Below are 57,671 nucleotides of genomic sequence, written 5' to 3' on the forward strand. Positions count from 1 at the left end.
AAAAGCAGATCAAGATCAAGAGCGGCTCGCTTCGCATCGTGGTTACGGTTGGCTGCGGCTACACAAGCTGTGTCCATACCCATGCTTATCGGGGGCAAGCCCCCCTCCCACATTTTGACCGAGGTGTATTAGTTCAATACCTGTCAGTTGTCAGGCAGCACTCGCATTTGATCCATCGATCAATGAGGCTTCGAGGGGGGAAACAAGTTATCCAGCGTATCAATCAACCGCACCAGATAGATCGGCTTGCGAAATAGATCCAGCACCTGCAAGCGCAGCATATCGCTGACATCATCCATCTCGGCATGACCGGACATCACGATCACAGGCAAATGCGAGCGAGAGGTATGTTCGCGCAGGCGCTTGATCAAGGAGATACCACTTTCCTCGGGCATACGCAGGTCGGTGATAACCAGGGCGATATCGGGATTAAGTGTCAGTTCTTGCAGGGCAAAAGTAACGGACGTGGCGGTAAAGCAGACGAATCCCTCGTTTTCGAGGGATTCGGCCAACTCGATCAGCGCATCCTCCTCGTCGTCCACCAATAGGATTTTTTGGCGGGATGACGAGGGGTTGCTCATGGGCAGTACCTGATAAAAAGAATCACCGGAACGAAAACGTACAGCAGTTACGGTTAAGGCGCAGCTGGCAGCGCATCAGACACTTGCTTAAAGATGCCTTTTATCTTATCGCCAAGCCCAGTACCAATGCCGACGATAACCAACGCCACTATCGCCACAATAATCACATATTCAATAGCCGACGCCCCCTCTCTGCGACGCAGAAATAACTGGGCATGAATGTACAACTTCAAGAACAGGTCAAGGATCATAGGAAGATCTCCTTCATGCGCCACAAAGCGCCGTTACAGCTGGCCCGCACAATGATTGCCGTGTGCCACTAGAGCATTGTCAAGAAATTTAACACTCACAACTGTAAGAACGCATTAATCACAAAGTATTAGTCGCCGCAAACACGCCGCACATCCTGCATTTACAGGACCACCCTTGAACCTCAGATAATTTTTTCATTCGGTAATGGCATTTTGTCCTAGCTGAGCTACCTTCAAATAGCCAAATCGTTAGTTGTTCATCACAGCCAAGTTGCGAATTTAACTCGTTTGAAGTAACGGGAAAAAAGCCGTGCAACAGGATAGGGAGAGCCGTCATGAACAGTCGCATCAGCATGGTCCTGGCTGGCTTGCTGCTTGTTGGGGCTTTGATTGCAGGGTATTGGGGCCTGGTGCTTAGCCGTTCTCCAGTGCCAGTGGCGGCCCCATCACCAGAACCTGTCATTTCCGTTGAAAAAACCGTCGCCGTCGTCGAGGACCAGACCCGCCAGCCGGTGGTGGTGCTGGTACACGCGGTGCCGCCTTTCGTCGCTCTCACTGCCGCCGATGTGGCGGTGGAAAAACTGCGCACCGTCCCGGCCGGGAGCCTCACTAGTCTCGACCAGGCCATCGGCCGCGCGCCTTTGCGTGCCCTGGGTGCCGGCACCTGGCTGAACGAAGAAAGCTTCACCGCCGGCGGCCCCCTGGCCCGCATGATCCGGGCGAATGAACGCGCCCTGGCCGTGGCTGTCGATGAAGTCATCGGGGCCGGTGGCCAGTTGAGCCCCGGCGATTACGTCGATGTGTTGCTGTTCCTGCGCCAGGACAATGCCAATGCCGAGCAGTCGGCACAGGTGGTTATTCCGGCGATTCGCTTGCTCAGCGTCGGCGATCAACTGGGCCTGGCCAACGACGGCCAACCCGCAGTGCCGCCACCGGCCACCGCCGAAGAACGCGCCCAGGCGGCCCAACGCCGTACCTCCGCGCGTAGCGTCGTGCTGGCAGTGCCAGAACCGCTGCTGAGCCGGCTGATGCTCGCCTCCCAGGCCGGCACGTTGCGCCTGGCCGTGCGCAGTGCCGATGAGCAACTGCTCAGCCGCTACTGGGCTGGCGAAAGCGATACCCCGGACAAAGTGCAAAGCGCCAACCGCGACCTCTACCAATTCACTCAATTGGCCCTCAGCGGACCGCCGAAGAAAATCGCCCCCACGGTTGCCGACACCGGCCAGCGTCGCGGCGTCGAAGTGATTCGCGGCGCAGCGTCAGCACCCCAAACCCCCTGATTGAACAAGGATGCCTTGAATGAGCCAACGCTACGCTCAATTGGCCTTGGCCTTGATGCTGCCGTGCTTGCCCGTGGGCGTGGCGATGGCAGCACCGGGTAACTGCAACACCCTGGGCCAACTGCCCGCTGTGGTCGAGGTGGGCGAAGGATTGCAAACCGAACTGCACTCGCCGGTGGCGATCACGCGCCTGGCCATTGGCGACCCGAAAATCGCCGACGTGCGGGTCAATGGCGACCGCAATTTCCTGCTGACCGGCGTCGGCACCGGCGCCACCAGCCTGATGGTGTGGACGAGCTGCTCGACCGGCCCGCGCCAGAGCATGGTGTTCGTCAAGGGCAAGGCCACTTCGGCGCTGACCAGCCAATCGCTGTCGCCCTCCGAAGACCCGACACTGCCCAGCCAAGTGCAGACCGACATCCGCTTCGTCGAAGTCAGCCGTACCAAGCTCAAGGAAGCCAGCACCAAGATCCTCGGCATGGGCAAGAACTTCTTCCTCGGCAGCCCCGACCTGCTGTCTCCAGCCGAAAGCGTGTTCAAATTGCCGGTGAGCGCTGACAGCTTCAACATCGGTTTCGGTGGTGGGCGGGTCAAGGCATTGATCAACGCGCTGGAGAGCAGCGGCTTTGCCTACACCCTGGCGCGCCCGAGCCTGGTGGCCATGAGCGGCCAGAGCGCGACCTTCCTGGCCGGTGGTGAAGTGCCGATCCCGGTGCCCAGTGCCGGCAGCGATACCATCACCATCGAATACAAGGAGTTCGGCATTCGCCTGACCCTCACGCCCACGGTTATCGACCACAACCGCATCGCCCTGAAAGTCGCCCCGGAAGTCAGCGAACTGGATTACAACAATGCGATCCGCATCGAGGGCATTCAGGTGCCGGCCCTGACCGTGCGACGTACCGACACCAGCGTGTCGTTGGCCGACGGCGAAAGCTTCGTGATCAGCGGCCTGATCAGCAGCACCAACCGCTCCACCATCGCCAAGCTTCCGGGCCTGGGCGATATCCCGATCCTTGGCGCGTTTTTCCGTGACTCCAATATCCAGAGCGAAGAGAAAGAGCTGCTGATGATTGTCACCCCGCACCTGGTTCGACCCTTGGCGGCCAATGCGCAATTGCCGTCCTTGCCCGGCGAAAAACTGCGCAACTATGACCCGAACTGGTTCCGCCTGTTCTTCCTGGAAAACGGCAACTTCGACCGTCGCAGTGGACTTTCCCAATGAGCGATAGCCTGAGCCAGACCTTCCTGGCAATCACCCGCAACAGCACCGACCTGGAATGGCTCCAGGGTGCGCTGGCACCGCTGGGTCAAGTGATCAGCGTGGGCGGCGGCAGCCTCGACGAACTGCTGGCGCTGGTGGACGTGACCTTCGCCAACCTGGTGTTCGTGGGCCTGGACCGCGAGCACCTGGTGGCCCAAAGCGCCTTGATCGAAGGCGCACTGGAAGCCAAACCGATGCTGGCGGTGGTCGCGCTCGGCGATGGCATGGATAACCAATTGGTACTCAACGCCATGCGCGCCGGCGCCAGAGACTTTGTCGCCTATGGCTCGCGCTCCAGTGAAGTCGCCGGGCTGGTGCGGCGCCTGAGCAAACGCCTGCCGCCCACCGCGCCCAATGCCCACCTTGGCGGCCTGACCGTGCTCTACGGCGCCCAGGGCAATACCGATGGCGCCCTGCTCGCCAGCCACCTGGCGATGGTGGTGCAAAAGAGCGGCCAACAAACCCTGCTGCTCGACCTCGGCCTGCCCAAGGGCGACAGCCTCGCGCTGCTGGGCCTGGAGAGTACCTTCAATTTCGGCGACGCCTTGCGCCACCTGCGCCGCCTCGACACCACACTGATCAACAGCGCGTTCACCAGCACCGACACGGGCTTGCGCATCCTCGCCTACGCCGGCAACGAAGAGCCCCTGGAAGTGACCAGCGCCGCCGAGCTGTACATGCTGCTCAGCGCCCTGCGCCAGCACTTCCAGCACATCGTGGTGAACCTCACCGGCCAGGCTGACAGCGAAGCGTTGCGCACCTTTGTCAGCCACTGCGACAAGCTGCTGTGGTGCACCGACCAGGGCGTACTCGACTGTCGCCGCAACCTCGCGGTGCTGAACCTGTGGCGCGAAAAAGGCATGAAGCTCGACCATGCCAAGCTGCTTGTCGACCGCTATATCAAAGGCTGCGCCCCCGACACCGAAGCGCTGGAGAAAAGCTTCGGCCTTGAGTGCATCGCCGTATTGCCGCTGAGCCCCGAAGTGCGCCTGAACGCCAAGAACCAGGGGCAAAGCCTGTTCACTTTGGCACCACGCGAAGCCTTGACCCAAGCCCTGCGTCAGCTGGGTGAGCGCCTGGCGAAACGCTCCGAGGGCATTGCAAAACCCTCGACGCGCTGGTTCGAGCGCCTGTTGGGGCCAGGTCGATGAACGGCGAAAAACTCTTCGGCGCCCCAACTCGCGGCGCCGCCGCGCACAACGATCACGACGGCCTGAAACTGGTGCTGCATCGCTACATCATCGACGCCATCGAGGAGTCCGGACAGAATTTGCTGGAAGGCTCGCGCCAATCCCTGGCGCAATTTGTCATCGACAAAGTCGCCGAATACATCACGCGCATGCACCTGGCGATCTCGCGCTATGAGATGGAGCGCCTGGCCGAAGAAATCGTCGATGAGCTGACCGGCTTCGGCCCACTGGAAGTGCTGCTGCGCGATGTGTCGGTGACCGAGATCCTGGTCAACGGCCCGCACCGGGTGTTTATCGAGCGCGACGGTGTGCTGTACCAGAGCGACCTGCGCTTTATCGATGCGCACCATGTGGAGCGCGTCATGCAGCGCATCCTCGCGCCACTGGGGCGGCGCCTGGATGAATCCTCGCCAATGGTCGATGCGCGCCTGCCTGACGGTAGCCGGGTCAACGCGATCATCCCGCCGATTGCCCTGGATGGGCCCTGCCTGTCGATCCGAAAGTTTCGCAAGGACATGCTCAAGAGCAGCGACCTGGTGGCGATGCAAACCATAGACCACAGCATCTTCGAGTTCTTCCAGGAGGCGGTGGGCAAGCGCTGCAATATCCTTATCAGTGGCGGCACCGGTACCGGCAAGACCACGCTGCTCAATATCCTCAGCCAATTGATCAACCCCCATGAGCGCCTGGTCACCATTGAAGATGTGGCCGAACTGCAACTGGGCCACCCCCATGTGGTGCGCCTGGAAACCCGCCCGCCCAATGCCGAAGGGCATGGCGAGGTCAAAGCCAGCGACCTGATCCGCAACGCCCTGCGGATGCGCCCCGACCGCATCATTCTTGGCGAAATTCGCGGCGTGGAAGTACTCGACGTGATGACTGCCATGAACACCGGCCACGATGGTTCCATGAGCACCGTGCACGCCAACAATGCCCAGGACGCGCTGCTGCGCCTGGAAACCCTGGTGGGTCTGACCGGTCGCGTGGTGGCGGAAAAAACCCTGCGGCAAATGATCTGTGCGGCACTCGATGTGGTGATCCAGCTGACACGCCTGCCCGATGGGCGCCGGTGCGTCAGCGAGGTGGTGGAAGTGGTGGGCGTGCGCGATGACGTGTATGTCACCAATACTCTGTTTCGCCTGGACCGCCGTACCGGTTTTGGCTTCCTGCGCGAGGCGCTCAACCCGGCCGGTGACAAGCTGCGGCGTGAATCGGCATTGCCGTTGTAGAGGGCACCATGACCGGACTTATCTTGCTGCTCATCTGCATCCTGCTGATCAGCCTGTCGGTGTGGCTGTTCCAGCGCGGGCTGCGCCAGGCCGGCACCGACCGCGTGCTGGAGCGTCTCGCCGACGGCCAGCCGTTGCCCCAGGAACCGAACGGCAGCTGGATTGCGCTGGAGCGCATGTTCCAGCGTGCCGGCCTGGGCAAACCCACCGATCGCCTCGGGTTGTGGCTCAGTTGCTGGGCCGTGGGCATGTTGCTGGGCTACCTGCTGGCCGACTGGCTGGGTTTGCTCACCCTGTTGATAGCGCCGCCGCTGCTGCTGCGCTTGTACATTGCCTGGCGCTACCAGCGACGCGTGCAGCGCATGATCGAACAATTGCCGCAACTGCTGGACCACAGCGTGCGCAGCCTCAAGTCGGGCCGTACCCTCGCCGATGCCGTACTGGGTGCTATCGACAGCACCGAGGCGCCACTCAAGCAGGCCATGAGCCGCATCCAGCGCAACGTGCAGATGGGCGTAAGCCTGCCGGAATCTGTCAGCGACTTTGCCGAGTTCTATGAACGCGATGAGTTTCGCCTGTTTGCCCTGGGCTTGAAGGTCAACCACCGCTACGGCGGCAACGCCAGTGAATTGCTGGAGAACCTGATCAAGATGATTCGCGAGCGTGAGCAGGGCGCCCGCCAACTCAAGGCCATGACCGGTGAAACACGCATGACCGCTTATGTGTTGGCGGGCTTGCCCATCGTCATGGTGGGCTACTTCCTGATGGTCAACCCGGGTTATCTGATGAGCATGTGGAATGACGGTACCGGGCGCTATTTGTTGCTGGCCGCGGTGGCGCTCGACATCACGGGCACCTTCGTCATGTGGCGCATGTTGCGGAGTATCTGAAATGGCGATTCTGATCAGCATCCTGCTGTTGCTCGCCGCCGTCGCCTTGATAGCCGGCAACCTGCTGGAGCAACGGCGGCGCCAGCGCATGGTCAGCCAGCGCCTGCAAGGCCACCTGACCCGCGAAGACAAACTCGGCAGCCTGATGCGCCAACTGGGCGCCAGCCAGGTGGCCCAGCGCTCGGTCAGCCTGGACAACGAAACACAGACCCTGCTCAACCGTGTGGGCTGGCGCAAGGCCAACCAACGCTCGATGTTTGCCGCCTGCCAGGTCGGCGTACCGATCGTGCTGCTGGGCCTGACCCTACTGGGCCAGCAACTGCTGTTCCCCCATGCCGGCTCGCCGTGGATCGCGCCGGCGGTGGCCCTGGGGATTGGTTACCTGCTGCCCAAGCGCGTCCTGGCCCTCAGCGCCAAATATCGCCAGGAACGCATTGCTCGGGAAATCTCCACGTTCATTCCGCTGCTGCGCATCCTGTTCGAATCCGGCATGGCGGTTGAGCAATCACTGCGAGTGTTGAGCACCGAAGCCCAGCGCCTGCTCCCTGACTTGACCCATGAACTGCGCCTGATCCTGGCGCGAGTCGACTCGGGCCTGGAGCTGTCCGAGGAGCTGGGCAAGACCGCGCGCCTGCTGGCGGTGGACGAGTTCACCGACACCTGCATCATTCTTCAGCAACTGATTCAGCAGGGCGGCGGCGCGATGAAGTCGCTGCTGGCGCTCAAGCAATTGCTCGATGACCGCCGCCTGACCCGCCTGCAGGAATACATCTCGAAAATGTCGGCGAAGATGTCGGTGGTGATGATGGTGTTCCTGTTTCCAGCCTTGCTGATTGTGCTCGGGGGCCCGGCCATGATCGCCATCTCCCGCGCCCTGAATAACTTCTGAGGAGTCTGTTATGAAGCCACTGATTGTCGCCATAAGCGTGCTGATGCTGGGTGGCTGCGCCAGTAATGCCCAGGCTCCGTGGGCCGGCTTGCTGGCGCCCGGCAGTTGCCCCAAACCCAGCTCGGACCAGGAGCTGTCCTTGAACCTGGCCGACGACATGGCCAACGAAGGCAAGCTGCACGCCAGCCTGGCCAACCTGCAAAACCTGCCCGCTACCTTGCCTCAGGTGCGCCAGCGCCAGGCCCGCGCCTATCGCCTGCTGGGCCGCACCGAGGCCGAGCCGTTGTACCGCAGTTTGCTCGGCACCTGCCTGGCCGCCGATGGCGAGCACGGCCTGGGGCAACTGGCATCGGCCAAGGGCGACAATGGCCAGGCCATGGCCCATCTGCAACGTGCGGCACGCCTGGCGCCCACCGACGAAAAAATCCGCAATGACTTGGGCGTGGTGTACCTCGATCAACTGCGCCTTGAAGACGCACGCTTTGAATTCATGACCGCCATCGAACTCAAGCAGAGCGATCAATTGGCGGCGGTGAACCTGGTGACCTTGCTGATTTACCAGGACAACTGGGAGCAGGCCGCAAAAGTGGTCGGCCAACTCGGGCTGAGCCCCGAGCAAGTGACGCAGGCCCAGGCACGCGCGCAACGCATCAAGGGTGCGGCTGCGGCAACGGTCCGTCCATCCAAAGACCAGGTAGCGGCCGTCAGCGACACGCTGCCGGCGTCTGTGAAATAGGGAGCCGATGATGAAACTCCATTACCTCGCCAGCCTCGCATTGCTGGCCCTGCCCTACGCAGCATCGGCCATCGAGGCTGGACCGTCTTCGCCGCAGCAGGCGGAAACAGAAAACTGGATGGCCCTGCAACTCAGCGGGCGCGCAGCCTCGGCCAACCCGCAAAAGACCACGCCGGCGGAACGCGAGCAGGCGCTGAAGCGCTGGCTGGACAGCAACAAGCATCCGATCCCGGAGTTCTTTGATCAGAAGGTGGGCGGGTCTGCGCAGAGCGGGAATAAATAGGGTGACTGTGGGAGGGGGCAAGCCCCCTCCCACATTGAATCTCTACCTGCTTTTGCTCTGCCGTTGACTGGGCTTTCAGTGCGCCGTCACCCGCTGGCCCATCGCCGAGTTGCTCGGTGACAACGCCAGCGCCAACTGTGTGCGATTGTGCATATGGGTCAGGCGCAGCACCTGGGACACATACAGCTTGACCGTGTTCTCGGTGATCCCCAGTTCACAGGCAATCTGGTAGTTGGTCTGCCCCTTGCCGACCAGGCGCGCCACGTCCAACTGGCGCGGAGACAACTGATTGAAGATCGCCGGGATTTCCACTGGCCCGGCTTCGTCAGCCATCGCCTCGCCGTCGCTGGCCTTGGGCGCCGGGTTGCGCCGCACCTTGTCCAGGTCCATATACAAGTCATTGATGGATTCGGACAGGTACTGCAACTTCTGGTTAAGCGTACCCAGTTGCAGGTCCTTTTGCCGCTCCTCCAATGCCGCTTCCTGGCGCTTGAGGCCTTCGAGCAGTTCATCCAGATTGATCGGTTTCTGGTAGTAATCGGCGATCCCTGCACGCAGGGCCTTGATCACATCCTGCTTGTCGGCGCGCCCGGTGAGCATGATCGCTTCAAATGCACGATGCTTGCCGGCGACGCGTTGCAACGCCTGAACCAGTTCGATGCCATCCATGTCCGGCATATGCAGATCGCACAGCACCAGGCCGATCAGAGGGTCTTCGCTGAAACGCTCTATAGCTTGTTTGCTGGACTCGCACGGGACACAACGGTACCCGCTGCTTTCAAGAAATTCACAGAGCTCCTCTACGATTAACGGTTGGTCGTCGACTACGAGCACTTTTACTGCTGATGTAAGCTTGTTCACGCGCTACTCCATGCCTGGCAAGCCAAAAGATGACCTATCCTTTCTGACGAAAAATCCCACAACCACTCATTAAACGTAGACGTACTTTCTGACTATGTACATAGCATTAATCCACCTGAATGACTAATGGATCCAAAGCCAGCAGCCCACGTAACCTGTCAAAACAAAGGGTGCAAAAGGCTGTTTTGTTGACACTTGCGCCTCTCCCTCGACCTGGCTTGAGCTAAGCCCTTGATGCATAAGTGCCCAAGCCACCATGGCGATGCCCGCGCCAATCAGAGACCCCAGCAGATACTCGGTATTGGAGGCCAGGCCCAGGGCTGCCAACAACTTCACATCCCCGGCGCCGAAGCGGCCCAACGCATAACCCGGCAGGGTCAGGGCGAGCGCCAGCACCAGGGCCAGGCCGCCATCGCTGCGTGGAGCACCGAGCCACGTCGAGCCGGTCCACAGCAGGTAGATCAACGCCAGTAATCCGACGCCCAGGGTCAGCGTATTAGCAATTTGCCGCTCACGCATATCCTGTAAAGCGCACAGCCCCAACCACAGCAATATCACTACATTCTGGATCACGTAAAAAACATCCCTTTTTGCCGAATGATTCTATGCTGATATCAGGTACTCGCCTCAGGGTAGACGCAGTCATGAAATCAGGCCTCCCGAGAAAGCAAAAAGGTGCGGCGGCGATCGAGTTTGCCTTGGTCTTCGTAATCTTCTTTGCGGTGTTCTACGGCCTCCTCAGCTACAGCTTGCCGCTGCTGCTGATGCAGTCGTTCCACCAGGCGGCGGCAGAAGGCGTGCGCCGCAGTGTGTCACTGGACCCAGGCACCGCAGGCTATTCGGCTTTGGTTGTGCAGCGCGCCAAAGATGCAGCCCAGGCGCAGTTGAACTGGATCCCCGGCTCCTTGAATTTTTTGCCCGGCTACATCACCGCCACTTACACCAATAACTTGCTGACGGTGAAAATCACTTATCCATCAGCCAACATCAAAGCGGTATTGCCGGCCCTGGTATTGCCTGGCGTTGGCACCGTTCCGAACCTGCCCACCAACCTGACCGCTACCTCGAGCCTTCAGTTTTGACGACGGGGGATAAATTGTTCGCACGCCTGCGCGGGCGCAGCAGCGCCTTGGCCCTGGATGCCCCGGCAACGCCTGCGCCGGGCCTGCAGTTGCAACTGGACAACCTGGGCCAAGTGCTAAGCATTGCCGGTAGCCTGCGGCCTCTGCTCGACCAACACCTGGTCAACACGCCCAACCCGCCGTTGCGCACATTGCTGTGCCCAAGCAGCGCGCTGAGTGTCGAAGGTGCACCGCCGCAATGGCAACGACAGGGTCTGGACCTGGACTTTCAGGGTGCCGCCGGCCTGGTTCTGCACACCCGCGGCTGGCTTGAGCCAGAGGGCGACGGCTGGGCCCTGCATCTGCTGGATGTCACCGACCTGCTGGCCGACCGGGCACGGATGCAACAGCGCGAACAGAACCATCAACTCGCTGGCCTGATGAGCGAACAACTGCGCGTGTGCAGCTTCAACCGCCTGCCACAGGTGTTCAACGAGCACCTGCGTAGCGTGGCCCAGCGCTGGCGCATACCTTGCGTAGCGATGGCGCTGCTCGACGAAGACGATCAGGGTTGGCGCATCTACAGCCAATACGCCGCCCATGATGCCCCGGCCCTGTGGCAAACCGGGCAACATCTTGGCACCAGCCTCGACAGCCTGAACGGCAACATGCCTCTGAACCTGGACATTGCTCTGGGCCGCAGCGAAAACCCGCGCCTGCACAGCATCTTCGGCAACGTCGGCGGTTTGCTGGTGCCCTACCGCGACAGCCACGGCGTGGCGGCCTGGTTGTTGTGTGGCTGCTACGACGGCCAGGTGGATCACACCCGCGAACGTGACTGGCTCACCCTGTGCGCCGCCCTCGCCGCGCCACTGTTGAGCCGCCTGCGTGAACAGCGCCACCACCAACAACTGGAACGGGTGGAAGCCTTGCAAGGCCTGCTCGGCACCGGCTGGTGGGAACTGTTGCCCGCCACCCAAGAGATCCAGCTTGCGCCACAATTGCTGCGCAACCTGAGCCAAGAGGACGGCCCCACCCGCCAGGCCCTCGACACCTGGCTCGGATTGATCCACCCCGCCGACCGCCAAGCCCTCAATAGCCGTCTGCAAGATCTGCAAGCCCTGGGCAAGCCGTTGCTGACCAGCGTACGCCTGCAACGCACACAGGCCGAGCAGGCGCCGCTCTGGTATCGCATACAGGGGCAAGTGCTGGGCGTGGGCAGTGAGCGGCGCTGGATCGGCTTCATGCTCGACATCAGCGACATCAAGAACCAGCAACTGCAAGCCGCCTCCGCCCATGCGCGCCTGGACAACCTGATTGCCAGCTCACCGGCGGTGATCTATGTACAGCGCTACGTCAACGGCGCGCTGCACCCGGCGTTTTTCAGCGCCAGCCTGTTACCGCTGCTGGGCTGGACCTTGGCCGAGTGCAACCACGACACCCTGGCAACGCTGATCCACCCCGACGACCGCGAACTCTACTTTGAACGCACCCGCCAACTGCTGCGCGAAGGCACCGTGCGCAGCCGCTACCGGTTGCGCGATAAACAAGGCCATTACCACTGGCTGCTCGACGAAGCCAAGCTGTTGCGCGATGACCTCGGCCTGCCGGTGGAAGCCGTGGGCCTGTGGCTGGACGTGACCGAAGCGACCCTGGCGGCTGAGCAAGTGCGCCAAAGTGAGGAGCGCTACCGCATCCTGGTGGAAGACTCACCGGCAATGATCTGCCGCTACCGGCCCGACCTGATCCTGACCTTCGGCAACACGCCGCTGGCCAACTACCTGGAATGCCAGCCCGCCCAATTGCCGGGCATTGACCTAGGCCAATGGCTGTCGGATGAACAGCGCGCGTCCTTTGTGCAACGCATCGCGCGATTGACCCCCGAATTCCCGGTCAGCACCGCCGAGATCAGCCTGCAACTGCCCGGACGCGAACATGCCTGGTGGGTGTGGTCCGACCGTGGCGTGTTTGATCAGCAAGGCACCCTGGTGGAAGTGCAAGCCGTGGGCCGCGACAACACTGAAGTGCGCCGCTCACAACAACAACTGACCCAAAGCGCCAAAATGGCCACCCTCGGCGAAATGGCTACCGGCCTGGCCCATGAGATCAACCAGCCGCTGAACGTAATGCATATGGCCGTCGTCAACGTGCTCAAGCGCCTGGGCAATGGCGATGTGCAAATCGACTATCTCACCGAAAAACTCCAGCGCATCGACGCCCAGGTGCAACGCGCAGCCCGGGTGGTCGACCACATGCGCGTGTTCGGCCGTCGCTCGGAAATCGAGCAGCAACCGTTCGACCCGGCGCAAGCGCTGGAAGGCACCCTGGCGTTGCTCAGCGAAGGCTTGCGTGGCAAAGGTGTGGAAGTGCGCATCACACCTGCGGACTTTGCGGTGCAGGTCAAAGGCTACGTCGATCAGTTGGAACAGGTGCTGATCAACCTGATGGTCAACGCCCGCGACGCGCTGCTCAGCCAGCGCGAAAAGAATCCCGCACTGCGCCCCTGGATTGCCCTGTACAGCGAGCATGACCGCCACCATGTACGCATCTGGGTCGAAGACAACGCAGGCGGCATTGACCCGCGCTTGCTGGAACGGATTTTCGAGCCGTTCTTTACCACCAAGCCGATTGGCGTAGGCACCGGGCTGGGGCTCTCGGTGAGCTATGGGATTGTAGAAAACATGGGCGGGCGCCTGAGCGTCAGCAATGGCGAGGCGGGAGCGAAATTCTGCGTAGAACTGCCCATCGTCCAGGATCAGATCACCAGGTAAGCCCGGCCCATATGGCAGGTGAGGTTGGCGCCAACTTCGGCGTTGCCCAAGTTGATGCCCAAGGCACTGAGCAACGTGTTGACGATGGGATCAAGGATCGGCGACAGCACGTTCTGGATCAGCCCCACCACCGCCGTGGTGATTGTCGCCAGCAGCCCGGCGACGCCAGCCAGCGCACCGTTGGATACGCTGCCGCTGGGCGGTGCGTAAGTCACCTGCAAGCCATTTAAAGTCGCCGCCAGGCTACCGACGATATCGGCTGTGCCCGGCGCGAACTTATAGGTCGGCGGCGCATTCATCTCGGCAACCGGCGAAAACACCATCGTGCTGGTTTGCGCGGCAATGGTGGAGTTGGCCTTCAACAGCAAACCGCCCCCCACATTGGGTGTACGGGTGGGGCTGCACAACAGCGTCAGGACAACACAGTAGCGCTCGCCAAAATCGATCAGCCTGACAGGCTGCACATTGACAGGTGCGGATGAAGAAAAAGCCGCTACCGGATCCACCGTACCAACCGCCAGGGTAGCCAGGGACGTAGTGGTTTTCACCGTCAAGGATTTGGAGGCCGGCGAGTCGCAATTGAAGTCCGTGACATGGGTTTGCGCGCTGCCGGCTTCAATGTAAATGGCCAGCGACGTCGTAACATCAACATCAGCCACATTGCAGGCCACCAGGCATAGCACCCCTCCCACCACTGCCGGCAGGTTGAGGTTCAACAAGCCCTTGACCACTTGAGACACCGGCGTACCCAGCCCCGTCAATATGGAAGCCACGCCGGACACGGCCTTGATAATCGGCGCCTGTACGGTCACCAATGTGCGCACTTGCGCAGTACGCACAAAAATCTGATCGGTCGGAGGGACATTCAATAAGCCCTTCTTCGCCAATGCCGGATTGCCAATGGCCGACAACTGCGGCGGCTCAATGACTTTGGTCTGGATCGAAACGTTGCCCACCAGCGGAATAGCGATTTGCGCCGCCGCACTCACGGCATTCTTGCTGCTGGACAACTGCGCCACCGCTTCGAGCAACTGAAACAGTTGCACATTGGTATTGAGCGCCGCCGTCGGCGTGCCAGTGGCGATGTCGATCAGGTCCCCCACCGTCAACAGCTTGGAATTAGGCGCAATCGCTTCAATAGAAATCACGTCATTGATCACCGACGTGACCGCCGCGCCGTTTTTCTGCAAGACCTTGACGGCGGCATCGATCAACTGGGTAGCGGAGACGGCGGTGTTAAGTAATGCATCGTAGTCTCCAGCCTTTACCTGCAAGTCGATCGCTAACTGGTCCAGATAACTGAGCAGGTTGACGTTGGTCTGCAACAAGCCGTTCCAACCGGCTGCCGTGAGCGACAGGTTGCCCCCCAGCAGGTTGCCGATGACCAGGTTCAGTATTGGCGACTTGCTCGAATCGACACTGGCCAGGCTGCTGCGGATCGACAACTGCGCTACCGGAGGAGGCGTCGCCGCGACAGCGGTGGCGCTCAGGTTGATTTGCGCGGTGATCGGCGCGCCACTAAAGAGGTTCCACAGACCGTTGGCGATGCTGCTCATCACCGTGCGCGAAGCCACCACGCGGATCGCGTCGCTCTTGGTGGCATCGGCGGTAAACACCCGAGTGTTCAGGGCGTTGGTGGCCAGGGTCCCGCACGTTACGGCCAAGGTGCGGCCATTGCCGACCACAAAACCATTGCGCGCAGCGTTTTGCGTGGCGTAGGCGTTGGCCGTGGTGTTGGCGCCGCACTGACCACCGAGGCCGGCCGCTTCCAGCGCCGAAGTATCGGCGACGGACTGCAGCTTGCGCTTTTCCAGATACAGACGCCCGCTGTCGACCGCCAGCAACGTAAACACCAGGGCCAAGGCCAAGGTGCCTGCCGCCATCAAGCCTATTGCCCCACGCTGCCTGGAACCGAATCGGGGAGACATCGAAGCACTCCTGCGCTAACTCACCGGGGTTGCACTGGAGTGTAGACAAGGGACAGGCAGGTTGCTGGCAACTCGCCATATTGGCGACTGGCGGAGATGTTCTTGCCATTGGAAAATTTGTGGGAGGGGCGGTGTTGATTAGTGCGGTGGGTAGTTGGAAAGGATTTTGGTCACCGTACTGCGGATGGCCTTGCTGCGATCTTCCGGATTAGGCGTGCTGGCCATCATTTGCTCGTCGCTGCCGCGCCACACCAGTTTGCCGTCCTTGCCGTCGAGCAGGTCGATCTGGATGGTCGCCACTTTATAGGTGATGTTGCGCGTTTCGTTGTACATCGGCGCGCCCCAGTAGCCATTCCATGGGCCGCCCCAGGCGCCGCCGTAGTTGGTGGTGACTTGTTGCTGGCGGTCTTCGACGATCAGGTACGCCTGTACATTCAGGTCGGCCTTGGTACCTGCCGCTGCCGGGCGCAGGCCGCGTTGGTCGAGTTGCTCGCCCACGGCCTGGCGGATGCGCTGCTCGGTAAGGTCGCTCTTGATCCGCGGGTCATCGGGGCGGTACTGCAACGCCGGGTCTTTCCAGGCCCAATTGCGGTAGGCGCCAAAGTCGCGGCTGGCGTCGAAATCGTGGTTGACCTGGTTGCTCTGGCAACCGCCCAGCAACACAACAACAGCAAGTGCAGCGATGCGACCCAACATGATGTTCTCCAGAAAACGACATGAACCTGAAATGAGAATAGCTGCTAACTGGGCGGATAGGCAGCCATTGCCTTCTGCATCGCCTTGCGCAAGCTATCGGCGCGCTCACTCAGGCTGCCCTGGCTGGTGGTTTCTGCGCTGGTGCTCCACACCGGCTGGCGGGTGCGGGCGTCGAACAGGCTGATGCGCGCCACCGCCACCGTCACTTCATAGGTGCGTACCACAGGCACTGTGTTGTACATGCCATAACCGTTGCCATAGCGGTTGTAGCCACTGTAGCCATACCCGTAATCGTCCTGGACCTGGCGCAGGCGCTTCTCCAGGCGCACATCGGCACTCACCAGCAGGTCGGGCACACGGTTGTCATGCAAGGGGCGCAGGCCGCGCTGGTCGAGGGCGCCGCTGACCGCCTCGGCAATCTGCGCCGAATCGGCCCAGGCCGTACCCGCCGGCAGTTGGCCGTTGAGCCAGCCCCAACTGCGATAGGCGCCATAGTCGCGTACTGGTGCCGGATAGGCGCTGGCATCAAAGGTCGTGGCCGCCTGCGCCGGAGCCGGCGGCATCGGCGCTGAAGCGGCGACGTAAGGGTTGGGGCTGGAGCACGCCCCCAGCCCCAGGGATAACAGGATTAAACCGAGACGACGCATTTCGACCTCCGCAGACTGGGCCGCTTAAACCGGACGGCAGATCCAGTGCAAATAACGCCCAAGCCCGGCAAAGCTTGGGTGACGACGATGAGCGAGCTCCATCTCCAACAAGTCCTGCAAATCGGCGCGGGCCTGGAATTCCATCGGCATGTAGTCGTGAAACACCCGCACCCCACTCTGGCTTTCGACCTGCCACAACCCTTCGAGTTGCGCCGCCAATTCCCGAGGGTCGAGCGGTTGCTGCGGCGTGAGGCTCTGCTTTTCACCGGCCATGTCGTTCTTGCGCATTTTGCGAAAGTGGCCTTTGAGCAGGTTGCGGTAAATCAACGCATCGCGGTTGTAGAAAGCCAGGGACAACCAGCCGCCGGGCAGCGTCAACCGATGCAGCACCGGCAGGATGGCATGGGGTTCGGCCAACCATTCCAACACCGCGTGGCACAGCACCAGATCGTAAGGCTCGGTGAGTTGGCCGAGCAAGTCTTGCCATGGCGCATGAATAAACGTCGCACTTTGGCCGGCGTCGGCAAAACGTTGGCGCGCACCGTCGAGCATCGGCTCAGCGGGTTCAGCCAAGGTCACCTGGTGGCCGCGCTCGGCCAGCCACAGCGACATATGCCCCAGGCCCGCGCCGATATCCAGCACGCGCAACGGACGATCAGGCAACGCTTCAAGCAAGTCAGCCTGAAGCACCGCCAGGCGAATCGCGCCCTTGGCGCCGCCATAGATTTTCTCGGCAAAACGCGTGGCCAACTGGTCGAAATGACGATCACTCATGGGCAAACCGCCGCTCGCTGTCGGCCAACTTGGCACGCACCACTTCATTCATGTCCAGGCCCAGCTCACTGCACAGCAACAGCAAGTACAGCACGATATCACCGACTTCCTGGCCCGCATGGGCGAGTTTATCGGCGGGAAGCTGGCGGGATTGGTCTTCAGTAAGCCATTGGAAGATTTCCACCAGTTCGGCCATTTCCACACTGGCGGCCATGGCCAGGTTTTTCGGGCTGTGGAACTGCTTCCAGTCGTTGGCATCGCGGATGCGGTGCAGGCGTTCGGTGAGGTGTTCGAGGTTCATTGGGGGGCTCCTGAATGGGTATAGCTTCAGGGGGATGGGGATTGAAGGCAAGTGAATAGCGGTGGTGTTCTCAAGGGCGCTATCGGGAGCAAGCCCCCTCCCACACTCTGATTTGTGAACACATTTCAAAATGTGGGAGGGGGCTTGCCCCCGATGAGGCCCTAATCAACCACGCTAAACTCAAGCCTCGCAGTTTGCCCGGCCTCATCCAACACGCTGAGCTGATAGCGCCCCAGCCGCTCAAAACTGGCATTGATACTGTCCTGATTGGCGCTATCACCCAACGGCGCGCCATTAAGGAACCACCAGCGCCGACCGCTGCCGCCCAACGCGGAGATTTTCAGGCGCAAGGCTTGTTGGCTGGCCGCGGGCAGGCGCAACTGGTCGCCCTCGCGCACGCCCACAATGGACAATGGCGAAGCCGCAGCCAGCGCCGGTGGCGGGCAATCCGGGTCAGGCGCAGGAATGCGCGCTTCACGGCGCTCAACCCTTGGCAACCAGGGCTCCAGCGGCGCGGGCCACAGGGCAATATGCCTCGGCACCGCGCCAGGGCAATGGGCATCAACCCGCAAGCCCTTGGCATTGACCCAGATGCTCTCCATCAGCCCCACGCTCAAGGGTTGATCCAATGCCTGCAAGGTAGGCGGCGTAGTGTTGTCCAGGGTCCAGGCAAACCGCTGGCGCCGGCAATTGGGGTCACTGCGGGCCATGGGCTGGCCCAGCGGCCAACAGATTGCCGCCACGCCGATATTCGCCGGCACCGGTTTGACCGGGGCACTGATGCCGCGTTGGCTGTCGCGGTTAGTCAGCACGTCATGCACCTGCAGCATCAACGGCGCCGCCGACGCCAGGCCGAACTGGCCCGGCACGGGTGTGCCATCGGGCCTGCCAATCCAGACGCCGATCAAATAACGCGGGCCCACGCCAATCGCCCAGGCATCGCGAAAGCCATAGCTGGTGCCGGTTTTCCACGCCAGCACCGGGCGTTGCACCAGCTCGGCACGCGGGTCGCGGTCGGGCCGTGCCTGGCCGCTGAGGATGCGCCGCACAATCCACGCAGCCCCCGGCGACAGCAAAGGCCGCTCCCTGAGCGCGTCCTCCGGCTGTAGTCGCAACGTCGCGCTTTTGCCATCACGGGCCAAGGCGCTGTAGCCGCTCACCAGGTCCTCCAGGCGACTGCCCGCGCCCCCGAGGATCAGCGCCAGGTTCGGCTCGGCCAGCGCCGGCAGCGCCAACGGCATGCCGCCGATGCGCATCTGTGCGGCAAAGCGCTTGGGCCCGTAGGCTTCCAACAGTTGCACCGCCGGCAGGTTCAACGAGCTGGACAGCGCCGTGCTCGCCGGCACCGCCCCGGTAAAGCCCATGGAAAAGTTGCCCGGCCGATAATCGCCGTAACGCCGGGGCACGTCCTGCAACAGGGACTCGGAGTGAATCAGGCCGTCGTCCAACGCCATGCCATACAGGAAAGGCTTCAGGGTCGAACCGGGCGAGCGCAGCGCACTGATCATGTCCACGTGGCCAAAACGCTTGGTGTCGTTGATATCCACCGAGCCCAGATAGGCGCGCACTGCCATGCTTTCCTCTTCCACCACCAGAATCGCTGCCGAGGTGTGTTCCGGCAGGCGTGCACGCCAACCCAACAGGAGGTCTTCGAGGCGGCGTTGCAGGGTGGCGTCCAGGGTGGTGCGAATCAGCGGCGGGCTGTCGGGGCGGTTCAGACGCCGCGCCAGCAACGGCGCCAGGCTCGGTTCCAGGCGCGGGGCGAGCAGCAGCGGTTCTTCCAGGGCTTCATCAACCGCAGGCTGCGGCCACACCTGGAATTCAGCGAGGCGGCGCAGCACTTTGTCGCGGGCCTCCTGGGCACGTTGCGGATGACGGTCCGGACGCAAGCGACTGGGCGCCTGGGGCAATACCGCGAGCAAGGCGGCTTCGGCGTGGGTCAGTTGTGAGGGCGACTTGCCCAGATACGCCCAACTCGCCGCTGCCACGCCCTGCAGCGTGCCGCCGAAGGGCGCACGATTGAGGTAAAGGTTGAGGATTTCGTCCTTGGACAGGTGCCACTCCAACTGCGCGGTACGCCACAGTTGACGCAACTTGCCATGCAGGGTGCGTGAATGCGGGTCGAGCAAACGCGCCACCTGCATCGACAAGGTACTGCCGCCGGACACCACCCGTGCACCGGTCAGGTTTTGCCAGGTCGCGCGTACCAGCGCTAGCGGGTTTACCCCGGGGTGTTGGTAAAACCAGCGGTCTTCGTAAGTGAGCAGCGCGTCGAGATAATACGGCGACACCTCGCGCGTCTGCACCGGGTAGCGCCATACGCCGTTGGCATCGGCAAATCGCCACAGCGGCGTGCCATCTTCGGCCAGCACCACACGGGCCAGGTCGTCCTGGGGCAGGGGCAATGGCCAGATACGATCGGCCAGCCATAGCACGGCGATTACCAACAGCAGGCTCGCCAGGGTCCAGCGGGCAACAAAACGCAAATTCAAGCGGCTAAACCTCTATGCTTGTAGGGAACTAGCCTGTCGCAATAACGACCAAAGGCTCAGTTACGCCCACCTTCTTATCAGGACACGCACATGCAGGTAGAAAGCTTTTTCGAATGGTTGGGCCAGGCGCTCGGCTCCGTCATCCGCTTTATCGTCGATGGCCTGAGCGGGTTGTTCGGGGCCTTGACCCACGCTGGCGGCAACTTTATCGATGGCTTGTCGCGCACCTTGGGCATGGACACCTCGATCATCAGCATCATCACCCTGATCGTCGGGTTGCTCTTCTTGTACTCGGCGGTACGCGCCTTTATGCGGGCCTCGATCATCGTGGGCATCATCTGGCTGCTGCTGGGCCTGTGGTTGCTGAGCTGGGTTGTGCACTGATTTATCTGACAGCCCCAATCCCTTGTGGGAGGGAGCAAGCCCCCTCCCACAAGAGCCACCACTTCAACTTCAGCGATCAGCGGCCCTTGATCACCATATCCCCCGGTGTCTCGCCCACCGCCTGCCAGTTCGGCCGATACATCGACTCCACTTGCGGCGGCGGCACGCGATAGGTGCCAGGCGTCACCGCACGTGCCAGGTACAGCAAGTGCGTGGTGCCGTAGCCGTCCAGGTTCATCGCCGCCACATAGCGATCATCCCTGAACTCCTGATGCTTGAGCGATGCATTCTGCATCGACTCGCGCCACTCCTTCACCTGGCTGCTGGCGTTCTCCAGGCTCGCCGCGCTTTGTGCCAGGTTTTGGTTTTCCAGTTCCAGGCCGGCGGGCAGCAGGTCTACCACCAGGGCATCCGGCACGCGCTGCTTGGCACTGACGGCCAGGTGCACCAGCACCAGGTCGCCGCTGTCGAGGCTGCGCAGGTTCAACGGCTGGCCGTTCATGCCCAGGTATTCGCGGCGAATGCTCAGGTTCTCGCCGCCCGCTGCCGGTGGCAGTTGTGGGTAACCTGAAATAGTCAGCTGCTGGTAAACGGGGGTCTGGCCCTGATTGCTCAGGCTCAGGTCGCTGGATAGCAGCTTTTCATCCAGTTGCAGCGTGGACTGCTGGTTGTTCAGCTCCCGCGCCCCGCCACTGCCGGTCAGCGACACCTGCCAGTCAGCCTCGGGCTTGGCGAAGCCGAGCCGCCCGGCCAGGAACAGCGAGTTGCGCTCCTGAGTCGACAGATACGGGCTGGCCGCCAACTGGTCCGACAAGGTAAACAGGCGCTCTTCACGTTTGCCCTTGGCCAAGTCGTTTTCCTCCAGCAGCGCCAGGATCATCGCCTGATCGCGCAATGGGCTGCCGTAGTCGGCCAGCCATTCCTTGGCACTGCGCTGCGCCGCCAAACCGGCGAGCAAGGCTTGATCGGCACGCGGCTGGTCGCCCATTTTTTGCAAGGCGATGGCCAACTGCACCAATGGCAAGCCGGAGCGCGCATCACTGCGGCGTTCGAACAGGCTGCGCAAGGCACCCAACGGCGCCTGCTGACTGCGCGCCAGCACTATGCCGGCGTAGGCCTGTACGGCAAAACGCGTGTGCTCGGCGTTGTCGCTGTAGTCGACTTCAATCAGGTTGCGTTCCTGCACATACCGCAGCAGCCGCTCGCTGGCCTTCTTCAAGGCTTCAGGCGGTACGGCAAACCCCTGGTCGCGGGCGCGCAGCAGGAAGTCGGTGACATAGGCGGTCAGCCAATACTCTTCCTCGCCGTCAGCGCCCCACAAGCCAAAGCTGCCGTTGTAGCGCTGCATCCCCAGCAGGCGTTCGATGCCCAACTCGATCTTGCGCTTGCGCTCGGCATCCGGTTCGCCCTTGATGCTCAGGCGCTTGAGCAGCGCATCGTCGGCATACAGCGACGGGTACAAGCCACTGGCGGTTTGTTCCAGGCAGCCATAGGGGTAGGCCTTGAGCGCACTGATCTGTGCACCAAGGTTCAACGGCGGCCGGCTCGACAGGCTCAACAGCGCCTCACGCCCCGAGGCATCGAACTGATCGAGCGTGCCCGCCGGCAGGCTCCACGGCTGATCCTTGAGCACAGCCCGGTAATGCTTGAGCAAGGCCGGGTACGCCGGGCGCACGCCCAGGGTCCATTCGCGGCTGAACGGCGGCAGGTTTTCCCCCGGCAGGTCCAGGCCATTGACGGTGACCTTGACCTTGCCCTGGCCGAGACCGCCCCAGGCTTTTACCGGAATACGCAGGGTGGTGCGCTGGCCTTGCTTGAGCTCAACCGATTGCGCGCCGCCGTTGACCAGTTCCAACTGCCCTTGCGCGGTCAATTGCACATCGAGTTTCTGCGCCTTGCCCGACAGGTTGGAGAGGTCCAGGGCCAAGGTGGTCTGGTCGCCTCCGGCCAGGAAGCGCGGCGCCGAGAGTTCGGCAATCAGCGGTGCGGCGATGACCGTCTTGCCCTCGGCCATGCCATAGCGATCATCGCTCCAGGCCTGGGCCATCAGGCGCAGTTCGCCGTTGAAGTCGGGGATATTGACGCTGACTTCGCCCTCGCCTTTGTCGTTCAGGGTCACCGGCGCGCTTTGCAGGGCAACGATGGTCACGCTGGTGTCCGGGCGCTTGCCGCCTTTGGCCAACGCCGCGTCACCGCCAAATGCCAGGCTGGCGAGGCGCCCCTGGCCGGCTTCGATCAACTGGCCGTAGATGTCGAACTGGTCGACGCCATAGGCTTTGCGGCCGAACAGGCTGGAATACGGATCAGGCGTGGGGTATTCGGTGATATTGAGGATGCCCACATCCACCGCCGCCAGCAGCACATGCACCTGTTGGGGCACGCTGCCATCGGCGTTTTTGGCGGCGATCTTCACCGTCAGAGGTTGTTTGGGGCGCATTTTTTCCGGTGCAGTGAGGGTCAGGCCGAGTTTGCGCTGGGTACGATCCAGCGGCAGGTGCAACAGGCCCACGGCACGTTTGGGGGTGATATTGGCTTTGCGCTCGCCGGGGCGAATCACCAGGGCGCTCACATACAGATCATGGCGCGACCATTTCGGGTCGAGCTTCACCGCAAAGCTTTTGCCTTCGGCCGGTACGTCGATCTCCTGCCACCACAGCGGGCCTTCGGCGGATTCCACCAAGAGGTAGCCTTTACCGGCAGCCGGTGGCGTGACGGTGACATTGGCGGTGTCGCCATCGCCATAGGCCGGTTTATCCAACGCCAGCTTGACCTGGTCGGGGCGCACGGCGCCGCCTTCGGTGTTGTCCTGGGCCTGGTAGCCGGCCCAGAAGCGCACGCTGCTGACCAGTCCGGTCTGCGGGTCTTCCACCTCGACACGGTACGGGCCCCACTCCACCTGGAAGCTGACCTTGGCGGTGTCGCCGGCCTTGATGTTCAGGCTCTGCTCATCGAGGTTGAGGAATTTCTCGTTGAAGTGATAGCTCCAGCCATCGTTCTCCGAGTAGTTCCAGTAGTAGTCACGGCGCTCACGCACCAGGCGCACCTTGAGGTTTTGCGCAGCTAGTTTCTGACCGTCCTGGTTGGCCACCAGCACTTCGAATTCCACCGGGCCATCGCCATTGGTTTCCTTGCCGTCAAACAACCCGCGCAGGCCCGGCAATTGCTCGGCCGGCCAGATCGGCTGCACCAGGCGTCGGGTGATGGGCCGCCCGCCGGACTCTTGCAGGCTGGCTTGCACAATCAGTTGCAACGGGGATTTGGCCTCGGCCCATTTGCTTTCCAGGGTCAGCGCTTGCTCGCCGTTGGCGTCGAGTACGCTTTCGTCCAGTTCGAAATCCTGGCTCAGCTCTTCTTCAGTGACGGAACCGAACTGGTACCCCGGCAAGGATTTGACCGCCTCACGCAGCGGGCGCACATAGACCTGGCCGCTGACCCGATTGCCGGATGCCGGTGCGCCGTACAGATAGCGCCCATTGACCTGAATGACCGGGTTCTCCGCCGGGCTCAGTGCGGTTTCACTGCCCTTGAGTTCCAGTGCCAGGCGTTCGGGCAGGAAGTCTTCGACGAGGAATTCATACAGTTGCGGCTTGCCGTCACCCAGGTCAAATACCAACTGCCAGCGCCCGGTCGGTGCTTCGCCGGCCAGTTGCAGCGCGTATTGATACAGGCCGGAGGCATCAGCATCCCACACAAACTTGCGGCTCACCTGTTCATCCGGACGACGCACCTCGACGCTCACCGGCTGCGGTTTGACCGCGTTGCCATCCTTGTCGCGCAACAGCGCATTGAGCAGCACGGTTTCGCCAGGGCGATACAGGTCACGCGGGCCGAACACAAAGAACTGCAGCGGGTGGGACGGCTGCCCGCCGATATCGAACTCGGCCAAATCCAGCGCGGCGCTGTCCAGGCGCAACAGGCTGGTCTGCTCGCCTTGTTTGGCCAGCAACACCTGGGCTTTTTTCGGCAGCGGCAGCTCGGCGTGACCACCGTCTTCAGTCTTGCCCTGGCCGAGTACGCGGCCTTCGGCATCGAGGATTTCCAGTTCGACGCCGTTCAGTGCCTTGCCGCCTTCCAACGCTTGGGTAAACACATCCAGGCGATTGGCATAACGGTGCACCGACAGGCCGATGTCACTCAAGGTAAACAGCGTGGCCGGTTGCGAATAGTTGTAGGTGCCCGAGGCACGCATCACCGCCAGGTACACGCCCGGCTGCTGCAATTGCTTGAGGCCGGCAATCGGCAGCAGCAGGGTTTCGCGAGTGTTGCGTGCCGGGTTCAGGTCGAAACGCCCACCGTAGATCAGCTCGGCCATTGGCAGCAGTTCACGGGACTCATAGCTTTGCAGACTGGTATTGCGCCCCCACTGCGCCAGGAACGACGGCAGGGATTCGGGCTTGATGCGGAAGAACTCAACATCGATCTTGTCGACGTTCAGCGCGATCACCGGCAAGCCCTCGGCCAGGCGCGTCGGCAGCAACGTGCCACGGCTGGCAAAGCCCACGGTGGCTTGCAGGTCACGGGTTTCCAGGCGGGCGCTGTATTCGGCGGCGAGTGTGTTGTCGTTGACCGCCTTTACCCCGGCGTCCACCGTCAGCACCAACTTGCGCTGCGGCTCCAGGTGGCGCAGGCGCAACTCCATCAAGTTATCGGAAAGCTCCCAGGCGCCATCGACCTTGCCGGACTTGCTGTCCACCAAGTGCAGCTTGTCGGCGAACTTCTGATCCGGGTCCAGAGGAATGGAAAAACTCACCGACAAGGTGCTGGCCCCGTCCAACTGCACCTCGGACACGTCCACCACGCTTAACTCGCGCCCGGCATAGCGCTGCTTCAACGCCGCCACGTCGACCGCTGCCTTGGCGGGTTTGGGCGCTACGCTTGCCGCGGCGGGCGCCGTCGGTGCAGCGGGCTTATCGGAAGAATCACAGGCGCTCAGCAGGGCCAGCGCGCAAGCGAGGAACAGTCCTTTGTTAAGCATGGGGCACTCGTAGTCAGAGGGAACCGAGGGGTGAACTATATATCAGCGCCGCGCTGGCTGCTGCGGTGCCGGTCACATTGACCGACGGAGGGAAGTTTGGTTCTGGGTGCCTTCCGGGCTAAACCAAATCCCACAAACAATGCAGATCAAAATGTGGGAGGGGGCTTGCTCCCTCCCACATTGGATCTGCGGCGTGATGGGTGGGCGGGTACAATGCTGCTCCACCAAGGAGCCTTCATGACCGCCCTGCTTGCCGACTGGCGCCACCGCCCCACCCATCGCCGCGTCTGGGCCCTGGCCGCGCCGATGATCCTGTCGAATATCTCCGTGCCACTGGTAGCCCTGGTCGACAGCATGGTCATCGGCCACCTGCCACACGCCCACCAACTGGGCGCCGTGGCCGTCGGTGCCAGCCTGTATACCTTCCTGGCCTGGGCCATGGGTTTCCTACGCATGGGCTCCACCGGGTTCGCCGCCCAGGCCGCCGGGCGCAAGGATGGCGCGGCGCTGCGGCAAATCCTGTTGCAAGGCTTGCTGCTGGCGCTGGGGCTGGCGATGTTACTGGGCACGGTCGGTATTCCCCTGAGCCATCTGGCGTTGGAATGGATGCAGCCCTCCCCTGAACTGAACCAACTGACCCGCGAATTCTTCCACACCCGCCTGTTCGGCCTGCCCGCCGCCCTTGCCAGCTATGCGCTGGTCGGTTGGTTCCTCGGCACACAGAATGCGCGGGCGCCGCTGGCGATTCTGCTGACCACCAACCTGGTCAACATTGCGCTTAACCTGTGGTTTGTACTCGGCCTGGACTGGGGCGTGGTCGGCTCCGCCCGCGCCTCGGTGATCGCTGAATGGACCGGCGCGCTGCTCGGCCTGGCACTTACGCAAAAAGCCCTGCGCGCCTACCCTGGCCATATCGCCTGGGCTGCACTGAAACTGTGGCAAAGCTGGAGGCCGTTGCTGGCGGTCAACCGCGACATTTTTATCCGCAGCCTGGCCCTGCAGTCGGTGTTCTTCATGATCACGGTGCAAGGCGCACGGCTGGGGGATGCCACGGTCGCCGCCAATGCCTTGCTGCTCAATGGCCTGTTGCTGACGGCCCATGCGCTGGATGGCCTGGCTCACGCCGTCGAAGCCCTGTGCGGGCACGCCATTGGCGCCCATGACCGCCAGGCGTTGCGCCGCTCGCTGGTGGTTGCCTGCGGCTGGTCGCTGATCGCCAGCATCGGTTTCGCCCTGTTGTTCACCTTCGGCGGCCATCTGTTTATCGCTATGCAAACGGATATTCCCAGTGTGCGCGAAACCGCCGACATCTACCTGCCTTACCTGGCGGTACTGCCGTTGATAGCGGTGTGGAGTTATTTGCTCGATGGACTGTTTATCGGCGCAACGCGGGCGCGGGAGATGCGCAATGGGATGTTGCTGACGGTGCTGTTGGTGCTGCCGATTGCCTGGGCGTTGCAGGGGTTGGGTAACCACGGGTTGTGGATAACCTTCCTGCTGTTCATGGCGGTGCGCAGTTTGACGCTGTGGGCGATCGCCTGGCGCTTGAATCGGCAAGGGCTGTGGCTGGGAGCAAACTGAAGGAATGCAGATCCAAATGTGGGAGGGGGCTTGCTCCCGATAGCTGAGTGTCAGTCAACAGACTCATTGACTGATCCACCGCTATCGGGAGCAAGCCCCCTCCCACATATATTACGAGGACAGGTACGAAGAACGGGTCAAGCCCAGGCGCAACGCATCCAGGAACTGGGTACGCTCCGACGCGGAGATCTTCGCACTCGCACACTTGTCGCGGTAATGCGTCATCAACTCCTCCGGCGACAAGTGCACATAGCGCAGCATGTCTTCGATGGTGTCGTGGGTCTCGATCCCGGCGCTGTACACCGAACCGTCTTCACGCTGGTAGATGTTCACCGAGTCGGTGTCACCGAACAGGTTGTGCATGTCGCCCAGGATCTCCTGATACGCGCCGACCAGGAAGATACCCAACAGGTAGTCTTCACCTTCGTTCAAGCCGTGCACCGGCAGGCTGGTCTCGATGCTCTGCTCGTCGACGTACTGCTTGATCTTGCCGTCGGAGTCGCAGGTCAGGTCTTGCAGCACGGCACGGCGCAGCGGCTCTTCGTCGAGGCGGTGCAGCGGCAGGATCGGCAGGACCTGGCCGATGGCCCAGGTGTCCGGCAGGCTCTGGAACACCGAGAAGTTGCAGATGTACTTGTCGGCCAACTTGTCGTTGAGTTCGTCCAGCACCTGGCGATGCGAACGCTGGCGGGCTTTCAACGAGTTGTGCAGGCGGCGGCACACGGCGAAGTAGCACTGTTCGGCCAGGGCTTTTTCGGCCAGGGTCAGTTTGCCGTCGGCGTACTGGGTGGCCACGTCGCTCATGTAGTGGGTGGCGCGCCAGTAGGTTTCGGTGACCATTTCGATGTCGGTCGGACCGAGCAGGTCCACCAGCCATTGCACGGTTTCCGGCAGGCTTTCCTTGTTTTCAATGGTCGGGATTTCGTCGTTGTGCTTCTCGACGTCAGTGACTTGCACCACCAGCATGGCGTGGTGGGCGGTCAGGGAGCGACCGCTTTCAGAGAAGATGTTCGGGTGCGGCAGGCTCTGCGCATCGCAGAATTCCTTGAGCATGCCCACGACCACGCCGGCGTAGTCGTCCATGTCGTAGTTGATCGAGCTGGCGTTACGCGAGTGGGTACCGTCGTAGTCCACGCCCAGGCCGCCGCCGACGTCGATGTGGTCCACCGGCAGGCCGAGGTTGCGCAGTTCGCCATAGTAACGAATAGCTTCCTTGAACCCGTGCTGGTAGTCGGCCAGGTTGGCGATCTGCGAACCCATGTGGAAGTGCAGCAGGCGGATGCCCTGGTCCAGGCCGGCCGCGCGGAAACGCTCGACCACCGACAGCAACTGCGCCGCCGACAAGCCGAACTTGGATTTCTCGCCACCAGTGTCCGCCCACTTGCTCGATGCCAGGGAAGACAGGCGCACACGCAGACCCACCTGAGGCTTGACCTTGAGGCTGGCGGCCTCTTCGATCACCAGCCCGACCTCGGATTCTTTCTCGATCACGATAAATACGTTGTGACCAAGCTTCTGACCCATCAACGCCAGGCGGATGAACTCGCGGTCCTTGTAACCGTTGCAGACGATCGTGCCACCCTTCGGCGCCAGGGCCAACACGGCCAGCAGCTCGGGCTTGGAGCCCGCTTCCAGGCCGATGGAAACGTTCTGGGTGGCGATGATGTTCTCGATCACCGCTTCCTGCTGGTTCACCTTGATCGGGTACAACGCGGTGTACTTGCTCTGGTATTCCAGGCGTTCGATATTCGAATCGAAGGCGCCGGTGAGTTGGCGTACACGGTCTTGCAGAATGTCGGGGAAACGCACCAGCAGCGGCAACGACAGGCCGCTTTTACGCAGTTGATCGACCTGCTCGTACAAATCGACCGGCGTGCTGTTCGGACCGTTGGGGCGGACTTCTACGCGACCGGCTTCATTGATCGCGAAATAACCGGCCCCCCAATGGCGGATCCCGTAAACACTGCGGCTGTCCGCAACTGTCCATTGGCTGCCATCGTCTTTGCGTGTGCGTCGTACGGACATCGAAGTCCCCTATAAATGAAGGCGAAGGCGCCACCTCAAGCGGAGGCTGGCGCAGTCTAAAGAATGAAAATGACGATTTGCCTGCAAGAAGGTCAGACCCCACTCGCAGGACAGAGTTTAGCCACAGGTTGGGAAGAGGCTTTCAGCCACCGGACTTCTTGGCCTTGTAACCGAGCTTGATCAACTCGGCCAACAGCAGTTCGACGTGATCACCCTGAATCTCGATGACCCCGTCTTTCAACGCACCACCGGTGCCGCAGCGCTTTTTCAGCGTGGTGGCCAGCTCCTTGAGGGCATCTTCGGCCAGGGGCACGCCGGTGATGGTGGTCACCGTTTTGCCGCCACGGCCTTTGCTCTCGCGGCGTACGCGGGCAATGCCATCGCCTTCGGGGATCAGGGTCTGTTTGCAGGTACACGAATCCACGGGCTGACGACAGTCCGGGCAGTGTCGACCTGCGTCGGTGGAAAATACCAGGCCACCAAGGGCGGCGAAGGATGCGGCTTTTTTGGCCACCGGCAATCCTCTTGGGAGGATGAAGACTGATCGGCGCCGCAAAGGGCGGTGACCGACCGCGAAGCCCCACTCAGGCAGGGGCAGCGCTACCGAACCGCTAATGTGGTTCGGGTGAAAAGGCGCGCAGTGTAACGGCAAAAAGCGAAGTTGCTAAGAGCCAAATGGCGCCAATTTATGCAACTTTAGCGACGTGAGGCGAGATAGCGCCGCAGACCTTCTTGAGCATCCGGGCAATAGGGCTTTTGCTCGGCCTCGGCAAGCACCGTTTCGAGGGGCAGAAAGCGTGCCTCCATGACCTCTTCAGGCTGCAAACACAACGGGCCGTCCCATACGGCAGAGTAGGAAGTGCACCACAGGCGGCTGTCACCATCTTCAAAGTAAAAATGATCGTGCTCGACCAACTCCACTCCACTTACGCCCAGTTCTTCGGCCAATTCTCGCTGTGCCGACAGGGCATAGCTTTCCCCCGCCGCCACCATACCGCCAGCCGCCGTATCCCAAAACCCCGGATACAGGGCCTTGCTCAAGGTGCGCCGATGCACACACAGCTCGCCCTTGGAATTGAACAGAAAGATAAAGGTGCAACGGCCAATCAGGCCGCGCTGGCGCAGGTCGGACCTGACCAGGTGGCCGAGCAGCTTGTCCTGCTCGTCGACCCAGCAGATCAGTTCAGCATCGGAGGCCGCACGGTGTTCGGCCTCCTTTTGAGTAGCGTCCATCATCAACCCTGGTTGAGGAGCTGACGCAAGTCGATCACTGCAGCGTTTGCCCGGGAAATATAGTTGGCCATCACCAACGAATGGTTCGCCAGTACCCCGAAGCCACTGCCGTTAAGAATCATAGGACTCCACACCGGCTCCTGCGAGGCCTCCAGCTCACGAATGATCTGGCGCACGCTGACGGTGGCGTTTTTCTTGGCCAGCACGTCGGCAAAGTCGACTTCGATGGCGCGCAGCAGATGGGACAAGGCCCATGCCTGGCCACGGGCTTCGTAGAACACGTTATCGATCTGCATCCATGGGGTTTCCACCACTTCTTCATCGACTTGCGGCACTTCGCCCGGCGCCAGCGCCTCGGTTTTAAGCGCGGTGTTCAGTTTGACGCGGCCGACGCTGGCCGACAGGCGCTGGGACAGCGAGCCCAGACGGGTCGCCACATCGCCCAGCCAGTTGTTCAGGTTGTCGGCACGCGCGTAAAACAGTGCGCCGCGCTGGTTCGGGTCAGACAGGCGCGCTTCGTAGCGGCTCAGGGAGTTGATGCCTTCCTGGTATTCCGACTCGCTCGAAGGCAGCACCCAGCTCTTGTTATCGAAGTTAAACCGCGGTTCGGCCTTGGCCAGGTCCGCGTCTTCAGCCGACTGCGACTGGGAGCGAGCGAAGTCTTTGCGCAGTGCGCGGGTCAGGTCACGCACCTGCACCAGCACGCCATATTCCCAGCTCGGCATGTTGTCCATCCACAAGCCCGGCGGGAAACGGTCGTTGGAGATGTAGCCGCCAGGCTTGTTCAGCAAGGTGCCGACCACGGTCTTGAGGGTTTCGACCGTGGTGTAGCCCACGACCATCTGCTTGCCTTCCTTCTCGGCGGCAAGCTGGGCGTTCTGCTGGACCGGAAACAGCGCCGGCTCCTGGCTCCAGTACCAACCCAGGCCACCGGTGACCAGCAGGTACAGGCCGATAATGCTGAGCAAAGCCCGGCTCATCAGCAAGTTGCGAAAATAGCTGCGGTTGGCCGACTTGGGCTCAGGGGCGGGGCCTTTGGCACTGCCTTCACGGTTTTTCCAGTCCAGCATGGCGATATCCTTTCAATCACTTGAGTTCATGCACGTCAATTGTCCGGGTGCGTTCAGACACTCCGACCACAACCCTACCCCATCGTGCCCATCGTTGCGGGGCTTTTACGCGAAAGTGGCGCACAAGCAAGGTTGGACTATAAAGGATGCACGCTTTTTACGCTGCGCGACCCGCGGGTCAATAACTGAATATCCGGCACGCAGACTTAATTGACGTATGACACTCATGCAACAGAAAAGAGGTGCTAGCATAGAGCCATCAGTCGACCTCAGCATGCACCCTCACAGTAGTCAGGATATGACCGAGTCAGAAGACCCTAGCCGCGAGCGTCTCAAGCAGCATTTTGCCCAGCGGGTAATTCATCAGGCACGTCAAATTCTTGAGATCTGGCAGCGCCTGCAACGCGGCGAATGGTCGAACGCCGACTTTTCCGAACTCAGCGAAGCCAACCTGCGCCTGCAGCGCTTCGCCGAGCGTTTTGAACAGCCCGAACACCGCCAACTGGCCCAGCATATTGGCCAAACTCTCCAGGCGGTGGACGAAAACCGTGGCCGTTTGAGCAGCCAACTGATCACCGAACTCAACCGCTTGATGCAGCGCCTGTCGCGCACCGGCCTGCGTCAGGGTGACCAGCTTGAGCAAACCCTGCTGCCACCGATGCGCAAACCGATCTACGTGATGCTGGCCGACCACGACCGCGCCGAGCGCCTGGCCAAGCAGCTGGAATTCTTTGGCCTGAGTGCCCAATCCCTGGACAGCGTCTCGGCTTTTCACACGGCCATGGCCGAGCGCCTGCCGTCAGCCATCGTCATGGACGTGGACTTTTGCGGCCCCGGCCTGGGCCTCACCCTCGCCGCGCAAGCCCAGGAGGGCCTGGAGCAAAAGCTGCCGCTGTTGTTTTTCAGCCTGCACGAAACCGACACGCCCACGCGCCTGGCCGCCGTGCGCGCCGGAGGTGAGGAGTTCCTGACCGGCACGCTGGAGGCTTCGAGCCTTCTGGAAAAGATCGAAGTGCTGACCTGCGTTGCCCAGTACGAACCGTACAAAGTGCTGATCATTGACGACTCGCGGGCCCAGGCGCTGCACACCGAGCGCCTGCTCAACAGCGCCGGGATTGTCACGCGCACCTTGATCGAACCGATCCAGGCCATGGCCGAACTGGCGGATTTCCAGCCCGACCTGATCATCCTCGACATGTATATGCCCGCCTGTACCGGCACCGAACTGGCCAAGGTGATTCGCCACAACGACCGTTACGTCAGCGTGCCGATCATCTACCTGTCGGCCGAAGACGACCTGGACAAACAGCTGGACGCGATGAGCGAAGGCGGCGATGACTTCCTGACCAAACCGATCAAGCCGCGCCACCTGATCACCACCGTGCGCAACCGCGCAGCGCGTGCGCGCAACTTGAAGGCGCGGATGGTGCGCGACAGCCTGACCGGGCTGTACAACCATACGCATATCCTGCAATTGCTCGAAGACTGCAGCTTTCGCGCCCGCCGCGAGAACAAGCCATTGAGCTTTGCGATGCTGGATATCGACCACTTCAAACGTGTCAATGACAGCCACGGCCACCCCATGGGCGACCGGGTGATCAAGAGCCTGGCGCTGTTTCTCAAGCAGCGCCTGCGCAAGACCGACTACATCGGCCGTTATGGCGGTGAAGAGTTTGCCATCGTGATGCCCGACACCGACGTGGAATCGGCCTGCAAGGTACTGGACGACATTCGGCGGCGCTTTGCAGAAATCCACTACCCCGCCCAACCGCAGGATTTGTGGTGCACCTTCAGTGCCGGCCTGGTGGAGTTGTGTGACGGGTGCGACAGCCTGACGATGGCCGCCCAGGCTGACGAAGCGCTATACCTTGCCAAGGACGCCGGACGCAACCGCGTGCAAGCCGCGCGCGCATCAAAGCAAAGTGCCATCTTTTCACCGGAATCCACCGAATCGGTCATAACTCTGTAACGCAAGCGCAATAACTTCAGGCACTTATCTTTTGCCGTCGGTTGAAACCCCGCATGCGCCTCAAGCTGCTGACCAATCTCAATACCCTTCTGCTGGTGGCCGTATGCCTGGCCCTCGGGGCGACGCTGTGGTGGTCGCAACGGGCGCTGGAGCGGCCTTATTTATTAATGGAGCGCTACCTGGGCCTGTCCCAGGGTTTTCAAAACCAGGCAGCGCGCAATATCGACGACTACCTGGCCAGCGGCGATGCCCTGCGCCTGAGCAGCGCCAGTCAAAGCCTGGAGAGTCTGTTGCAGCAACTCGCGCAATTGCCGGCCGAGTTAGCGCAAACCCTGCACCCCAGCCTGGCGGACCTGGAAACCTTCAGTAAGACCGACCTGCTGGCGGCAGGCAAGCTGGCCGGCGACCCGCAAGCACTGTTGGTTCAGGCCGAGCGCGAACTGGGCGCAAACCTGGAGCAACTGAGCCAGTACGCCAGCGGCGTCAACTCCACAGACGCAGCACGCTACCTGCCTCCCCTGCTGACCGCCTCGCAGCATCTGGGCAAACTGTCCCTGGCCCGCGACAAGCTGGTGAGCAGCGGCCGCGCCGAGCTGGCCGACGAGGTGGAGCGCGAGATTGCCACCATGCGCACCCAGGCCGACCTGTTGGCGCAGTTGCCATTGCTTGGGGTAAAGGCCAGCGCCGAATCCAACGCTGACGATTTCTCCGCGTTGATGGGCTTGGAAAACACCGAAAAAACCGCAGCCCAGGACACCGGCGTCGACCTCAAGCGCGAGCTCAACAGCCTGTTGACCCGCTACCCCGCCGAACTCAAGCGCACCCGCGAGCAGATCCAGCAGCGCGCCGACCTCGCCGCTGCCACCCACCTGAAGATCGCCAACGTGCAACAGGCCATCGCCGGCCTGGAGCCGGTAGTGCGTGCACAGCACGCCAGAATCCAGGGCGAGGTGCGTGTGCTGCAAGGCGTGATGATCGGCCTGATCCTGTTGATCGCACTGCTGATCGACACGCTGCAACGGCGCCTGGCACGGGTGCTGACCAATCTGGCACCGGCCTTGTCGACCTGGGCCGAAGGTAATTTCAGCCAGCCGATAGCCCTGGGCAAGACCAACCATGAACTGCACGCTATCGAAGCCTCCCTGAACCGCCTGCGCGCCTATCTGGTGGGCCTGGTAGGCACTATTCGCGGGAATGCCGAAGCAGTGGCCGGCAGCAGCCGCGCCCTCGCCGAACTGAGCAGCGGCCTGCACGACGGCGCCGAGCGTCAGGCCGGCGACACCGCGCAAATCCGTGACTCCCTGGGTGAACTGGAAGCCACCATCCAGCAAGTGGCCGGGGATGCCAGCCAGGCTGCCGGCGCCAGTCGCAGTGCAGGCTTTGCTGTGGAGCAAGGCCAGCGCGTAATCGGCCTGAGCCTGACCGGGTTGCACGCCTTGGTGGACGAAGTGCAGCAAAATGCGCAGATGATCGAGAAACTCGCGGAGGAATCCGCCACCATCGGCGGCGTGCTGACCGTGATTCGCTCGATTGCCGAGCAGACCAACTTGCTGGCGCTCAATGCCGCTATCGAGGCGGCTCGCGCCGGTGAAGCCGGACGCGGCTTCGCGGTGGTGGCCGACGAAGTCCGTTCCCTGGCCCAGCGCACCGCTGGCGCTACTGCCGAAATCCAGGGCCTGATCGCCGGCCTGCAAACCGCCGCCCATCAATCGGTACAAGGCATGCGCGCCCAGGTTGAACACGCCGAAGCCACCGCCCAGCAAGCCCAGGCAGCAGATGGTGCGCTGGATGAAATCGTCGGCGCGATCCAGACGATTTCCGAGACGGCGGTACGCATTGCCGATGTGACTGCGCAGCAGAGTGGGGCCGTGAGTGAGATTCGCGATAACAGTGAGCGGATTCACCAGCTGGGTGAGGATAACTTGCTGCGCATAGGCCAGGGCCGTAGCCAGGGTGAGCACCTGTTGGTGCTCGGAGGGCAACTCAACACTGCCGTACAAGCCTTCCGCGTCTGACCCGCTCTCCCGCCCTATGGAGATCAAATGTGGGAGGGGGCTTGCTCCCGATTACAGTGTGTCAGTCTCAATACCTGTAGCTGATCCACCGCTATCGGGAGCAAGCCCCCTCCCACATTTGATCTTCAGTGGATTCAAGACCGTGTTCAGCATGACCGGATTCCGGGCCACAGTCACAAATTTCGCGCAATCCTCGCTAATCGTGCTGGCTACTGCATAGAACTGGACAGTCACAAAGGCTTTGCGGCATAGTCGCCGGGTTCTGCCGCCCCCCTACCAATAACAAGGAACAGCCGATGGCGACCTTACTGGTTCTTCATGGACCCAACCTGAACCTGCTTGGCACCCGCGAACCGGGCGTCTACGGGGCAGTGACCCTCGACCAGATCAACCTCGACCTGGAAAGACGGGCCCGTGAAGCCGGCCACCATCTGCTCTACCTGCAAAGCAATGCCGAGTATGAATTGATTGATCGCATCCACGCCGCGCGTAACGAAGGCGTGGACTTTATCCTGATCAATCCCGCCGCTTTTACGCATACAAGCGTTGCATTACGTGACGCGCTGCTGGCGGTGAGCATCCCATTCATCGAAGTGCATTTATCGAACGTGCACAAACGCGAAGCTTTCCGCCATCACTCTTACTTCTCCGATGTAGCGGTAGGAGTGATCTGCGGCCTTGGCGCCAGCGGTTACCGACTGGCCCTGGAGGCCGCCCTGGAACACGTTGAAGAACAGGCTAAACGCCCCTGACCGACCCTTGGGAGTTGATGATTCATGGATATCCGTAAAGTTAAGAAACTGATCGAACTGCTGGAAGAATCCGGTATCGACGAGCTGGAAATCAAGGAAGGCGAAGAGTCCGTACGGATCAGCCGTCACAGCAAGACCCCGGCCCAACAGTTCTACGCACCGCAGATGCAAGCACCGGCTCCTGCCGCTGCCGCCCCTGCCGCCGCTCCAGCCGCTGCCGCAGCCCCTGCTGCCCCAGCCGCACCAGCGTTGAACGGCTTCGTGGTCAAGTCGCCAATGGTCGGTACTTTCTACCGCACCCCGGCACCGACCTCGCCAGCCTTCGTTGAAGTAGGCAAGACCGTGAAAGTGGGCGACACCATCTGCATCGTTGAAGCGATGAAGATGATGAACCACATCACCGCTGAAAAAGCCGGCGTCATTGAATCCATCCTGGTAGAAAACGGTCAGCCGGTTGAGTACGACCAGCCGCTGTTCACCATCGTTTGAACCGCGGAGCGCCTTCGATGTTGAAACCTGCGAAGAAACTGCAAAAAGTCCTGATCGCCAACCGCGGCGAGATCGCGCTGCGTATCCTGCGCGCCTGTAAGGAAGAGGGCATCAAGACCGTCGCTGTTTACTCGACGGCCGATACCGAATTGATGCACGTGAAACTGGCGGACGAAAGCATCTGCATCGGCCCGCCACTGGCCACGAACTCGTACCTGAAAGTCTCGAACATCATCGCTGCCGCAGAAGTGACCGGCGCTGATGGCATCCACCCGGGCTACGGCTTCCTCGCGGAAAACGCCGACTTCGCCGAACAGGTGGAAAAATCCGGGTTTGCCTTCATCGGTCCCAAAGCCGAAACCATTCGCCTGATGGGCGACAAGGTCTCGGCCAAGGACGCCATGATTGCAGCGGGCGTGCCGACCGTTCCAGGCTCCGACGGCCCACTGCCTGAAGACGAGGAAACCGCTCTGCGCATTGGTCGCGAAGTCGGTTACCCGGTGATCATCAAGGCCGCCGGTGGCGGTGGTGGTCGCGGTATGCGCGTGGTGCACAAGGAAGAAGACCTGATCGAAGCCGCCAAGCAGACCCGCTCCGAAGCGGGCGCCTGGTTCGGCAACCCGATGGTCTACCTGGAAAAATACCTGACCAACCCACGTCACGTGGAAGTCCAGGTGCTGTCCGACGGCCAGGGCCACGCCATCCACCTGGGTGACCGCGATTGCTCGCTGCAACGTCGTCACCAGAAAGTGTTGGAAGAAGCCCCGGCACCGGGCCTCGACGAAAAAGCCCGCCAGGAAGTCCTGGCACGCTGCGTCAAGGCGTGCATCGACATCAACTACCGTGGCGCCGGTACCTTCGAGTTCCTCTACGAGAACGGTCGCTTCTACTTCATCGAGATGAACACTCGTGTGCAGGTAGAGCATCCGGTTTCGGAGATGGTCACCGGTATCGACATCGTCAAGGAGATGCTGAGCATCGCCGCAGGTAACGTGCTGTCCTTCACCCAGGACGACGTGAAGATGCACGGCCACTCCCTGGAGTGCCGCATCAACGCCGAAGACCCGAAAACCTTTATCCCAAGCCCTGGCCTGGTCAAGCATTTCCACGCGCCCGGCGGCAACGGCGTACGTGTGGATTCGCACCTGTACAGCGGCTACAAGGTTCCGTCCAACTACGACTCGCTGATCGGCAAGCTGATCACCTGGGGCGCGACCCGCGACGAGGCCATGGCCCGTATGCGCAACGCCCTGGACGAAATCGTGGTCGACGGCATCAAGACCAACATCCCGCTGCATCGGGACCTGGTTCGCGATGAGGGCTTCTGCGAGGGTGGTGTGAACATTCACTACCTGGAACACAAGCTGGCCAACCAGTAAGTGCTCCACCCAACAAAGCCGCCTTCGGGCGGCTTTGTTGTTTCTGCCCCCCAGCTTTCAGGCCATACACAGTACAAATGTGGGAGGGGGCTTGCCCCCGATTGCAGTGTGTCAGCCTCAGTATCTGTAACTGATCCACCGCTATCGGGGGCAAGCCCCCTCCCACATTTGGTCCGCATTCATTCAGTAATGTCGTCTTATGCTGCCCGCTCGCGTAAACTTGCGCGCTTTCGCGGCCTACTCGCTGCACATTCATTTTTTCAAAGGTGCCCGCCATGCCTTGGCTGCAAGTCCGTCTCGCCATCAGCCCAGAACAAGCCGAAACCTACGAAGACGCTTTCCTCGAAGTGGGCGCTGTGTCGGTGACCTTCATGGACGCCGAAGACCAGCCGATCTTCGAGCCGGAACTCAACACCACGCCGCTGTGGTCCCACACCCACCTGCTGGCCCTGTTCGAAGACGGCACCGATGCCGCCGCCGTACTGGCCCATATGGAACTGCTCACCGGCGGCCCGCTGCCCGAGCATCACAGCGAAGTCATCGAAGACCAGGACTGGGAACGCAGCTGGATGGATAACTTCCAGCCCATGCGCTTCGGCCAGCGCCTGTGGATCGTGCCAAGCTGGCACGCTGCTCCCGAGCCAGACGCCGTCAACCTGCTGCTGGACCCGGGCCTGGCGTTCGGCACCGGCACCCACCCCACCACCGCCCTGTGCCTGGAATGGCTGGACGGCCAGGACCTGACCGACAGCAACGTACTGGACTTCGGCTGCGGCTCCGGGATCCTGGCGATTGCCGCGCTGCTGCTGGGCGCCAAGGAGGCCGTGGGCACCGATATCGACGTGCAGGCCCTGGAAGCCTCCCGCGATAACGCCGGGCGTAATAACATCGCTGAAGGCAAATTCCCACTCTATCTGCCTGAAGATCTGCCCCAGGTACAGGCCGATGTACTGGTCGCCAATATCCTCGCCGGGCCGCTGGTGTCGCTGGCACCGCAACTGTCGAGCCTGGTCAAGCCGGGTGGGCGCCTGGCGCTGTCGGGTATCCTCGCCGAGCAAGGTGAAGAAGTGGCTGCGGCCTACGCCAGGGATTTCGAGCTGGACCCGATCGCCAACCGTGATGGCTGGGTACGCATCAGCGGTCGTCGGCGCTAGAATGAGCGCTTGTCTGAATCGGATGGCCGCATGACCGACAGTTTCGTCACCCAGTGCCCGCATTGCCAAGCCCGCTTCCGTGTCAACCACGCTCAGTTGAGCGTGGCCCGTGGCGTGGTGCGCTGCGGCTCGTGCCTGCAAGTGTTCAACGCCGCTCGCCAGTTGCTGGAGCAGCGCGCCCAAGTGTCGGCAGCCGAACCTGAACTGGCCGCTGTGGTTGAGCCAACGCCTGCCCCCCCGCGAGCCATCAGCCAGAAACAGTGGACAGCCCAGGAGCTGGACCTGGACAACCTGGACCTGGACGAAGAACTGGCCAAGCTCGAGCGCCGCGAGATTCAGCACACTCAACCCCAGGGCGCGGAGCGTCGGCAACCCGGCACCGATCGTCGGCACAAGGAAGACACCCTCAGCGCCAGCCGCGACACGGTCAAGGCCGAGGAAGAACAATGGGCCGCCAGCCTGTTCAGCGAGCCCGCGCAAGAGCGCGCAGACAGCGACGAAGACGAGCCTGAACCAAGCAATACCCGGCAGCGCACCGAACCGTCCATGTCGCTGCACAGCGAAACCATCGACGACGAGCCAACCCTGCTCTCGCCCCTGCATGACGACGAGCCCGACCCGCCCTTCACGCCCCTGACCCCAGCGGCAGAAGAAGCCGATGAACGCCCGCAATCACGGCGTAAACGCCCACGCACCGAGGCCAGCGTGCACGACGCCGTGCTCCAGGACCTTGAAGACGACCCGCTGCACCTCTATGCGCAGAAACGTCCGTCGGGCTGGGGCCGCCGCCTGATCTGGATCCTGCTGGTGCTGATCGCCGCCGCCGGCCTGGCAGGCCAGTACATCGCCTACCAATTCGACGAACTGGCCCGTCAGGACGCCTACCGTCCGTGGTTCCAGCAGCTGTGCCCGAAATTGGGTTGCTCCGTGCCATCGCGGGTCGACATCGCCCATATCAAGAGCAGCAACCTGGTGGTACGCAGCCACCCGGAGTTCGCCGGTGCGCTGGTGGTGGATGCAATTCTCTATAACCGCGCGACCTTTTCCCAGCCGTTCCCGCTGCTGGAACTGCGTTTTGCAGATTTGAACGGCAGCCTGATCGCCAGTCGTCGCTTCAAACCCGCCGAGTATCTGAGCGGCGAGTTGGCTGGCGTCAGCGAAATGCCTTCGCAGACACCGATCCACATTTCCCTGGACATCCTTGATCCCGGCAACAAAGCCGTGAACTACAGCCTGAGCTTCCACTCGCCCGAGTGAAACGGCACGCCCGAAGAGGTTTGACGGCGGATTATTGACTTGACCGACGTCAACCAAACCGGTGGCGATAAAAAAATAACTGTTCAGATTTTATCCAATTCAGCCTTTAACCCGTCATCGAGAGCGGGTATCATGCCAACCCTTTTTCGAACTCTAATGATCCGGCCCCACAACAGGGAAGTCCTATGTCGGCGGTACGCATCGGCCCATATACATTGCAGAACGGCTTGATCCTCGCCCCGATGGCGGGTGTCACCGATCAGCCCTTTCGTCAGCTGTGCAAGCGTTTGGGCGCGGGTCTAGTAGTCTCTGAAATGGTTACCAGCGACATGAGTTTGTGGAACACCCGCAAATCGCGGATGCGCATGATCCACGAAGGTGATCCCGAGCCACGCTCGGTACAGATCGCCGGGGGTGATGCGCAGATGCTGGCGGATGCGGCCCGGGCCAATGTGGAGCTGGGTGCACAGATCATTGATATCAACATGGGCTGCCCGGCCAAGAAGGTCTGCAACAAGGCCGCCGGTTCCGCCCTGTTGAAAGATGAGCAGTTGGTCGCCGAGATCCTGCAGGCCGTCGTTGGCGCAGTCGATGTGCCGGTGACCCTGAAGATTCGTACCGGTTGGGACCGGGACAACAAAAATGGCCTCACAGTGGCAAAGATCGCTGAACAGGCCGGGATTACAGCGCTGGCGGTGCATGGCCGTACCCGCGCCGACCTTTATACCGGTGAAGCCGAGTACGACACCATTGCCGCGATCAAGCAGGCCGTGTCGATGCCGGTATTTGCCAATGGCGACATCGACTGCGCCGAGAAAGCCCGGCGTGTGCTGCACGCAACCGGTGCCGACGGATTGTTGATTGGCCGGGCCGCCCAGGGGCGACCGTGGATTTTTCGCGAGATCGAGCATTTCCTGCGCACTGGTGAAGTCTTGCCGGCGCCGGAGTTGGTCGAAGTGGAACGTATTCTGCTGGAGCATCTGGCCGCCCTGCACGCCTTCTATGGGGATGTGATGGGCGTACGCATTGCTCGCAAGCATGTCGGCTGGTATCTCGCCACCTTGCCGGGCGCCAAGGAATTTCGCGCTCAGTTCAATCGTTTGGATGAAACGCAGGCACAGGTCGCCACCGTTCGTGAGTTCTTCGCCGAACGTGACAAGAGCCTGGGAACAGGGGATGGAAAAGGGGTGGCCGCATGACGATGATGACCGAGACTTTAGTGAGTGGAACAACACCCGTGAGCGACAACGTCAATTTGAAACAGCACCTCAACACGCCCAGCGAAGAAGGCCAGACCCTTCGCGGGAGTGTCGAGAAAGCGCTGCACAATTATTTCGCCCACCTTGAGGGTGCTTCCGTCACGGACGTGTACAACCTGGTGCTCTCCGAAGTCGAGGCGCCCTTGCTCGAAAGCGTGATGAATTACGTCAAGGGTAACCAGACCAAAGCCAGTGAGCTGCTGGGCCTCAACCGTGGCACCTTGCGCAAAAAGCTCAAGCAGTACGATTTGCTGTAAGCATTCAATCAAACCAGAAAGGCGCCCGCGTAAAACCGGTCGCCTTTTTTGCTGACTCCTTTGCTTTTGATGGAAATTGAAATGACCGACCAGACTACCCGCCTGCCGATCCGCCGCGCCTTGATCAGTGTTTCCGACAAGACCGGGATCCTCGAATTTGCCCGGGAGCTGGAAGCCCTGGGTGTGGAAATCCTCTCCACGGGCGGGACCTTCAAACTGCTGCAGGACAACGGCGTGGCCGCAGTAGAAGTCGCGGACTACACCGGTTTCGCAGAAATGATGGACGGTCGCGTCAAGACCCTGCACCCGAAAATCCATGGCGGCATCCTCGGCCGTCGCGGCATCGACGACGCCATCATGACCGAGCACGGCATCAAGCCGATCGACCTGGTGGCCGTTAACCTCTACCCATTCGAAGCCACCATCAACAAGCCAGGCTGCGACCTTCCCACCGCCATCGAGAACATCGATATCGGGGGCCCAACCATGGTGCGCTCGGCGGCCAAGAACCACAAAGACGTGGCCATCGTGGTCAACGCCAGCGACTACGCCAACGTGCTGGCAAACCTGAAAGCCGGTGGCCTGACCTACGCCCAGCGTTTCGACCTGATGCTCAAGGCGTTCGAACACACCGCAGCCTATGACGGCATGATCGCCAACTACATGGGCACCGTGAACCAAGCGGCTGACACCTTGAGCACAGAAGGTCGCAGCCAGTTCCCGCGCACCTTCAACAGCCAGTTCATCAAGGCCCAGGAAATGCGCTACGGCGAGAACCCGCACCAGAGCGCGGCGTTCTACGTGGAAGCCAAGCCTGCCGAAGTGGGCATTGCCACCGCGACCCAGCTGCAAGGCAAAGAACTTTCCTACAACAACGTGGCCGATACCGACGCCGCGCTGGAATGCGTGAAGAGCTTCGTCAAACCGGCCTGCGTGATCGTCAAGCACGCCAACCCGTGCGGCGTGGCCGTGAGCCCGGACGCTGAAGGCGGTATCCGCCAGGCGTACGAACTGGCCTACGCCACCGATACCGAATCTGCGTTCGGCGGCATCATTGCCTTCAACCGCGAGCTGGATGCCGAGACCGCCAAGGCGATCGTCGAGCGCCAGTTCGTCGAGGTGATCATCGCGCCAAGCGTCAGCGAAGAAGCCCGCGCCATTGTCGCCGCCAAAGCCAACGTGCGCCTGCTGGCCTGCGGCGAGTGGTCGGCCGACCGCGCCGCTGCCTGGGACTACAAGCGCGTCAATGGCGGCTTGCTGGTACAGAGCCGCGACATCGGCATGATCGGCAGCCAGGACTTGAAAGTGGTGACCAAACGCGCCCCGACCGAGCAAGAGATCAACGATTTGATCTTTGCCTGGAAAGTCGCCAAGTACGTTAAATCCAACGCCATCGTCTACGCCAAGAACCGCCAGACCATCGGTGTCGGCGCCGGCCAGATGAGCCGTGTGAACTCGGCGCGTATCGCCGCGATCAAGGCAGAACACGCCGGTTTGCAGGTGGTGGGTTCGGTAATGGCTTCCGATGCATTCTTCCCGTTCCGTGATGGCCTGGATAACGCCGCGAAAGCCGGTGTTACTGCCGTGATCCAACCGGGCGGCTCGATGCGTGATGCAGAAGTGATTGCCGCTGCTGATGAAGCCGGCATCGCCATGGTCTTCACCGGTATGCGCCACTTCCGCCACTGATCCCACTCGATCGAAATGTGGGAGGGGGCTTGCTCCCGATAGCGGTATTTCAGCAGGTTGATTATTTGACTGATACACCGCAATCGGGAGCAAGCCCCCTCCCACATAAAGCGCACTTGCGGCGCCTCACAGAATTTGCTTCATCCGAGGTTTTTGAAATGAATGTTTTGATCATTGGCAGCGGTGGCCGTGAACACGCCCTGGCCTGGAAAGTTGCCCAGGACCCACGTGTCCAGAAAGTCTTCGTCGCCCCCGGCAACGCCGGTACCGCCATTGAGGCCAAGTGCGAAAACGTCGCCATCGACGTACTGGCCCTTGAGCAACTGGCAGATTTTGCCGAGAAGAATGTTTCCCTGACCATCGTCGGCCCGGAAGTGCCACTGGTTGCCGGCGTCGTCGATCTGTTCCGCAGCCGTGGCCTGGATTGCTTCGGCCCGACCGCTGGCGCCGCCCAGTTGGAAGGCTCGAAAGCCTTCACCAAGGACTTCCTGGCACGCCACAAGATCCCCACCGCCGACTACCAGAACTTCACCGAGATCGAGCCGGCCCTCGCCTACCTGCGCGAAAAAGGCGCACCGATCGTGATCAAGGCCGATGGCCTGGCTGCCGGTAAAGGCGTGATCGTCGCCATGACCCTGCAGGAAGCCGAAGACGCCGTGCGCGACATGCTCGCCGGCAATGCCTTTGGTGATGCAGGTTCGCGCGTGGTGATCGAGGAATTCCTCGACGGCGAAGAAGCCAGTTTCATCGTAATGGTCGACGGCAAGAACGTACTGCCCATGGCCACCAGCCAGGACCACAAGCGCGTCGGCAATGGCGACAGCGGCCCGAACACTGGCGGCATGGGTGCTTACTCCCCGGCGCCAGTGGTCACCAGCGATGTGCATCAGCGCGTCATGGACCTGGTGATCTGGCCGACCGTGCGCGGCATGGCCGACGAGGGCAATGTCTACACCGGTTTCCTCTACGCCGGCCTGATGATCGACAAAGCCGGTAACCCGAAAGTCATCGAGTTCAACTGCCGTTTCGGCGATCCGGAAACACAACCGGTGATGCTGCGCCTGCAATCTAGCCTGGTGCTGCTGGTGGAAGCGGCGCTGGCCCAAGCGCTGGATAAGGTCGAAGCACAGTGGGACCCACGCCCGAGCGTCGGCATCGTGCTGGCGGCCGGTGGTTACCCTGCCGATTACGCCAAGGGCGATGTGATTGAAGGTCTGGATGCCGCCGCTGCGCTGGAAGGCAAGGTGTTCCACGCAGGCACCGCGCTCAAGGACGGCAAAGTTGTAACCGCAGGTGGCCGTGTGTTGTGCGCCACCGCAATGGGTGCCAGTGTCGATGCAGCACAACAGCAGGCGTACAAGCTGGCTGCGAAAATCGACTGGAAAGGTTGTTTCTACCGCACAGACATCGGCTACCGTGCCATTGCCCGTGAACGCGGCGAGAACAGCTGAGAGCTACACTTGCAGTAGCTATCCGTTCGGTTAGGTAAGGGCCTTTGGCCCTTGCCGTACACATGTCGCCCCGCGCATAGTTAACCCGTGCATCAACCTACGAAGGGATTTCGCCGTGCGCTGGCTCAGGATCGCCATAGGTTTCACAGTCAGCTTGCTGACCCTGCTCTGCCTGCTCCCGGCCCAGGCCGCCGCACAAGGCAGTGGTTGGGCGGTATTGCTTGATGAACAGGCCGACCTGCAACTGAGCGACATCCGTTCCGCCCGCTACACCAATCAATTCAGCCCCATCGAACTGGACCGGATCACTGCCGCGCAGCCGGACGGTGCGTTGTGGGTGCGCTTCAGGCTGCAGCCCGGCAAGCACGAACAAGTGCTGCGGGTCTTTGCCCCGGATCTTTCCAGCCTGAGCCTGTATGTACTGGACGGCGATACCCTGGTGGAGCAACAAACCACCGGCACGCGCCAACCCCAGGTTGAACGCCCGCTGCCCAGCAGCGATTTCATGCTGCCGATGCCCCAGAGCCCACGACCTCTTGAGGTGTACCTGCGCCTGGTCTCGGAACACGAACTGCGCCCCTACATCACCCTGGAACCTGCAGTACTGGCCGCCGCCAACCAGAACCAGACGCTGATCTACGGCCTGCTGTTCGGCGTGCTGCTGATGCTGATCCTGCACAACCTCACGCGCTTCGCCTACCACCGCTCGCGCAGCAGCCTGTGGCTGGCCGCCTGCGAATTGCTGTTGATGCTCAGCCTGGCGCTGCTGCTCAACCTGGTGGGGCCATGGCTGCCGAACTGGCACGCGATCCAGACCCCTGGCGCCTACCTCGCCCTGTTGCTGACCGCACCTTGCGGGTTGATGTTCGCCTACCGCTTCTTCATGCCCCTGGGCCCGCACCCGCTGAACAAGGTGTTGATGGCCGATATCCTGCTGATCGTGCTGTGCGGTCTGCTGTTGTTGTTCGTCAATACCCTGCCACTGAACATCATCACCTATGCCCTGGTGGCGCTGGCCGGCCTGAGCATGTTGTTTGTCTCGGCCTACCACTGGCAAAAAGGCTACCGCCCGGCGCGTCTGTTCGTGGCGGCGATGGTGGTGTTCAACATTGGCACACTGATCATTCTTCCCGCCCTGCTCGGCCTCACCCTGGTGGCGCCGCAGGGCCTGATCGTCACCCTGCTGGGTTTCATCTGCCTCAGCGGCCTGTTGATGAGCCTGGCCCTGGGCGAACGCCAGCGCGCGATTGTCGAAACGCGCTTCAGCCTGAGCCGCGACCTGGCCGCCAGCAACGCCGAAATCGCCGCCAAGGCCGAGTTCCTGGCGAAGATCAGCCATGAAATCCGCACGCCCATGAACGGCGTGCTGGGCATGACCGAACTGCTATTGGGTACGCCGCTGTCGGTGAAGCAGCGCGACTACGTGCAGACCATCCACAGCGCCGGTAACGAGCTGCTCACCCTGATCAACGAGATTCTCGACATTTCCAAGCTGGAGTCCGGGCAGATCGAACTCGATGATGTGCAGTTCGACCTCAACGCGTTGATCGACGACTGCCTGAGTATCTTTCGCGCCAAGGCCGAGCAGCAGAATGTCGAGCTGATCAGCTTTATCCAGCCCCAGGTGCCACGCGTGATCAGCGGCGACCCGACGCGCCTGCGCCAGGCGTTGTTGAGCCTGCTGGAGAACGCCCTGCACAAGACCGATGAAGGCGAAGTGCTGATCGTCGTGGCCCTCGACGAGCGCAGCACCAAGCCCCGTTTGCGCATTGCCGTGCAGGACAGCGGCGTGCCGATGGAAGCCGCCGAACGCGACGCACTGCTGCACAGCGAACTGCACAGCAAGAACTTCCTCTCGGCGACACGCCTGAGCGGTCACCTGGGCCTGGTCATTGCCCGCCAGTTGATCCTGTTGATGAACGGCGAATTCGGCATCAAGAGTGGCAGCCATCAGGGCAGTACCCTGTGGCTGACCCTGCCGCTGGACCCGGAGCGCCTGGAGCACCCGACGTCGGACCTCGACGGCCCGCTCAAGGACGCCCGCGTGCTGGTGGTGGACGACAACGACACCTGCCGCAAAGTACTGGTGCAGCAATGTTCGGCCTGGGGCCTTAATGTCAGCGCCGTGCCGTCCGGCAAGGAGGCCCTGGCGCTGCTGCGCACCAAGGCACACCTGCGCGATTACTTCGACGTGGTGCTGCTGGACCAGAACATGCCGGGCATGACCGGCATGCAACTGGCGGCGAAGATCAAGGAAGACCCGAGCCTGAACCACGACATCCTGCTGATCATGCTCACCGGTATCAGCAATGCGCCGAGCAAGATCATCGCGCGCAACTGCGGGATCAAGCGCATCCTCGCCAAACCCGTGGCCGGTTATACGCTCAAGACGACCCTGGCCGACGAACTGGCTCAACGCAGCAAAGGCGCAGCCATTCCACGCCCCGCCCCCAGCGCACCGGTGGCGGTGACTGTGCCGAGCGACTTCCGCATCCTGGTAGCCGAAGACAACAGCATCTCCACCAAAGTGATTCGCGGCATGCTCGGCAAACTCAACCTCAACCCGGACACCGCCAGCAACGGCGAAGAAGCCCTGCAAGCGATGAAGGCCCAGCGCTATGACCTGGTGTTGATGGATTGTGAAATGCCAGTCCTCGATGGATTCTCCGCCACCCAGCAGCTGCGCGCGTGGGAAGTCAGCCACCAACGCGTACGCACGCCGGTGGTAGCGCTCACGGCGCATATTCTTTCGGAACATAAAGAACGCGCACGCCAGGCCGGCATGGACGGGCATATGGCCAAGCCGGTGGAGCTATCACAGTTGCGCGAGCTGGTGGATTACTGGGTAGTGCAGCGCCAAAAGCTTCCTGAGCGCAGCACCATTTCCTGATTTGAAATACCATCCCCTGTGGGAGCGGGCTTGCTCGCGAAGGCGGCCTGACAGCCGACACAGTTATACCGAGTACATATCCATTCCTGCGGTAACGGCCACTTAGGGTTCCGCTTTTACAGCGGGTCACTTTTGAAAAGCGCAGAAGTAACCCAAACGCTCTTGCCCCACCACTCGGCACCTCGCTTAGGCTCGGTGTGCCCGTAATCCGCGATGGATTTGGGGGGCCGCCGCCACGCGCCATCCATGGCGCGGGGCGGCTAAACCGGCATCCCTGCCGGTTTACCCCCCAAATCCCTGTCGAATTCCGGCCAGCGTGGTTTAACGGGGCGCCGAAGATCAAAAGCAGATCAAAAGCGACTCGCTTCGCATCGTGGTTACCGTCGGCTGCTACAACCTACAAAATTGTGTAGATACCTATGGCTATCGCAGTTCAAGCCAGCTCCCACATTTGATCTCTGTCGGATAGACTCCTCCACACTTCCCCCGCCCGCGAGCCGCCCCCATGCTCCATGTGTTATTCAGCGTTTACCTGAAGATGCTGGTGCTCTACAGCCCGTTTTTTGTGCTGTCCTGCTTTATCAGCCTGACCCGTGGCTATTCCAGCAAGGAACGTCGGCGCCTGGCCTGGAAAGTCGCACTGGCGACTCTGGTATCGAGCGTGTTGCTCTACCTGTTCGGCAGGGTGATTTTCAGCGTGTTCGGCATTACCGTGGACGCGTTCCGTATCGGCGCCGGCAGCGTGTTGTTTATCTCGGCCCTGGGCATGGCTCAGGGCAAGTCGGCGGTGCAGACCGACAACGTGCAGCAGGACGTGACCATCGTGCCGCTGACCATCCCGCTCACTGTCGGCCCAGGCACCATCGGTGCGCTGCTGGTGATGGGCGTGAGCCAGCCCCACTGGGACGACAAGCTCACCGCCATCCTCAGCATCGCCTTGGCCAGCCTCACAGTGGGTGTGGTGCTGTACCTGTCCAACCGTATCGAACGGATTCTCGGCGACCAGGGCTTGCAGATTGTCAGCCGGTTGATGGGCCTGTTCGTATGCGCCCTGGCCGCGCAAATCATTTTTACCGGGGTTCGCGGCTACCTGGTGCCTTAGATCCGGTATTTGGCAATCGCCATCTGCACCTTGTCACCGGCGCTTTCGCGCATCAGCTGGATGGTTTTTTCGTTGACCACCGAGGTGTTCAGCACCAGGCAGGTTTGCCCGCTGAAAGCCTCGAACGATGAGCTGTCCCATTCAAGGAATGGCACTCCCACCTGTTTGTTCACGCCGTGGCTGCTGAAGGTCACCAGCACCATCATCACTTCACCATTGGTTTCGGCGCAGGACGCCACGCCGAAGTCACCGCCCTCATGCACCGCGCTATTGCGCTTGAACAAATCGAAAGACGCCGGCTGCCGCTTCAATGCCTCCAGCGCATCGGCGGCCAGTTTGGGCAGCGCGGTAACCAGCGGCCCCGACAGTGACATCGACGCCAGCAGCGCGCCGATAATATTCAGCGCCGCCAATTGCACCGTCAGCCCCTTGCCGGAGCGTGAGACCCGCTCGAAACTGCTGCGCACCGGCAGCCAGCCAAGACTGACCATGACCTTGATAAATTCGTCGTACCACGCCTCGGTGCCCCGATGTACTTTCAATACATCGCTCACGTAACTGCTGGCCAGCAGGTAACTCTTGCGAATGTATTCGCGGTTCAGCCCAGACAGCCCCTCGGCGAAGGAAATCACCCCGTTGTTGACCACCGCCGCATTGCAGTCATCGTCAGTGTCCAGGGGTAACGCCGCGTGCACTCCTGGTGCCCCCGGCAACTTGTAGGCGGCAATCAGCTTGCGCCGTTTGATAGTGTTGATCCTTCTGTGACGTCGCTCCATTTTTCAGTTCTCCACAAGCACCCGACATGGGGCTTTCCTTCACACTAGTCCAGCGGGCGGAGGGCTTTCCATGCGACAAACATGCCTTGGTGGCACCGGTCAAAACCCAGTGCCCAGCAATCACAAGGCACAGCCGGCAGGCTTGCGGTTTTCACCGTAAAAAAAAGAAAAAGCCCCGAACAACATCAGGAGAATCCCTGGGTCATTCGGAGCTTTCCGACGGCCAGTGGGCCGTTTTCAGGAGGCGGGTTTGTCGCCGTACCAACGCGGCGTGTACACCCACGCCCCGCCACCGGCACGCGGGAACACGCAGGTGGTTGACGAGCCGATCAGCACCATGGTGCGCATGTCCACCTGCTCGGGCGTCAATTGGCCCAGGGTGGTGACGCGTAGCGTCTGGCCCGGGCGGCCGATGTCGCGGCCCAGCACCACCGGCGTATCGGGCGTGCGGTGCAGGCCGACGATCTCCAGGGCACGCCCCAGTTGCCAGGGCCGCGAACGCGAGATCGGGTTGTAGAACGCCAGGGCCAGATCGGCCTGGGAAGCCAGGTCCAGGCGCTTTTCAATGATCGACCAGGGCTTGAGGTTATCCGACAGCGACATGACGCAGAAGTCATGCCCCAAGGGTGCACCGGCCTGGGCAGCGGTGGCCAGGGAGGCAGAAACCCCCGGCAGGATTTCCAGGTCGACCTGATGCCAGGCCGGGTCCGTGGAGTCGTGCAGCGCCTCGATCACCGCGGCGGCCATGGCGAATACACCCGGGTCGCCGGACGATACCACCACCACCGAACGCCCCTGCGCAGCCAGCTCGAAAGCATGGCGAGCGCGCTGCATTTCTTCGCGGTTGTCGGTGCAGTGTTGCACTTGATCGTCACGGAACGGCCCGGCCATGCGCACATAGGTTTCATACCCCAGCACATCGGTGCAACGCGCCAGTTCCGCCTTGACCGCCGGCACCATCAACTCGGCCGCGCCGGGACCCAGGCCGATCACTGCGAGACGGCCACGGGGGCGTCCCACCTGCGACACGTCCAAGGGCTGTTCGGCCACGGTAATGCTGATGTCCGCAACGGGCGTCACCGGGGCAAAACGCAGCGGCACACCCAACGCCAGCGCAGCTTCATGCAATGAGGCGTCGGCCATCTGCAGGTCGCTGGCCAACAGGCAGGCCACGGCTTGCACCGCGATCCCCGCCTCATGCAGCGCAGTGCGCACGCGCTCAGCCAACCGCGCACCAGGCTTGCAGGTAATGCAGACGTTTTGCGGATAAATCAGCAGCTCGTTCGCTACCGGTGGGCGCTCGGCACTGCCCACATGAATCGCCAGGCGCGCCTGTGGGTCCTGGGCCAGATTGGCTTGATCCAGCCACGGCGCCACGCCTTCGACGCGTACCGACTCACCGGCCAAAAGGTCCGAGACAAAGCGCTTGCCCAGTTCAATGTCCGCCAGTTGATAACCCGTCGGCGGGTTGAGCAGGCAGGTGCCAAAACGCAGTTCGCCACTGGTGGTGATTGCCGCGGATACGCCCAATGCCGCGGCGATGTCCCGCGCCATCACATTCACCCCGCCCAGGCCACCCAGCAGCGGCACCACGGCGCTGCCGTCTTCTGCCACGGCCAGCACGGCGGGTTCCTCGCCCTTTTCCAGCAGCAGCGGCGCCAAGGTGCGAATCACAATGCCGGCCGCGCACAGGGCAATCAGCGGCGTGCCTTGCTGGTAGAGCTGGCGCAGCGTCGCGCCGAACTCGCTGTAGCTCTGGTCCGCCCCTTCAACCCGAGCGGCCAGGCCGTGGATCAACGCGCCAGGGTAAACCTGCTGGATCTTGCGCGCCGTGGCCAAACTGCCTTGGCCCAGAATCACAATCGCCGGAGTCATCAACCTTGCCACCTTTCACCGGGCACGATGATCAGCGAGAAATACGGCGACGACATCGGCTCCACCTGGTCCAGCGGCACGATCTTCTGGTTGGCCATGGTGGCGCGCTCCACGTACAACGCACGTTCGGCCAGGCCCAGCTCTTCCAACACCTGGCGCACCTTCGGGAAGTTGCGCCCCAGCTTCATGATCACTGCGGCATCGGCATCCGCCAGGCGGCGCTTGAGGTCATCATGGGGCAACACGCCCGAGAGCACCGACAAGCTCTGGTTGCGATACACCAACGGCGCGCCGAGCACCGAAGCGCCACCGAGCATCGAACACACGCCCGGAATTACCTGGGCTTCGTAGCGCTCGGCAAGGCGGTCATGCAGGTACATGTAGGAGCCGTAGAAGAACGGATCACCTTCGCAGATCACCGCCACATCGCGGCCCGCGTCCAGGTGCGCGGCCACGTCGAGGCTGGCGTTGTCGTAGAAGTCGCTGATCACTTGTTCATAGGACAGCGGCGCCGGCAGCGCTTCAGTGGTGACCGGGTACACCAGCGGCATCAGGGTCTGCTGTGGCACCAGGTGGCCTTCGATGATGCCGAAAGCGTTGCCCTTCTTGCCCTTGGCCACGAAATACGCCACCACCGGCGATTCACGCAGCAGGCGCAGGGCCTTGAGGGTGATCAGTTCCGGGTCACCGGGGCCTACGCCCAGCCCGATCAAACGTCCGCGCACCTGCATTATTCGACCTCCGTGGCCAGGGCGTTGACGGCGGCGGCAGCCATTGCGCTACCGCCCAGGCGGCCTTGCATGATCACGAAGGGTACGCCACGGCTGTCGGCGGCAAGCATGGCCTTGGATTCGGCGGCGCCGACGAAACCGACCGGGAACCCCAGGATCAGCGCCGGTTTCGGCGCGCCGGCGTCGAGCATTTCCAGCAGGTAGAACAAGGCGGTCGGCGCGTTGCCGATCACCACCACGCTGCCTTCCAGGTACGGGCGCCACAGCTCCAGGGCGGCAGCGGAACGGGTGTTGCCCAGCTCCCGCGCCAGCTGCGGCACGCTGTCGTCGCGCAGGGTGCAGATCACTTCGTTATTGGCCGGCAGGCGCGCACGGGTCACGCCCTCGGAGACCATCCGCGCATCACACAGGATCGGCGCGCCAGCAGCCAGCGCATCGCGCCCGGCCTTGCCGGCCCCTTCGGAAAATTGCAGACCGTCGATGGCCTCGACCATGCCGCACGCATGAATCACCCGCACCGCGAGTTTTTCCAGATCGGCCGGGATGCGGTCCAGGTTGGCTTCCGCGCGAATAATGGCAAAGGAGTTGCGATAGATCTCCTGACCGTCGCGGATGTAATCAATCATCGGTGTTGCTCCGTGGGCGAGCGCGTAACAGGGCGCCCGCCGCTTCAATGGAAAGAGTGCGCGCGTGCAGCCGACCGAAACCCGGGTGGGCTGCGTCGCGAAAATAGAGGTCGTAATGGCCAGGGCTCACCGCCAGCAACGTGACCGGCGCGGTGTGCGCGGCGGCGCATGAGCGCGGGCAGCCGGACAGGTGCGCTTCGACGCCGGGTTGCAGGGCGGCCAGTTGCACCGCGTCGGCCTTGGTATCGGCCAGGCCCTTGCCGCAACCGCTGGAACCGGTGCAGGCAATCATGCGCGCCAGGGGTTGGTCGATTGAACACACAAAGCCCAGTTGCGCCAGGCGTTCGGTCACGGCGCCAACGCGTTCAATGTTGGGCAGTAGCACGCCCTGCCAGGGCGTGAAGCGCAACGTGCCATCGCCGTACTCGCTGGCCAGTTGCGCGGCGCCCTGGAGCATCAGCGAATCCAGGCGGCCCAATGGCGCGACTGCCGCGACGTAAAACTGATTCTTTTGGCCCTGTGGATAACTGCCGATGTGCAACAACGCACCACTGGCCGGGCGCTTGAAGCCCTGCGCCGACAACAGCGGCAGCCTCAGGCGGCCCAACAAGTTATCCACAGGCAGATGACGCATACGTGTTTGCTCGGGCGTCGCCAGGTCGAGAAAGGCCTCCAGCACCGCCACCACCAGCGCATGACCCTGGTCCAGCGGCACTGCCGCCACGGGCGCATCCAGCCCCGGACAACCGGCCAGGCCGAACGCCAACAGCGTCTGACCATCGCGCACAAACGCCGACAGCCACAGGTCATGGTGATGCTCCAGCATCGCCAGGGCTTCACCGCCATCGAGTTGTATCGCGAACTTGGCCGACAGCTGGTGGAACCGCGCATGGTTTTGCAAGGTGGCAAGAATCTGCGCGGCCAGCGGGCGGGTGTCGAACAGCATCTGCGGGTCGATGCCGGCGCTGGGGCTGAGCATCAGGTTGCGCACGTCGTCACCGCCCGCGTTGCTGGGGCCCAGGCCCGCCGCTAGCAGCCGGGCGATCAACGCCTCCTGCTCGGCGCCGATGCCGCGGATCTGCAGATTGGCGCGATTGGTCGCCTCGATCACCCCGCCCGCATACGCCTGGGCTGCGTCCGCCACGGCGTGGGCCTGGGCGGCGGTGATCGAACCACCGGCCAGTTTGATCCGGCAAATACCGCCGTCCAACGCCTGGACAATACGCAGCAACCCCGGACAAGCCGAGGGGCGCATGGTATTCACAGCGGGCGTTGGGTTCACGGGGCTACCGGTTGACGGGTAAAGGCGCGGTATTATGCCTGCTTTGTCCGGCGGCATGAAAAGCCTGCCCGTCGGATGTCGCTCAAGGAATTGATATGTCGCCCTGGCTGACGGTTGTAGGCATCGGTGAAGACGGCTTCAAGGGCCTGGGCAGGAATGCCCGGCACGCCCTGTTGCGCGCCACGCGGATTATAGGCGGCCAACGCCAGTTGGACCTTTTGCCGGTGTGTATTCGTGGCGAACGCCAGGTGTGGCCGAGCCCGTTTTCCCTGGAGCCGGTGTTGTCGCGGCGCGGGGAGCCTGTGTGCGTCTTGGCCAGTGGCGACCCGATGTTCTATGGCGTCGGCGCCAGCCTGGCCCGGCAAGTGGCAGCTGAAGAATTGTTGATTTTGCCGGCGCCATCGTCGGTGTCCCTGGCGGCAGCGCGCCTGGGCTGGCCGTTGCAGGAGGTGGTGACGCTATCGGTGGTCGCTCGTCCTTTGGCGGCACTTAATGCGCATCTGGCCGCTGGCGTGCGCTTGTTGGTCTTGAGCAATGACGGCAGCAGCCCCGCTTTGATGGCTGCGTTGTTGGCCGAACGCGGTTTCGGCCCCAGCCGGATTACTGTGTTTGAACACCTGGGCGGCCCGGCTGAGGGGCGCATCGACGGGCACGCGCAATCGTGGGAACACGCCGAGGTTGCCGCTTTGAACTTGGTCGCCATCGACTGCCTGGCGGATGCGAACGCACCACGTCTGTCACGCCTTGCAGGTTTGCCCGACGCGGCCTTCAAGCACGATGGCCAACTGACCAAACGCGACGTGCGCGCCATGACCCTCGCCCGCCTCGCCCCCATGCCCGGCGAACTGCTGTGGGACGTGGGCGCGGGCAGCGGCTCCATCGGCATTGAATGGATGCGCACGCATCCAAGCTGCCGCGCCGTGGCAATCGAGGCCGACGCAGGCCGCCAAAGCCTGATCGAACACAACCGCGACGCCCTCGGCGTGCCCGGCCTGCAACTGATTCGCGGCAAGGCGCCGGATGCGTTAAGCGGTCTGGAAGCACCGAACGCCATCTTCATCGGCGGCGGCGTCACCCGCGAAGGCGTGCTCGACACCTGCTGGCAACACCTGCGCCCCGGCGGGCGGTTGGTGGCCAATGCCGTGACCCTGCAAAGTGAAATGACCTTGATGAACTGGCGCGCCGAGCACGGTGGCGAACTGACCCGCATCCACGTGGCCCAGGCGCAGCCATTGGGCGAGTTCGATACCTGGCGCCAGGCATTGCCGATCACGCTATTGGAAGTGATCAAGCCCCTATGAAAAGGATTCTGTTGCTGGGCGGCGTGACGGAGGCGCTGGCCATTGCCCGCACCCTGGGGCCTGAGCATATCTACAGCCTGGCGGGCGTGGGCCGTGTGCCGACCGACCTGAGCTGCCAGGTTCGAGTCGGGGGTTATGGAGGCGCTGAAGGGCTCGCGCAGTTTGTTCGTGACGAGCGTATCAGCCTGATTCTCGATGCCACGCATCCGTATGCGGCGCAGATCAGCCACAACGCGGCCCAGGCGGCGCGATTGAGCGATGTGCCTTGCTGGGCGTTGCGACGTCCAGCGTGGCAGCCGCAGGTGGGGGATGACTGGCGGGAAGTGCCTGACTGGGCCGCCCTGATAGCCGCGTTGAAGCCCTTCAAGCGCCCATTGTTCACCTTGGGTCGCGAACCCTTGCAGCATCTGGAGGAAATCCCCGCCGACCAGTTCTGGACGCTGCGCGCACTGGACGTTTATCCGGGGAATGCGCGGTGTGAAGTGATCGGCGCGCGCGGACCGTTTCTGATCGAGGATGAGCGGGTTTTATTCGAACGGCGCAGGATCGATGTACTGATCAGCAAGAACAGCGGCAGCACCGCCACCGAACCGAAGCTGGAAGTGGCGCGTGAGCGTGGCGTGCCGGTATTGGTGCTGAAGCGGCCGGTGCTGGCTACCGTAGATCGAGAATTCACAACCGTAGCTGCGGTGCTGCAGGCAATACACCCCCTCTGAGCAACACCGACCTAATGTGGGAGGGGGCTTGCTCCCGATGGCGGCGGATCAGCCACAAATCAGTAACTGACACACCGCGATCGGGAGCAAGCCCCCTCCCACATTTGACCTGCGCAGCCCTGAAGATCCTCATCCACTCAATTCCCGTCTACGCTCAAATCCAGCACTGCGACACCAAACCACACCGCCCCTTTTTACTTATCCCCCCCGATCAGGCTAAATACCCCCTGATCGTTTAACCCTACGGATTATCCGCCATGGCCCGTCAACGCTTTGCAATTGCCTGGATCGCCTGCTTTGCAGTGCTGTTCAATGCGTTTGCCATGCCGTTGGCCAGTGCGATGCAGCAGACTGATGATCCGGTCAAGCGTCTGATGTGGGGTGGGTTCTGTTCGTCCAATGGTGCCAGCCTGAAGGCGATTGCCCTGGGCAAGCTGGAAATCCCGGCAGCGCCGGACGATCACTCTGCCATGCAGCATTGCTGGTGTTGCTCGGGCTCGGCGCCGTTGGTGGCGTTGCCGGGGCATGTGCCGCAGCTGTATGTGACGCGCTTCGAGGCGGTGCAGAGCCTGCCGCCACGCTTATTGCGCAATCCCACCCCGCGCCAGCAATGGCCAAGCCTTAACCCTCGCGCCTCCCCAACGGTCTGATCTTCTTCGCAAGTGAACTGCGTTTAGAACCGTTCTGGAGAACTGCCATGCTTAAATCTTCCCTGCTTCTGGCTGCGTTGCTGTTGCCGGTGTTCAGTGCTGCCAATGCCGATGACTACAAGGCCGGCGACCTGTTGGTGAGCGATCCCTGGTCCCAGGAGCTGCCACCGAATGCGCCGACCGTGGCGGCCTACTTTGTGATTCATAACACCGGGGCTGCTCCGGATCGCCTGCTCAGCGTTGAAACCAGCGTCGCGGAGAAAGCCGAGCTGCACGAGCATGTGATGCAAGGCGACTTGATGAAGATGCAGCAAGTGCCCAGCGTTGCCGTACCGGCCAAGGGTGAGCTCACCTTCGCGCCGATGGCTTATCACGTGATGCTGCTGGGCCTCAAAGACCGCAGCCTGTTGGCCGATGGCAAGCAATTCCCACTGACCCTGACCTTCGAGAAAGCAGGCAAGGTTCAGGTGCAAGTGTCGGTGCAGAAGGTCCCGCCGATGGCCACGCACGAGCATAAGCACACTCACTAGACCTACCCGATGGGCGCCCCCCGCGCCAGGTTGTCTCCGCACCGCCGTGTGATGCGCGGCAGTTGGATCAGCCTGTTCGCCATGCTGATGATCTTTATCGGTCCGCTGATTTCCCAAGCGATGCCGATG

At 61.9% G+C, this 57,671-nt stretch carries 50 protein-coding genes (1 of these 50 running past the window's edge); 30 read left to right on the forward strand and 20 right to left on the reverse strand.

Annotated elements, in window-relative coordinates; all coding sequences use genetic code 11:
- Positions 1-179: 179 nt before the first annotated feature.
- A complete protein-coding gene (locus tag E4P01_RS22240; protein ID WP_032878083.1) occupies positions 180-581 on the reverse strand; it encodes a response regulator in 402 nt (133 codons plus the stop codon).
- A 53-nt stretch (positions 582-634) separates the two neighbouring features.
- On the reverse strand, positions 635-832 hold the full coding sequence (locus E4P01_RS22245) for a Flp family type IVb pilin (RefSeq protein ID WP_032878084.1): 198 nt from the start codon (positions 830-832) through the stop codon (positions 635-637).
- A gap of 335 nt (positions 833-1,167) precedes the next feature.
- Between E4P01_RS22245 and cpaB the strand changes: the two genes are divergently transcribed.
- The 8 genes from cpaB to E4P01_RS22285 are packed head-to-tail and all read left to right on the forward strand — an operon-like array spanning position 1,168 to position 8,593.
- Positions 1,168-2,112, forward strand: a complete 945-nt coding sequence (gene cpaB / locus E4P01_RS22250; protein WP_216090689.1) for a Flp pilus assembly protein CpaB — start codon at positions 1,168-1,170, stop codon at positions 2,110-2,112.
- Between the two features lie 19 nt (positions 2,113-2,131).
- The gene (locus E4P01_RS22255) at positions 2,132-3,337 is read left to right on the forward strand and encodes a type II and III secretion system protein family protein (RefSeq protein ID WP_032878086.1); all 1,206 of its coding nucleotides are present in this window, start codon (positions 2,132-2,134) and stop codon (positions 3,335-3,337) included.
- Positions 3,334-4,527, forward strand: coding sequence for a pilus assembly protein (locus E4P01_RS22260; protein ID WP_032878087.1), 1,194 nt, complete (start codon positions 3,334-3,336; stop codon positions 4,525-4,527). The genes E4P01_RS22255 and E4P01_RS22260 overlap by 4 nt, the downstream gene beginning before the upstream one ends.
- Positions 4,524-5,795 carry a CpaF family protein gene (locus E4P01_RS22265; RefSeq protein ID WP_032878088.1) on the forward strand — a complete coding sequence of 424 codons (1,272 nt, stop codon included), beginning with the start codon at positions 4,524-4,526 and terminating at the stop codon, positions 5,793-5,795. The genes E4P01_RS22260 and E4P01_RS22265 overlap by 4 nt, the downstream gene beginning before the upstream one ends.
- A gap of 8 nt (positions 5,796-5,803) precedes the next feature.
- Complete coding sequence (locus E4P01_RS22270) at positions 5,804-6,685, forward strand: type II secretion system F family protein (protein WP_216090688.1); 882 nt, start codon at positions 5,804-5,806, stop codon at positions 6,683-6,685.
- Between the two features lies 1 nt (position 6,686).
- Complete coding sequence (locus E4P01_RS22275; RefSeq protein WP_005784440.1) at positions 6,687-7,574, forward strand: type II secretion system F family protein; 888 nt, start codon at positions 6,687-6,689, stop codon at positions 7,572-7,574.
- Positions 7,575-7,584: 10 nt separating this feature from the next.
- On the forward strand, positions 7,585-8,310 hold the full coding sequence (locus E4P01_RS22280; protein ID WP_216090687.1) for a tetratricopeptide repeat protein: 726 nt from the start codon (positions 7,585-7,587) through the stop codon (positions 8,308-8,310).
- A 10-nt stretch (positions 8,311-8,320) separates the two neighbouring features.
- Positions 8,321-8,593: a DUF3613 domain-containing protein gene (locus E4P01_RS22285; protein WP_032878092.1), complete on the forward strand. Its 273-nt coding sequence runs from the start codon at positions 8,321-8,323 to the stop codon at positions 8,591-8,593.
- Positions 8,594-8,668: 75 nt separating this feature from the next.
- Here E4P01_RS22285 and E4P01_RS22290 read toward each other — a convergent pair whose 3' ends face one another.
- Together E4P01_RS22290 and E4P01_RS22295 are read right to left on the reverse strand one after the other, a co-directional pair.
- A complete protein-coding gene (locus E4P01_RS22290; protein ID WP_032878093.1) occupies positions 8,669-9,454 on the reverse strand; it encodes a response regulator transcription factor in 786 nt (261 codons plus the stop codon).
- A gap of 123 nt (positions 9,455-9,577) precedes the next feature.
- Positions 9,578-10,027: a prepilin peptidase gene (locus E4P01_RS22295; protein ID WP_078820193.1), complete on the reverse strand. Its 450-nt coding sequence runs from the start codon at positions 10,025-10,027 to the stop codon at positions 9,578-9,580.
- Positions 10,028-10,098: 71 nt separating this feature from the next.
- Here E4P01_RS22295 and E4P01_RS22300 point away from each other — a divergent pair, with 71 nt between their 5' ends.
- Both E4P01_RS22300 and E4P01_RS22305 read left to right on the forward strand, forming a co-directional pair.
- Positions 10,099-10,536, forward strand: a complete 438-nt coding sequence (locus E4P01_RS22300; RefSeq protein ID WP_032878095.1) for a TadE family protein — start codon at positions 10,099-10,101, stop codon at positions 10,534-10,536.
- A complete protein-coding gene (locus tag E4P01_RS22305) occupies positions 10,533-13,286 on the forward strand; it encodes a PAS domain-containing sensor histidine kinase (protein ID WP_216090686.1) in 2,754 nt (917 codons plus the stop codon). The genes E4P01_RS22300 and E4P01_RS22305 overlap by 4 nt, the downstream gene beginning before the upstream one ends.
- Here E4P01_RS22305 and E4P01_RS22310 read toward each other — a convergent pair.
- The 6 genes from E4P01_RS22310 to pbpC all read right to left on the reverse strand — a co-directional run bounded on the left by E4P01_RS22310 (position 13,271) and on the right by pbpC (position 20,124).
- Positions 13,271-15,214: a pilus assembly protein TadG-related protein gene (locus E4P01_RS22310; RefSeq protein ID WP_216090685.1), complete on the reverse strand. Its 1,944-nt coding sequence runs from the start codon at positions 15,212-15,214 to the stop codon at positions 13,271-13,273. The genes E4P01_RS22305 and E4P01_RS22310 overlap by 16 nt on opposite strands.
- Before the next feature lie 138 nt (positions 15,215-15,352).
- The gene (locus E4P01_RS22315) at positions 15,353-15,910 is read right to left on the reverse strand and encodes a DUF4136 domain-containing protein (protein ID WP_032878099.1); all 558 of its coding nucleotides are present in this window, start codon (positions 15,908-15,910) and stop codon (positions 15,353-15,355) included.
- 44 nt (positions 15,911-15,954) lie between these two features.
- Positions 15,955-16,557: a DUF4136 domain-containing protein gene (locus E4P01_RS22320; RefSeq protein ID WP_032878100.1), complete on the reverse strand. Its 603-nt coding sequence runs from the start codon at positions 16,555-16,557 to the stop codon at positions 15,955-15,957.
- 24 nt (positions 16,558-16,581) lie between these two features.
- Positions 16,582-17,331, reverse strand: coding sequence for a methyltransferase domain-containing protein (locus E4P01_RS22325; protein WP_216090684.1), 750 nt, complete (start codon positions 17,329-17,331; stop codon positions 16,582-16,584).
- Entirely contained in the window at positions 17,324-17,632 is a 309-nt protein-coding gene (locus E4P01_RS22330) for a MazG-like family protein (protein ID WP_078820190.1), read from the reverse strand. Before E4P01_RS22330 ends, E4P01_RS22325 begins: the two co-directional genes overlap by 8 nt.
- A gap of 161 nt (positions 17,633-17,793) precedes the next feature.
- Positions 17,794-20,124 (reverse strand): peptidoglycan glycosyltransferase PbpC, encoded by a 2,331-nt coding sequence (gene pbpC, locus E4P01_RS22335; protein WP_078820189.1) that lies wholly within the window; start codon positions 20,122-20,124, stop codon positions 17,794-17,796.
- 90 nt (positions 20,125-20,214) lie between these two features.
- On the opposite strand from pbpC, the gene E4P01_RS22340 reads away from it, so the two are divergent.
- Positions 20,215-20,508: a hypothetical protein gene (locus E4P01_RS22340; RefSeq protein WP_005784417.1), complete on the forward strand. Its 294-nt coding sequence runs from the start codon at positions 20,215-20,217 to the stop codon at positions 20,506-20,508.
- A 76-nt stretch (positions 20,509-20,584) separates the two neighbouring features.
- On the opposite strand, the gene E4P01_RS22345 is transcribed toward E4P01_RS22340, so the two are convergent.
- Positions 20,585-25,483, reverse strand: a complete 4,899-nt coding sequence (locus E4P01_RS22345; protein ID WP_216090683.1) for an alpha-2-macroglobulin — start codon at positions 25,481-25,483, stop codon at positions 20,585-20,587.
- A 237-nt stretch (positions 25,484-25,720) separates the two neighbouring features.
- On the opposite strand from E4P01_RS22345, the gene E4P01_RS22350 reads away from it, so the two are divergent.
- Positions 25,721-27,064: an MATE family efflux transporter gene (locus E4P01_RS22350; RefSeq protein ID WP_216090682.1), complete on the forward strand. Its 1,344-nt coding sequence runs from the start codon at positions 25,721-25,723 to the stop codon at positions 27,062-27,064.
- A gap of 111 nt (positions 27,065-27,175) precedes the next feature.
- Here E4P01_RS22350 and speA read toward each other — a convergent pair whose 3' ends face one another.
- From speA to E4P01_RS22370, 4 genes are all read right to left on the reverse strand, one after another.
- The gene (gene speA / locus E4P01_RS22355; protein WP_005784410.1) at positions 27,176-29,089 is read right to left on the reverse strand and encodes an arginine decarboxylase; all 1,914 of its coding nucleotides are present in this window, start codon (positions 29,087-29,089) and stop codon (positions 27,176-27,178) included.
- A 142-nt stretch (positions 29,090-29,231) separates the two neighbouring features.
- Entirely contained in the window at positions 29,232-29,603 is a 372-nt protein-coding gene (locus tag E4P01_RS22360; protein ID WP_005784408.1) for a translation initiation factor Sui1, read from the reverse strand.
- A 182-nt stretch (positions 29,604-29,785) separates the two neighbouring features.
- On the reverse strand, positions 29,786-30,322 hold the full coding sequence (locus E4P01_RS22365; RefSeq protein WP_032878106.1) for an NUDIX hydrolase: 537 nt from the start codon (positions 30,320-30,322) through the stop codon (positions 29,786-29,788).
- 2 nt (positions 30,323-30,324) lie between these two features.
- Positions 30,325-31,392, reverse strand: coding sequence for a DUF2333 family protein (locus E4P01_RS22370; RefSeq protein ID WP_003188197.1), 1,068 nt, complete (start codon positions 31,390-31,392; stop codon positions 30,325-30,327).
- 298 nt (positions 31,393-31,690) lie between these two features.
- On the opposite strand from E4P01_RS22370, the gene E4P01_RS22375 reads away from it, so the two are divergent.
- The 13 genes from E4P01_RS22375 to E4P01_RS22435 all read left to right on the forward strand — a co-directional run bounded on the left by E4P01_RS22375 (position 31,691) and on the right by E4P01_RS22435 (position 49,055).
- Positions 31,691-33,361 carry a PleD family two-component system response regulator gene (locus E4P01_RS22375; RefSeq protein WP_078820186.1) on the forward strand — a complete coding sequence of 557 codons (1,671 nt, stop codon included), beginning with the start codon at positions 31,691-31,693 and terminating at the stop codon, positions 33,359-33,361.
- Between the two features lie 53 nt (positions 33,362-33,414).
- Complete coding sequence (locus E4P01_RS22380; protein WP_248130139.1) at positions 33,415-35,376, forward strand: methyl-accepting chemotaxis protein; 1,962 nt, start codon at positions 33,415-33,417, stop codon at positions 35,374-35,376.
- Between the two features lie 296 nt (positions 35,377-35,672).
- Positions 35,673-36,128 (forward strand): type II 3-dehydroquinate dehydratase, encoded by a 456-nt coding sequence (gene aroQ / locus E4P01_RS22385; protein WP_032878109.1) that lies wholly within the window; start codon positions 35,673-35,675, stop codon positions 36,126-36,128.
- A gap of 24 nt (positions 36,129-36,152) precedes the next feature.
- Positions 36,153-36,617: an acetyl-CoA carboxylase biotin carboxyl carrier protein gene (gene accB / locus E4P01_RS22390; RefSeq protein ID WP_003188191.1), complete on the forward strand. Its 465-nt coding sequence runs from the start codon at positions 36,153-36,155 to the stop codon at positions 36,615-36,617.
- 17 nt (positions 36,618-36,634) lie between these two features.
- On the forward strand, positions 36,635-37,996 hold the full coding sequence (gene accC, locus E4P01_RS22395) for an acetyl-CoA carboxylase biotin carboxylase subunit (RefSeq protein WP_003188188.1): 1,362 nt from the start codon (positions 36,635-36,637) through the stop codon (positions 37,994-37,996).
- Positions 37,997-38,271: 275 nt separating this feature from the next.
- The gene (prmA, locus tag E4P01_RS22400; RefSeq protein ID WP_032878110.1) at positions 38,272-39,150 is read left to right on the forward strand and encodes a 50S ribosomal protein L11 methyltransferase; all 879 of its coding nucleotides are present in this window, start codon (positions 38,272-38,274) and stop codon (positions 39,148-39,150) included.
- 30 nt (positions 39,151-39,180) lie between these two features.
- Positions 39,181-40,407 carry a DUF3426 domain-containing protein gene (locus E4P01_RS22405; RefSeq protein WP_078820184.1) on the forward strand — a complete coding sequence of 409 codons (1,227 nt, stop codon included), beginning with the start codon at positions 39,181-39,183 and terminating at the stop codon, positions 40,405-40,407.
- Between the two features lie 185 nt (positions 40,408-40,592).
- Positions 40,593-41,606 (forward strand): tRNA dihydrouridine synthase DusB, encoded by a 1,014-nt coding sequence (dusB, locus tag E4P01_RS22410; protein WP_032878112.1) that lies wholly within the window; start codon positions 40,593-40,595, stop codon positions 41,604-41,606.
- Entirely contained in the window at positions 41,603-41,923 is a 321-nt protein-coding gene (fis, locus tag E4P01_RS22415; protein ID WP_002555375.1) for a DNA-binding transcriptional regulator Fis, read from the forward strand. The genes dusB and fis overlap by 4 nt, the downstream gene beginning before the upstream one ends.
- Before the next feature lie 81 nt (positions 41,924-42,004).
- The gene (gene purH, locus E4P01_RS22420) at positions 42,005-43,612 is read left to right on the forward strand and encodes a bifunctional phosphoribosylaminoimidazolecarboxamide formyltransferase/IMP cyclohydrolase (RefSeq protein ID WP_032878113.1); all 1,608 of its coding nucleotides are present in this window, start codon (positions 42,005-42,007) and stop codon (positions 43,610-43,612) included.
- A gap of 158 nt (positions 43,613-43,770) precedes the next feature.
- On the forward strand, positions 43,771-45,063 hold the full coding sequence (gene purD, locus E4P01_RS22425; protein ID WP_032878115.1) for a phosphoribosylamine--glycine ligase: 1,293 nt from the start codon (positions 43,771-43,773) through the stop codon (positions 45,061-45,063).
- Positions 45,064-45,178: 115 nt separating this feature from the next.
- The gene (locus tag E4P01_RS22430) at positions 45,179-47,953 is read left to right on the forward strand and encodes a hybrid sensor histidine kinase/response regulator (protein ID WP_032878117.1); all 2,775 of its coding nucleotides are present in this window, start codon (positions 45,179-45,181) and stop codon (positions 47,951-47,953) included.
- 505 nt (positions 47,954-48,458) lie between these two features.
- Positions 48,459-49,055, forward strand: a complete 597-nt coding sequence (locus E4P01_RS22435) for a MarC family protein (protein ID WP_003171467.1) — start codon at positions 48,459-48,461, stop codon at positions 49,053-49,055.
- On the opposite strand, the gene E4P01_RS22440 is transcribed toward E4P01_RS22435, so the two are convergent.
- The 5 genes from E4P01_RS22440 to cobG form a co-directional block, all read right to left on the reverse strand.
- Complete coding sequence (locus tag E4P01_RS22440; protein WP_216090681.1) at positions 49,052-49,831, reverse strand: hypothetical protein; 780 nt, start codon at positions 49,829-49,831, stop codon at positions 49,052-49,054. The two genes, E4P01_RS22435 and E4P01_RS22440, sit on opposite strands and share 4 nt — an antisense overlap.
- Before the next feature lie 237 nt (positions 49,832-50,068).
- Positions 50,069-51,706 carry a precorrin-3B C(17)-methyltransferase gene (cobJ, locus tag E4P01_RS22445; RefSeq protein WP_216090680.1) on the reverse strand — a complete coding sequence of 546 codons (1,638 nt, stop codon included), beginning with the start codon at positions 51,704-51,706 and terminating at the stop codon, positions 50,069-50,071.
- Complete coding sequence (locus tag E4P01_RS22450) at positions 51,706-52,437, reverse strand: precorrin-2 C(20)-methyltransferase (RefSeq protein WP_005784378.1); 732 nt, start codon at positions 52,435-52,437, stop codon at positions 51,706-51,708. The genes cobJ and E4P01_RS22450 overlap by 1 nt, the downstream gene beginning before the upstream one ends.
- Positions 52,437-53,063 carry a precorrin-8X methylmutase gene (locus tag E4P01_RS22455; protein WP_032878122.1) on the reverse strand — a complete coding sequence of 209 codons (627 nt, stop codon included), beginning with the start codon at positions 53,061-53,063 and terminating at the stop codon, positions 52,437-52,439. Before E4P01_RS22455 ends, E4P01_RS22450 begins: the two co-directional genes overlap by 1 nt.
- Positions 53,056-54,402: a precorrin-3B synthase gene (gene cobG, locus E4P01_RS22460; RefSeq protein WP_216090679.1), complete on the reverse strand. Its 1,347-nt coding sequence runs from the start codon at positions 54,400-54,402 to the stop codon at positions 53,056-53,058. Before cobG ends, E4P01_RS22455 begins: the two co-directional genes overlap by 8 nt.
- A gap of 38 nt (positions 54,403-54,440) precedes the next feature.
- On the opposite strand from cobG, the gene cbiE reads away from it, so the two are divergent.
- From cbiE to E4P01_RS22485, 5 genes are all read left to right on the forward strand, one after another.
- Positions 54,441-55,646, forward strand: coding sequence for a precorrin-6y C5,15-methyltransferase (decarboxylating) subunit CbiE (gene cbiE, locus E4P01_RS22465; RefSeq protein ID WP_148852868.1), 1,206 nt, complete (start codon positions 54,441-54,443; stop codon positions 55,644-55,646).
- Positions 55,643-56,362 carry a cobalt-precorrin-6A reductase gene (locus tag E4P01_RS22470; RefSeq protein WP_216090678.1) on the forward strand — a complete coding sequence of 240 codons (720 nt, stop codon included), beginning with the start codon at positions 55,643-55,645 and terminating at the stop codon, positions 56,360-56,362. Before cbiE ends, E4P01_RS22470 begins: the two co-directional genes overlap by 4 nt.
- A gap of 257 nt (positions 56,363-56,619) precedes the next feature.
- On the forward strand, positions 56,620-57,012 hold the full coding sequence (locus E4P01_RS22475) for a DUF2946 domain-containing protein (RefSeq protein WP_216090677.1): 393 nt from the start codon (positions 56,620-56,622) through the stop codon (positions 57,010-57,012).
- A gap of 47 nt (positions 57,013-57,059) precedes the next feature.
- Positions 57,060-57,542, forward strand: coding sequence for a copper chaperone PCu(A)C (locus E4P01_RS22480; RefSeq protein WP_032878127.1), 483 nt, complete (start codon positions 57,060-57,062; stop codon positions 57,540-57,542).
- A 9-nt stretch (positions 57,543-57,551) separates the two neighbouring features.
- Positions 57,552-57,671, forward strand: the 5' end (the start) of a protein-coding gene (locus tag E4P01_RS22485) for a DUF2946 domain-containing protein (protein WP_216090676.1). It continues 270 nt past the right edge of the window; only the first 120 of its 390 coding nucleotides appear in the window; its start codon is at positions 57,552-57,554; the stop codon falls past the right edge of the window.

Origin of the sequence: Pseudomonas sp. NCIMB 10586 (genome assembly GCF_023127895.1) — a bacterium.
Classification (GTDB): Bacteria; Pseudomonadota; Gammaproteobacteria; order Pseudomonadales; family Pseudomonadaceae; genus Aquipseudomonas; species Aquipseudomonas synxantha_A.

Excerpts from the sequence above, each read along its gene's own strand:
- E4P01_RS22260 (WP_032878087.1), top strand. The coding sequence starts at position 3,334 with ATGAGCGATAGCCTGAGCCAGACCTTCCTGGCAATCACCCGCAACAGC.
- E4P01_RS22300 (WP_032878095.1), top strand. The coding sequence starts at position 10,099 with ATGAAATCAGGCCTCCCGAGAAAGCAAAAAGGTGCGGCGGCGATCGAG.
- E4P01_RS22245 (WP_032878084.1), bottom strand. The coding sequence starts at position 832 with ATGATCCTTGACCTGTTCTTGAAGTTGTACATTCATGCCCAGTTATTT.
- E4P01_RS22330 (WP_078820190.1), bottom strand. The coding sequence starts at position 17,632 with ATGAACCTCGAACACCTCACCGAACGCCTGCACCGCATCCGCGATGCC.
- E4P01_RS22405 (WP_078820184.1), top strand. The coding sequence starts at position 39,181 with ATGACCGACAGTTTCGTCACCCAGTGCCCGCATTGCCAAGCCCGCTTC.
- cobG (WP_216090679.1), bottom strand. The coding sequence starts at position 54,402 with ATGCCGCCGGACAAAGCAGGCATAATACCGCGCCTTTACCCGTCAACC.
- aroQ (WP_032878109.1), top strand. The coding sequence starts at position 35,673 with ATGGCGACCTTACTGGTTCTTCATGGACCCAACCTGAACCTGCTTGGC.
- E4P01_RS22270 (WP_216090688.1), top strand. The coding sequence starts at position 5,804 with ATGACCGGACTTATCTTGCTGCTCATCTGCATCCTGCTGATCAGCCTG.
- E4P01_RS22470 (WP_216090678.1), top strand. The coding sequence starts at position 55,643 with ATGAAAAGGATTCTGTTGCTGGGCGGCGTGACGGAGGCGCTGGCCATT.
- E4P01_RS22375 (WP_078820186.1), top strand. The coding sequence starts at position 31,691 with ATGACCGAGTCAGAAGACCCTAGCCGCGAGCGTCTCAAGCAGCATTTT.
- E4P01_RS22455 (WP_032878122.1), bottom strand. The coding sequence starts at position 53,063 with ATGATTGATTACATCCGCGACGGTCAGGAGATCTATCGCAACTCCTTT.
- E4P01_RS22480 (WP_032878127.1), top strand. The coding sequence starts at position 57,060 with ATGCTTAAATCTTCCCTGCTTCTGGCTGCGTTGCTGTTGCCGGTGTTC.
- cobJ (WP_216090680.1), bottom strand. The coding sequence starts at position 51,706 with ATGACTCCGGCGATTGTGATTCTGGGCCAAGGCAGTTTGGCCACGGCG.
- accC (WP_003188188.1), top strand. The coding sequence starts at position 36,635 with ATGTTGAAACCTGCGAAGAAACTGCAAAAAGTCCTGATCGCCAACCGC.
- accB (WP_003188191.1), top strand. The coding sequence starts at position 36,153 with ATGGATATCCGTAAAGTTAAGAAACTGATCGAACTGCTGGAAGAATCC.
- dusB (WP_032878112.1), top strand. The coding sequence starts at position 40,593 with ATGTCGGCGGTACGCATCGGCCCATATACATTGCAGAACGGCTTGATC.
- E4P01_RS22275 (WP_005784440.1), top strand. The coding sequence starts at position 6,687 with ATGGCGATTCTGATCAGCATCCTGCTGTTGCTCGCCGCCGTCGCCTTG.
- E4P01_RS22340 (WP_005784417.1), top strand. The coding sequence starts at position 20,215 with ATGCAGGTAGAAAGCTTTTTCGAATGGTTGGGCCAGGCGCTCGGCTCC.
- E4P01_RS22310 (WP_216090685.1), bottom strand. The coding sequence starts at position 15,214 with ATGTCTCCCCGATTCGGTTCCAGGCAGCGTGGGGCAATAGGCTTGATG.
- E4P01_RS22285 (WP_032878092.1), top strand. The coding sequence starts at position 8,321 with ATGAAACTCCATTACCTCGCCAGCCTCGCATTGCTGGCCCTGCCCTAC.
- E4P01_RS22320 (WP_032878100.1), bottom strand. The coding sequence starts at position 16,557 with ATGCGTCGTCTCGGTTTAATCCTGTTATCCCTGGGGCTGGGGGCGTGC.
- purH (WP_032878113.1), top strand. The coding sequence starts at position 42,005 with ATGACCGACCAGACTACCCGCCTGCCGATCCGCCGCGCCTTGATCAGT.
- E4P01_RS22255 (WP_032878086.1), top strand. The coding sequence starts at position 2,132 with ATGAGCCAACGCTACGCTCAATTGGCCTTGGCCTTGATGCTGCCGTGC.
- E4P01_RS22365 (WP_032878106.1), bottom strand. The coding sequence starts at position 30,322 with ATGGACGCTACTCAAAAGGAGGCCGAACACCGTGCGGCCTCCGATGCT.
- prmA (WP_032878110.1), top strand. The coding sequence starts at position 38,272 with ATGCCTTGGCTGCAAGTCCGTCTCGCCATCAGCCCAGAACAAGCCGAA.
- E4P01_RS22380 (WP_248130139.1), top strand. The coding sequence starts at position 33,415 with ATGCGCCTCAAGCTGCTGACCAATCTCAATACCCTTCTGCTGGTGGCC.
- E4P01_RS22440 (WP_216090681.1), bottom strand. The coding sequence starts at position 49,831 with ATGGAGCGACGTCACAGAAGGATCAACACTATCAAACGGCGCAAGCTG.
- E4P01_RS22345 (WP_216090683.1), bottom strand. The coding sequence starts at position 25,483 with ATGCTTAACAAAGGACTGTTCCTCGCTTGCGCGCTGGCCCTGCTGAGC.
- E4P01_RS22350 (WP_216090682.1), top strand. The coding sequence starts at position 25,721 with ATGACCGCCCTGCTTGCCGACTGGCGCCACCGCCCCACCCATCGCCGC.
- E4P01_RS22315 (WP_032878099.1), bottom strand. The coding sequence starts at position 15,910 with ATGTTGGGTCGCATCGCTGCACTTGCTGTTGTTGTGTTGCTGGGCGGT.
- E4P01_RS22370 (WP_003188197.1), bottom strand. The coding sequence starts at position 31,392 with ATGCTGGACTGGAAAAACCGTGAAGGCAGTGCCAAAGGCCCCGCCCCT.
- E4P01_RS22450 (WP_005784378.1), bottom strand. The coding sequence starts at position 52,437 with ATGCAGGTGCGCGGACGTTTGATCGGGCTGGGCGTAGGCCCCGGTGAC.
- speA (WP_005784410.1), bottom strand. The coding sequence starts at position 29,089 with ATGTCCGTACGACGCACACGCAAAGACGATGGCAGCCAATGGACAGTT.
- fis (WP_002555375.1), top strand. The coding sequence starts at position 41,603 with ATGACGATGATGACCGAGACTTTAGTGAGTGGAACAACACCCGTGAGC.
- E4P01_RS22435 (WP_003171467.1), top strand. The coding sequence starts at position 48,459 with ATGCTCCATGTGTTATTCAGCGTTTACCTGAAGATGCTGGTGCTCTAC.
- E4P01_RS22325 (WP_216090684.1), bottom strand. The coding sequence starts at position 17,331 with ATGAGTGATCGTCATTTCGACCAGTTGGCCACGCGTTTTGCCGAGAAA.
- cbiE (WP_148852868.1), top strand. The coding sequence starts at position 54,441 with ATGTCGCCCTGGCTGACGGTTGTAGGCATCGGTGAAGACGGCTTCAAG.
- E4P01_RS22240 (WP_032878083.1), bottom strand. The coding sequence starts at position 581 with ATGAGCAACCCCTCGTCATCCCGCCAAAAAATCCTATTGGTGGACGAC.
- cpaB (WP_216090689.1), top strand. The coding sequence starts at position 1,168 with ATGAACAGTCGCATCAGCATGGTCCTGGCTGGCTTGCTGCTTGTTGGG.
- E4P01_RS22280 (WP_216090687.1), top strand. The coding sequence starts at position 7,585 with ATGAAGCCACTGATTGTCGCCATAAGCGTGCTGATGCTGGGTGGCTGC.
- E4P01_RS22265 (WP_032878088.1), top strand. The coding sequence starts at position 4,524 with ATGAACGGCGAAAAACTCTTCGGCGCCCCAACTCGCGGCGCCGCCGCG.
- purD (WP_032878115.1), top strand. The coding sequence starts at position 43,771 with ATGAATGTTTTGATCATTGGCAGCGGTGGCCGTGAACACGCCCTGGCC.
- E4P01_RS22475 (WP_216090677.1), top strand. The coding sequence starts at position 56,620 with ATGGCCCGTCAACGCTTTGCAATTGCCTGGATCGCCTGCTTTGCAGTG.